We start from the raw sequence: 55,358 nt of genomic DNA on the forward strand, positions 1-55,358 counted from the left end.
GGGAGCCGAAAGGCAGGCGTCTAGACTGTGGTCGATGACTGGGGTGAAGTCGTAACAAGGTAACTGTACCGGAAGGTGCGGTTGGATCACCTCCTTTCTATAGGTCACGTCAGTTTCACCAGTTCAAACGCATGCGTTTTCAGAGCTGCACATCGGTTTCCGGTGTGCAGCTCTTTTGTCGTGCATGGACTACTTTCATGTGCAGCTTTCCTGTATCCTTTCCGGATGCACGGTATGGAGGCCCTCCGCCCACTCATCGCTGAACGCAGCCCCGAGGAACGCGCCCGCATCGAGTCCGCCTACGAGTTCGCGCGCGACGCGCACGCCGGTGTGGCCCGCAAGAGCGGCGAGCCGTACATCACGCACCCGGTCGCCGTGGCGTACATCCTCGCGGAACTCGGCATGGATTCCGACTCGGTCATCGCGGGCCTGCTGCACGACACCGTCGAGGACACCACCGTCACCCTCGAAGACGTCGAGAAGCGCTTCGGGACGGACGTGCGCCGCATCGTGGAAGGCGAAACCAAGGTCAGCAAGCTCGCCAAGGTCGCCAAGGCCCAGGACCCGGACCGCACCCTGAGCGACGAGCAGTCCGAGAACATGCGCAAGCTCCTGATCGCCATGACGAGCGACATCCGCATCATCATCGTGAAACTCGCGGACCGCCTGCACAACATGCGCACGCTCGGCAGCATGAGCCCCGTCAAACAGCAGCGCATCGCGCGCGAAACGATGGAGATCTTCGCGCCGCTCGCGCACCGCCTCGGCATCGGGCAGGTCAAGTGGGAACTGGAAGACCTCAGCTTCCGGTACCTGGAACCCGACGCGTACCGCGACCTGCAGACGCGCCTCCGCACCCGCCAGGAGGAGCGCGAGGAACACATCCGCAGCGCCCTCGCCGAGATGCGCGAATCGCTGCAGGAGGACCTCGAGCTCGAGGAATGGGTGGACGACATCAACGTGTCGGGCCGCAGCAAGCATCTCTGGAGCATCTACAGCAAGATGCAGAAGGAAGGCAAGGCCCTCGAACAGATCTTCGACCTGCTCGCCATCCGCGTCATCCTCACGCCGCGCCCGCTGCTGCAGCCGGACGGCAAGCCCCGCGACCCCCGCAAACAGGAACGGGCCGAGGAAGTCCGCGAGAAACGCGTCTGCTACCACTCGCTGTCCATCGTGCACAGCATGTGGACCCCCATCCCCGGACGCTTCAAGGACTACATCGCCGTCCCCAAGCCCAACGGGTACCAGAGCCTGCACACCACCGTCATCAGCCCCAGCGGCCAGCCGGTCGAGGTGCAGATCCGCTCGCGCCGCATGCACGAGGTCGCGGAGTTCGGCGTGGCCGCCCACTGGATGTACAAGCAGGGCGAACGCCTCGGCGACCGGCAGAAGGAAGGCTGGCTGCAGCGCCTGCAGCAGCTGCAGCACGAGATCCTCGACGCGTCGGACTTCGTGGACGCCGTCAAGGACGACCTGCTCGGCGGGCGCGTCGTGGTGTTCACGCCGCGCGGCGACACCCGCGACCTCCCCAGCGGCAGCACCCCCATCGACTTCGCGTACAACGTCCACTCCCGTATCGGGGACACCGCGACGGGCGCGCGCGTGAACGGCAGCATCGTGCCGCTCAGCTACAAACTCCAGAACGGCGACATGGTCGAGATCGTGACCATCAAGAACGGCTCGCCCAGCAAGGACTGGCTGAGTTTCGCCGTCACCCGCAGCGCCCGCACCAAGATCCGGCACCACTTCCGCGCCGAGGAACGCAGCGAGGCCCTCACGCACGGCCACGACCTGCTGGAACGCTACCTCCGCAAACGCCAGCTGCCGGTCCGGCAACTCATGCGCACCAAACTGCTGGAGGACGTGGCCGACAAACTCACCGGGAACCGCAACCCCGACGACCTGTACCTCGCGCTGCACGCCGGGAAACTCACGACCGGCACCGTCGCCCGCGCCCTCGCCCCGCAGCTGGAACAGGAACGCACGCCCGTCCGTCCCCCACGTCCCGCGCCCACGAGGCCCCTGCAGGACGGTCAGGTGTACGTGGAAGGCACCCTCACGCCCGCCAAGCGCGCCATGTGCTGCAACCCCATCGCGGGCGACCAGATCATGGCGTACGTCACGCGCGGCCGGGGCTACACCATCCACCGCATCGACTGCCCGAACATGGTGCGCCTGCTGAAGGACGAACCCGAGGACCGCTGCCGCCCCGCCTCCTGGAACCCCAGCGCGGCCGGGCACAGCACCGTCGAACTGGACGTGGTCGCCGCCGACCGCTCCGGTCTGCTCGCGGACGTGCTGGCCGTCCTCGTCGCGCAGAGCCGCAGCCCCCTCAAGATCGAGGCGGGCGTGCGCGGCCCGCGCGCCCACATCCTGCTGCGCCTGGAAGTGGGCGGTCAGCTCGACCTGTCCTACCTGGCGGACGCCATCAAGGCCGTCGAGGGCGTGCAGGACGTCCTGCGGGTCGGCAACAAGAACGGCCGCAGCATCCCCAGCGAGGCGCGGCTGCGCTGAACAATCCCCGACGTCGCGCGGCCCGCTGAACGGCGAGGTCGCGCGTGCCGTTCAGCGCCACGCACCGCCCGGATCTTCGACAACTCTTGACCGAAAGGGACTACCATCTGAAGATGACGGCCCCCACCGACCTCGTCCGCGTTCCCGTGGCCCCGGCCTTCACGCGCCGCGCCACCTGGCCCCTGCTGCGTGCCCTGGGGGCCGCCCTGCTCGTGCTGCTGGGCGTGCTGCTGGTGGTGCCGCCCCTGCTCGGCTACCCGCGCTACGAGGTGCGCGGCGGGACGCTCACCGTCCGCAGCCTCGCCACGCACCGCATCCTCCCGGCGAGCACGCCCGCGCAGCGCGTCACACTGCCGCCCCTCACGCGCGCCATGGGCACGCGCGCGGTCGGGCGGGACGGCACCGGGACGTGCGTGGGCCGCTTCCGTGACGCGTCCGGGCAGCGGTACGAGCTGTACACCGACTGCTCGGCGGACGCCCTGGTGTTCCGCGTGCCGGGCCGCCCGCTGCTCGCGGTCACGCCGGACGACCCGGCCGCGTTCCTCGCTGCCCTGCAGAACGGCGGGACCGGCACCTTCGGGACGCCCCGGCACGGCGTCCCGCCGGGCAGCTGGCTGGGCGCGCTGCCGCTGTTCGTGCTGGCCGCCCTGCTGCTGTGGCCATGGCCACCCCTGCAGTACCGCCTGACGCCGGACGCGCTGGAGGTCCGCCGCCGCCTGGGCGTGGACCGCCTCCCGTACGCGGGCCTGAGCGTCCGGCCCGCCCGCAGCCGCCTCGGGGTGCGGCTCGTCGGGACGGGCCTGCCCGGCTACCACACCGGCCTGTACGCCACGGCCGACGGGCAGGTGATGGCGGTCGCCACCTCCACCCGCGCGCCCGGCCTGCTTCTCACGAGCGGGCACGCCACGTACTACCTGACGCCCGCCGACCCGCACGCCCTGACGGCCGAACTGCGCGCGCGGGGCGCTACACTCCTGAACGAGTGAACCCCTCCGTCCTGTACCTCCTGCCGGACCTCGGCGACCTGCTGCGCCTGCAGCCGCAGTACAACGCCGCCACCCTCGTCGAACTGACTCGCGCGCTGCCGCCCGGCCCGCCGCACGCGCCGCACGTGCTGTGGCTGACCGGCCCGGACCCCGACCACCCGGCCCGCGACGCCTTCGCGGCCGCCGGGACCGAAGTGAGCGACCTGAGCCCCGACTGGACCTGGGCGCACGCGGAACACGACGCCCTGAAGGGCTTCATGAAGCAGTACCCGCAGGGGCAGGAGCGACTGCGGCGCGCCGCGCACGCCGAACAGGATCTGCAGGCCCTGCTGGGCGGGCCGCTCACGCTGGAGTCCCTCACCTCGGCCCGCACGCAGGATGGGATACGCGCGTACCACGCGGCCCTGCAGGACGCGCTGGACGAGGGGCCCGGCACGCGCTGGCACGCCCGCCGCCTCGACACGCTCGCCCGCACCCTGCAGGACCGGACCGGCGTGGCGCTCGCGGCGCTCGACGACCTGCCGGACCTCCTCGACCGCCTTCCGCACGCCGCCCTGCCAGACCCGGCCACCTTCCAGCCCGGCGAGGCGTCCAGGCGGCGGGCACTGGCCGACCGCGCCCTGCTGCTGGACGAGCATGATGACCTCATGGCCCTGCTCGGCGCACTGGAACGCGAGCCGGGCGACCGCGTCACGCCCGCCGCCGAACTGCGGTACGCCGCCGCGAACATCCACCTCGCGGTCGGCGACCTGCCTGCCGCCCGCACCCACCTGGAGAGCGCCGCGCACGCCCTCACGGACGAACGCAGCCTGCCGGGCCTGGTGCTCGCCCGCCTCGGACAGGTGCGCGACGCGCAGGGCGAACGCGACCTCGCCACCCGCACCTACCGCGCCGTGCTGGCCCTCACGTACGCCCCGCAGGCCGCCCGTGACGCCGCCCTCGCGGGACTGGACGCCCCCTTCACGCTCGACCTCACGCCCCGCCCCTGAACGGCCCCCCGTCAGGCGCGCACGATCGGCCAGGCGTGCACGTCCAGCCGTTCCGAGTACAGCAGGTGCGGCTCGCCCTCCAGCCGCACGCCGATCTGCTCGGCCATGGTGTTCACGCCCAGGGTCGCCTCCGCCCCCTGCAGCGGCCACGGCCCGTGATGAATGTCGCCCCGGAACACGCGCCCCCGCCCGTCCGCGCTGAACAGCGCGTACCGGCTGGTCAGCCAGTCCTCCAGTGACCCGGGCCGCGCCGTGAACACCTCGCCCACCGGGCGGTACGCGGCCCCGAACCGGGCGGGCGGCGCGCCCACATGCGTCCGGGCGCTCGCGTACGCGATCACGTCTCCCTCGCGGCGCGTCCACATGCGCGCGTCCATGTACGGCAGGTGAAAGAACGTCCGCGCGAGCCGCACGCCGATCTTCTGCGCGGCGTCCAGACTGAAGAACCACACGCCCGGCACGCCGTTCACCGTCACGTACGTCCGCAGGTTCAGTTCCGGGAACGCGGACAGGCCCGGCACGTCGAAGGTGAACCTCGGGTGGATGCCTTCCATCCGGAACGGCACCACGCCCAGGTACGCCCTGCCGTCCCAGGTGTCGAGCGTCACGCCGTCCGGCAGGGCGCGCGCCACCACGTCCGCGTCCACTGCCCAGTGCATGAAGCACAGTTCCAGCCACCGCATCTGCAGTACCCACGGACGATCAGGGACAGGGAAGGAACGCGTCATGGCCGCCAGTGTACCCGCCCGCGCCCAGGTGAGCGGTAACAAAAACCCCCCACACGTGGTGGGGGGTTCGGGGAACGCGTGCCGGGTTCAGCGCTTGCTGAACTGAGGCGCGCGGCGCGCCTTCTTGAGGCCGAACTTCTTGCGTTCGACTTCGCGGGGGTCGCGGGTCAGCAGGCCCTTGGGCTTCATCTGCACGCGGTAGTCGGGGTTGACCTTCAGCAGCGCGCGGGCGATGCCGAGCTTGATCGCGTCGGCCTGACCGGTCGGGCCACCGCCGACGACCGTGATCACGGCGTCGTAACGGCCGGCCGTGCCGGTCTCACGGAAGGCGGCGAGCGCCTGAACCGCACGGAACACGCCACGGAAGTAGCTCTGGAATTCCTTGCCGTTCACGACGATCTTGCCTTCGCCAGGGCGCAGGAAGACGCGCGCCACGGCGGTCTTGCGGCGGCCGGTGCCGTAGTACTGTTCCATGGCCATTATTTGATCTCCAGTGCTTTGGGAGCCTGAGCGGTGTGGGGGTGCTGCGTGCCGGGGTAGACCTTCAGACGGGTGTGCAGTGCACGGCCCAGACGGCCCTTCGGCAGCATGCCGAACACGGCGTGCTCGATGACGCGCTCCGGGTGCTTGTCCAGCGCCACGCGGGCGGTCTCCTTCTTCAGGCCACCCTGGTAGCCGGTGTAGCGGGTGTACACCTTCTGGTCCAGCTTCTTGCCGGTCAGGGCGACCTTCTCGGCGTTGATGACGACCACGAAGTCACCCATGGCGATGTTCGGGGTGAAGTCAGGACGGTGCTTGCCACGGATGTGCGAAGCGACGACGGTGGCGAGGCGGCCGAGCGGAACGCCCGCCGCGTCTACCACGACCCAGGTCTGGTCCTGGGGGTCAATAACAGGGGTGTAGGTTTTCACCGTAGTACTCCAATACTTTGGGGGATTTGGTCTGTTGCCCGCCGTCGCGACTTGGGGGAAGGTGCGGCGCGTGCCCCGGAAACCACCCGGCTGTCCCGGTCCTACCAGACACAAGACACTAAAAGCAAGTGTAGCAGAACACGGCCCCGAACGGCAACAACGCCGCCCCGCACGCCCCACCCAGGCGCACTTCCCGCAGATCCAGCGTTTCACCCGCCCGCCCGGACGGCGTCCTGCAAACCCCACATTCCACGCCGCGCCGTACCCTGAAGCATGCCTCACGTTCACGCCATCGGCTTCGACGACACGCCCTTCCCGCAGGACCACCGGGGCGACGTGCGCGTGATCGGCACCGTGTACGCCCGCCACGCCCTGCACGCCGTCCTGAGCGGCAAGGTCAGACGCGACGGCCGCAACAGCACCGACGAACTCACCCGCCTCACCCTCCTCGCCGGCACGCACCTGCAGCTCGTGCTGCTGCAGGGCATCGCCGTCGCGGGCTTCAACGTCATTGACATCCACCGCCTGCACCGCCAGACGGGCCTGCCGGTCCTCGTCGTGGCCCGCAGACGCCCGGACCTCCACCGCATCGAGGCCGCCCTGCTCGGCCGGGTGCCGGGCGGACGGCAGAAGTGGAAGCTGATCCAGGCGGCAGGCGAGATGGAACCGTGCGGCGGCGTGTACGTCCAGCGCGCCGGACTGACCCCCGAAGAAGCCGGGGCCGCCCTGACGGCACTCACGGTCGAAGGCCGCCTGCCGGAACCGCTGCGCGCCGCCCACCTCGTCGCGGGCGGCATCACCAGAGGACACAGCGCGGGACAGCGGGCCTAGAGGGTCGGGGTTCAGCGTGCCCCGGGGAGATCCAGATGCCCCAGACCGCCAGCTGTTCATCCGAGATGCCTGCCTGATCGTGAGCGGCCCAGAAGTCCGGCAGCATCGCCCGTGATTGCTGCCGAGCAAAGGCCACCACCCGGTCACCCTCGCGCCACGACTCACCGGACAGGTCGTCCCCGCGCTGCAGCCAGTCGGCGCGCCGCCCGTATGCGGGAATCACGATCCACACCAGCGGGCGCGCGATCTGAACTTCCTCGGCAGACTGGGCGGACCCCAGAGTGCCAGACGAAAGGAGCCGCTTCACTGAGCCCAGATTGAGCTCACCTGCTGGCGTTCAGCCGGGCGGAACGCGAAGCCGCCGCCCGGCCGCGAGCACCGTACCGTATCAGCTGCCCCGCTCCGGGTGCGGCTGGCGGGTGTTCGCCTCCCCGAAATCGATCTCGAAGAACCGGAACCCCTCCTGCACCTCCTCGCCCGGCGTGTACCCCATCGCCACGTAGGCGGGTGTGGCTTCACGCAGGTTGGCGTACCAGAAGACGTACCGCAGTCCCCTCGTGCCCGCCCAGGCTTCGGCGGCCCGCATGAGGGTGCGCCCGACGCCACGGCGCCGGACCGTGGGCGCGGTGTAGAGGTCGTGCAGCTTGGCGGTCCGGTGCGTGTCGCCGCTGCGCAGGTGCGGCCCGAACTCCTGCAGCGCTGAGTACCCCAGCAGGCGCGGCCCTTCAAAGGCGCCCAGCAGGCCCCAGTCGGGACGCCCACAGAACGCCGCGAACCGTTCCGGCAGGGCCGCCTCGTCCTTCACGAAGCCCATGTCGAGCAGCATCGGGCACGCCTGATCGGCGTCGGCGGGCGTCAGGGGGCGGACGTGGACGGTCACGCCTGCAGGTCGTTCAGGTACTCCATGGCGAAGCGGTATCCGGCCCAGCCGAGACCGGAGATCTTGCCTCTGCACACGGCGGCCGTGACGGACCTGTGCCGGAATTCCTCGCGGGCGTCCACGTTGCTGATGTGGACTTCCACGACGGGGAGCGTCTGTCCGGCCACAGCGTCCCGCAGGGCGTAACTGTAGTGCGTCAGGGCGCCGGGGTTCATGACGATGCCGGTGAAGCCCTGCCCTTCGGCCTGCTGCACCCATTCGAGGAGCTGCCCCTCGAAGTTGCTCTGGTGACAGGTGACGCTCAGGCCGAGCTCCGCGCCCCACTCCTCACACTGGCGTTCCAGGTCTTCGAGGGTGCCGCTGCCGTAGATGCCGGGTTCGCGTTTGCCGAGCAGGTTGAGGTTGGGGCCGTTCAGGATCAGGAGCATGCGGGACCTCGGCGGGAGTGTCGGGGGAGCGGCGGGTGGGCGCGGTTCAGGCGTGTGCGGGCGTCACTTCGGCCTGCCACGTCCCGAAGACGCGGCGGAGCGTGTCGTCCGGGACGCGCGTCAGGTAGGGCCGGGCGAGGTCGTGCAGCAGCACGAAGCGCACGCCGTGACTGTCGGCCTTCTTGTCGCGCGCCATGTAGGCGTTCAGGTCGTCGAAGTTCAGGTGGGGGAGGGCGCGCGGCTGCTGCCACGCCAGGAACGCGCGGGTGTGCGGCGTGAGGTCCGTGCCGCCGAGTTCGCGGGACAGCAGGGCCGCGTAATGCATGCCGTACCCGACGGCGTCGCCGTGCGAGATGCCGTGCTGCGTGACGGCCTCGATGGCGTGCGCGAGCGTGTGCCCGAAGTTCAGGTACGCGCGTTCGCCCTGCTCGGTCAGGTCGCGCGTGACGACGCCCGCCTTGACGGCGATGGCGTCCGAGAGCGTCTGCGTGAAGGTCGAGTGCGCCGCGTGGAAGTCCGGGGACAGCACCCGGCCGAGCAGGGTGGGGTCCGAGATCAGGCCGTGCTTGAACGCCTCGGCGGCCCCCTCGCGGAACACGGCGGGCGGCAGGGTGAGCAGCACGGTGGGGTCGCACCACACGGCGCTCGGCGGCCAGAACGCCCCGACGAGGTTCTTGCCTTCCGGCAGGTTCACGCCAGTCTTGCCGCCCACTGCGGCGTCCACCATGCCGAGCAGCGTGGTGGGCGCACTGTAGTACGCCACGCCGCGCAGGTACGTGGCGGCCGCGAAGCCCGCGAGGTCCGTGGTCGCGCCGCCGCCCAGCCCGATCACGGCCGAGTCGCGCGGCAGGTTCGCGGCCGCGAGGCGCGACAGGACGCCGCTCAGCACGTCCAGCGTCTTGCAGGCGTCCCCGGCGGGCACCGTGACGGTCACCTCCGGGGTCAGGGCGGCCCGTGCGCGCGTGACGGCCGCGTCCGGCAGGCCCGCGTCCACGATCAGCGCGGTCCGGGTGTGAGGGACGCGCGCCGCGTCGAGCGCGCCGTCCTGCACCGTCACCGTGTACGGCACCTGCCCGCCCACCTCAATCCGTGGCACGTTCACCCTCCGCCGGACCGTCCGTCACGCCCGCGAACGCGCCCTCGTACACGGCCTCCTGGTAATTCCAGAGGCGTTCGATGATCTCTTCCACGATCTCCTCGGAGGGGCGGCCGTCGCTGTTGACGTGAATGGTGCCCTGCCGGTACGCGTTCTCGCGTTCATTCATGAGCGCCTCGATGCGGCCCAGCGGGTCCGGCGTGTGCAGCAGCGGCCGGTCAGAATTCCGGGTGCGTGCCAGAATCGTCTCCGGCGTCGCCCACAGCACCACCACCGGCCCGCGCGACAGCAGCACCCGGCGGTTCTCCTCGTGCACGAACGTCCCGCCGCCCAGCGACACGACCGCGTAGTCGAGGCGCGTCACGCGCTGCACCACCTCGCCCTCGCACGCCCGGAAGTACCCCTCGCCCTCGTGCGCGAACACCTCCGGGATGCTCTTCCCGACCACCCGCGTGATGAGCTTGTCGGTGTCCACGAAGTGCAGGGCCAGCGCGCGCGACAGTTCCCACCCGATGCGGCTCTTCCCGGTCCCCATGAAGCCCGCCAGTGCCACCCACGACACGGGCCGTTCAATGAGTCCGGAAGCATTCATAGCGAGCAGTCTAGACGATGACCCCGCCCCCAAATGCGAATCTGTGAAGGAAGCCGGAGCGGCAGCGGCGTCCGCGGACTCCGCCAGCGCCTCCGCCAACCCCAGCTCCAGCGCGTCCGGCCGCACGCTCAGTACGCTTGCTCGTACGCGCGGGCCGCCGCGACCCGCTCCTGCAGCTCCGGCAGGGTGTCGCCACCGAACTTCTCCAGCATCGCGTCCGCCAGCACCCAGCCGATGATCGTCTGCAGGATCACGCCCGCCGCCGGGACGGCCGTCGTGTCGGACCGCTCGCGCGCCGCGTCCGATGCCTCGTGCGTCATGACGTTCACGGTCGGCAGGGGCGTCATCAGGGTCGCGATGGGCTTCATCGCCACCCGCACGATCAGCTCCTCGCCGTTCGTCATGCCGGCCTCCAGGCCACCCGCGCGGTTCGTGTCGCGCACGTACGTGCTGTCCCGGTACGCGATCGCGTCATGCACGGCACTCCCGGGAACGCGCGCCTGATCGAAGGCCCGCCCGATCTCCACGCCCTTCATCGCCTGCAGACTCATGCACACCTGCGCGATGCGCCCGTCCAGCTTGCGGTCGTAATGCGCGAAGCTCCCCAGCCCCACCGGCAGGCCCCGGAAGCGCACCTCCAGAATCCCGCCCAGCGTGTCGCCCGCCACCTTCGCCGCGTCGATCCGCTCGCGCATGCGCGCCGCCGCGTCCGCGTCCGGCGTGCGCAGGTCATTCTCCTCGATGGCGTCCAGCCGGTCCCAGTCGAAGCCCTCGGCCGCCTCGATCCCGCCGAGACTCACCACGTGGTTCGCGCCCTGCACGCCCAGCTCCGACAGCAGCTTCAGCGCCACGCTGCCCACCGCGACGCGCGCCGCCGTCTCCCGCGCCGACGCGCGCTCCAGCACGTCTCGCAGGTCCTTGTGCCGGTACTTGATGCCGCCCGCCAGGTCCGCGTGCCCCGGACGCGCGTCTGTCAGGGCCTTCTTGCGCGGCTCGCCGCCCGGTTCCGGCGACATGATCTCCGTCCAGTTGCGGTGATCCCTGTTCGGAATGACCAGCGTGACGGGCGCGCCCGTCGTGCGGCCCGCCCGCACGCCGCTCATGATCTGCGCCTCGTCCGTCTCGATCACCATGCGCCGCCCACGCCCGTACCCGCCCTGACGCTTGCGCAGCCACGGGTCGATGTCGGCCTTCCCGAGCGGCAGTTGCGAGGGCAGACCCTCGATGATGGCCGTCAATTGCGGGCCGTGCGATTCTCCAGCGGTCAGAAACCTCATACCGCGATGCTAGCAGGGCCGCCCACCGCGCGCCGCGGGCCTGAATAGAGGGGAACGACCCCCAGACGAACGGGTGGGGGCAGCCCGCGCCGCCCCCACCCGACCGGTCCCGCGAACGGCGCTTACTGCACCACGGTGCCGGTGATCACCACGAGCAGCTGCGAGCGGTCGTTGGTGCTGCTCTGCTTGCCGAACAGCGAGCCGATCACGGGAATGCTCGACAGGAACGGCAGGCCGGTGGTGGTCGTCGTCTGGTTGGTGCCGAGCAGGCCGCTGAGCAGCACCGTCTCGCCGGACTTGAAGGTGATGGTCGTCTGCGCCTCGCTGTTCGAGAAGTCCAGCAGGTTCGGCAGGGTACTGCCGGTGATGGCCGTCTTGGGCTGGTTGACCACGCCCTTCACGCGCACCGTGATGCTGCCGTCGGGCGCCACCTGCGGGTTGTAGAAATCGATCGTGACGCCGTAATCGATCTGCCGCTGAATGGCCGGAACGTTGGCCGCCTGGGAGGGAATGTTCAGCTCCAGACGCCCACCGCTCTGCAGGTGGGCCGCCGCACCGCTCGACGCGTTCTGGCTGTCGGTGCTGTTGTTCAGGGAACGCTGACCGCTCTGCATGGTCACCGTGCCGTCGTACACGCGCTTCGTCATGCCCTGCTGCTCGAGGGCGTTGAGGGTGGCGCCCAGGTTGAAGCCCACCAGCGACTGCGTCGGGTCGAAGATGGCCTTCACGCCGCTGCTCGCCACGTTCACGATGAAGTTCCCGAAGCCCGCCTTCCAGTCCACGCCCAGGCTGCGCGACGCCGACTCGGTGATCTCCTGAATGCGGACCTGGACGTTCACCTGCGGGACGCGCACGTCGAGGCTCGGGATGATCTGCGCGATCTGATCCACCTGCGCCTGCGTGCCGCGCACGATGATGGTGTTCGTGCGCTTGTCCGCGATGATGGTCGCCTGAGGCGTGCTGGCCTGCGTGGACGCCGTGCCCGACGCGGTGCCTGTGGCCGTGCTCCCGGTGGTGCCGGGCACCTGGATCACGGTCGTCCCGTCCGCCTGCGTGACCGGCGCGCCGCCACTCACCAGACCGGTGGTCGTGCCGAGCGTGCGTTGCAGCGTGCCGTCCAGCACCGTCTTGAGTTCCTCGGCGCTCGCGTTCGTGAGCGCGAAGACCTTCTGCACGATGGTCGGCCCGTTCACCGTCACGACCGGCGTGGGCTTGTCCACGCTGCCGAGCAGGTTCAGGGCCGCGTCCAGCTGGTTCTGCGCGCCCGTGATCACGAGCTGCCCCGTCTGCCCGACCGCCGTGACCTTCAGGTTCGGGTACTGCGCGGCGAGCAGCGCCACGATGTCCGCCTGCTGGCCCTTCACGGGGTACACGCGCTGCACGGTCTGGCTGCCGTCCCCGCCGCCCGTGGCGGCCGTCGCGACCTGCTGGTCGAGCTGCGACGCGAGGCGCTGCACGTCCGCCACCTCACGGTTCGTGCCGCGCACGATCAGCGCGTTCGTGCGTGCGTCCGCCACGATGCGCAGCGTCGGCGAGTCGATCTTCACGTCCGACAGGGTGCGCGTCACACCGGTCGTGTTGCCCTGCGCGTCCTTCTGCGGCGTCTCGGTGTACGTGGGCGTCCCGAAGAACAGCTTCACCTGATTCACGGCGTCCACCGCGTTCGCGTTCTTCAGGGCGATGACGCGCTGGATGGGGTTCGCGCTGATCCGCAGCACCTGCGTCGGACCGACCTGCACCACCTCGTAACTCAGGCCGTAGATGTCCATCAGCAGCGGCCACACCTGATTGAAGGGCGTGTTCCGGAAGTTGTACACCACCGGTTTCGTCGTGGCGGTCGGCGTGGTGGCCGTGCCGGTCCCGGCGGTGGTGGCGGGCGCGGTGGCGGTGCTCGCGCTCGACGCGGCACTCAGGCCGTCCACGTCCGTGTCGAAGATCACGTCGTAGCCCGCCGACTTGGCGACCGCCGCCAGCAGCGACGAGAGCGGACCGCTGTACGTGCCGATCTCCAGGCTGACGTTCGCGGCCGCGAGGCGCGGATCGGCACTCTGCGTGCTGCTGGCCGTGCTGGTCGTGGGGGCGGGGGTGGACTGGGCGAGCGCACCGGGTACGCTGGCCAGACCGAGCGAGGCGGTCATCAGGAGGGTCAGGCTACGGTTCTTCATGGCTCACCTTTTGTCGAGTTCGAGAATCTTGGAATCATTGCCCAGGCTGAGGGTCGCGCTGGTCGCCGTGACCTCTTTCAGGGTCACGTTGCTGTCCGGGAGGGTCTGACCGGTCGTGACGACCACGAAGCCCTTGTCCGTCTTGAAGATCGCGGTGTTCACCGGGCCGAGCACGACTGCGTTGAAGACCAGCGAGCGGCTCTGCACCAGCGTGTCGAGCGCGCTGACCGGCGCCGTGACGGGCGCGTTGGCCGACCCGTACTGCGTGATGACGCTCGGCTGTCCGGCCGGGACGACTGCCGCACCGCCCGCGTTCGCGGCGCTGCCGGTGGCGTTGCCGCCTGCCGTCGTGCCACCCGCCGTGGTGCTGGTGCTTCCTGCCAACGTGCCGCCCAGCGGAATGCTGCTCAGGGCGGGCGTCGTCAGGCCGGGCGTGATGGTTCCCGCTGCCGGGGGCGGGGTGAGCGTGGCCGCCGCACCGGTCCCGGTCGTGCCGGAGCCCGTGGTGCCGGAACCCGTCGCCGTGCCGCCCGAGGTGGGCAGACCGGTCGGGGAGACGTTCGGCAGCGGAATCGCGCCGCCGTTCCCCAGACCGCTCCCGGTGCTGCCCGGCAGGGCCGAACTGCCCCCGGACAGGCTGACGCCGCCGCTGTTCACGCCGGCCAGCGGCACGTTCGGGAGCGGTACGGCGCCCGCACTGCTCAGACTGGGCGTGCTGCTCGGCACGGGCGTACTCGCCACCGGGGTCGGTGTGCTGCTCTGGGTGGGCGTGCTGCTCGGCACGCCCGCCGTCTGACCGACCGCCTCCGTCACCTTGAGCGGCTGGAAGGGGTTGCTGGTCGGCACGGCCGCCAGCGGGTCCGCCGGATTGATGCCTGCCGGTGCGCCGTCGGCAGTTCCGCTGCCGGTGGTGCCGGACGCGCTGCCTTCCGGGTTCAGGAACGGCACCTCCGCGACGTCCACGCCGCCCGCACCGCTCTGCGCGGTGCTGACGCCTGTTCCTGTCGTTGCTGCGGGCGGCGTCACGCTGCCCGTGCCGGGCGTCACGCCAGGCACGACCGTGGTGCCGGGGGGTGTGGGCGCGGGCGTGCCTGCCGTTCCGGTCGTCGTGCCTCCGGTGCTGCCGGTGCCGGGCGTTCCGGGCGTCACGGCACCGGACGTGCCGCTCGCTGCTGGCGGCGTGACGGCCGTGTCCACCGCAGGCGTTCCCGCTCCGCTGAACACGTACCAGCCGCCCACCGCGGCACCCAGCGCCAGGACACCCAGCAGGATCTTCATCTCACGCGACAGCTGGAACCGGCCGCGTTCCTCGGAGGTCGGCGTGATGGCCGAGGTGTCCACCGGCGGTTTTTCCATGGGCGCACTCATCGCGTCCCTCCAGCGGGGGGCGTCTGCGCGGGCGCGGCCGGAGCGTTCGGCACGGCGCCCGCCGCGGCCGTCGCGGCCGCCGGGTCGAAGGTGTAGACGGTCATGGTCATGGTGCTGCTCAGCTTGGGGTCCAGGCTGTCCGGTGCCGGAAGCGTCAGCCCGAGCGCACTGACGGTCGAGAAGCGGTTCATGGTCTCCACGGCCCGCAGGAACTGGAAGGTCGGCTGGAACTTCCCGCTGAGCGTCATGTTCAGGTTGATGGGCCGCACACCTGCAGGCAGGCCGATGTTCGTACCGGGTGCGACCGAGAGCGTGCTGAGGTCGGTGCCGACACCCGCCGCACTCTGCTGCACGGCCGCCACCACCGCACCGATGTTCTGCGTCTGCGGGAGCGCCTGGAAGAACACGTCACGCTGCGTCTGCAGGCCCGCCACCTCGGTCCGCAGGGCAGGCAGGGCCGCCTGCGCGGAGCGGTACGTGGCGAGTTTGGTGTTCAGGTCGTTCAGCTGATTCTGGGCGTCGGTGATCTGCTGCTGTTTGGTCTGGTAGTACATGAGCCACCAGAGCAGGACGGCCACGACACATGCGGCCAGGGTCAGCAGCAGGATGTTGCGGGGGCTGAGCTTAGCGAACATCGGATCCCCCGGGGGCAGTGCCGGTCCCTGTGGCAGGCGTGCCGGTGGTGACGGAGGCGGGCGTGGCCTGCCCGACCAGGCCCACGGTGGCGGTGAAGGTGTACGGCTGGCTGGCGATCTCGGCGGCGCTGGCGCCCACCGGGGCGTTGGCACGCTGCGCGCTCTTGAAGTTCACGCCGAAGCTGGGGTTGTTCTCGAAGCTGTTCAGGAAGTTCACGAGGGACTGCGAGGACGCGGCCTGCCCGGTCAGGTCGAATTCCTTCGTGACGGCCTTGCCGTTGTACAGGCCCTGCTGCGAGAGGTTCGTCTGCGCGTTGCTGTCCACGGCGCGGACCGTCATGTTCGTGAGGGCCACCCCGCCGCCGCTGGGGAGGGCGTTCACGAAGCGGGCGAGGTCGGACGACCAGTACGTCTTGCTGCTCTGCAGGGTGCTGGACACTTCGGTGACCTTCTGCAGGTCGGTCTTCTGACGGTTGAGGTCGTCGTATTCCTTCTTGGCGGGTTCGAGGGCCGTGATCTGACCGTTGGCCGCGTCGATGTCCTTGTTGATGTTGTTCAGGCGCGTGGCCTGAATCACGGTGAACAGGCCGACGCCGAGCAGGGTCACGAGGGGGAGGGCGAGGGTGCCGTAACGCCACAGGCCCGGGTCGCTGCGCTTGCGGTACTGCGCTGGGAGCAGGTTGATCTCAACCACGGGACTGCACACCCCTCAGGGCGAGGCCGAGCGGCACCGTGAATTCGGGCGCGTTGGCCTGCAGGTACCCGGTGTCCATGCCGGCGAGGTCCGTCTGCACGGTCAGCCAGGGGCTCGCGACTTCCACCCGGAAGCCGAGCGCGTCGCTGATGGCGGCCGCCAGGCCACGCATCTTGGCGCCGCCGCCCGCCAGGAAGGTCCGGTCGATGACGACGTCGCCGGACTGCACGCGGTAGAACTCCAGGGACCGGCGGATCTCGGTGATGAGGTCACCGAGGACCGGGCGGATCACCTCGAAGACGCGGGCGGGACTGTACTGCTCGCGGGAGAGGTCGAAGTTCAGGAGGTCCTCCTCGTCCTCGGTGGGGGTGGTGGCGGTCGCGTACCCGACCTTGATCTCCTCGGCCGCTCCGAAGTCCAGGTCGAAGGCTTTCTGGAGGGCGGTGGTGAAGTCGTCGGCGGCCACGCCGATGTTGCGGGCCATCAGGACGCGGTCGCCGCGCACGAGGCTGATGACGCTGCTGCTCGCGCCGATCTCCAGCACGAGGGCCACCTCGCCTGCCTCGGTGTAGTTGGTGCCGGTCAGGGTGCTCTTGGTGAGGTGCTCGCCGAGCAGGTTGCCGCGCAGGGCGCGCAGCACCGCGAAGGACTTCAGGTCGATGACGACCGGTTCGAGGCCCGCGAGCTGCAGGACCTCGATCACGCGCGCGACCGCTTCCATCGGGGCGGCGGCGATCACGACCTCCATCTGCCCGTCCTCGGGGATGTTGGCCGGGTCGTCGAGCAGGTCGAAGTCCAGGGCGACCTCGTCGATGGGGTAGGGGATGTAGCGTTCCGCTTCCCACTTGATGGCTTCCTGCAGGTCCTTGCGCTCCATGCGGGGCACCATGATGTTGCGCGTCACGGCCGACTGGTTCGGGACGGCCGTCACGGCCTGCCGGGTGGTGATGCGGTGCTGGGCGAGCAGGGCCTTGAGCTCGTTGGCGACCGCCTGCGGTTCGACCACCAGGCCGTCGCGCATGCTGCCGATAGGGGTGGGTATGGTCACGGCGTGCTGCAGGACCGGCGGGGAGCCGGCCTTCAGCACCACCACCTTGATGGCACTGGTGCCGATCTCCACACCGATGGCGTTCGGTCTTGGATTAAGTAGACGTTGCAAAGCACTCGACATGCAGCCTCCAGAAGTCCCGCTGAGTTTAGCATCTGCTCATGTAATCGGTAGGTGCACGGCGGAAGAGGATGAAGGCCCATCCGGAAACCATGACGCGAGAGCTGTGAACATCGTTTGAAACGAGGGATTTCCAGCGTCCAGTTCAGCATGCCGCCACTCACACCTTTCTGACAACCGGATTTCCGGCATCTGCCGCGCCACGCGGCATGAGACACGCATGGCCCGGCACCTTCAGGACCCGTGAAGACAGGTGATACGGTGTTGATCCGATTCCAGGGATGCCGGAAGCAGCACCGACATCCCTTCTTGGGCAGAACTGGAGGAGTGGCGTGGCCAGCCGCGTCCGTTCACGACGAAACGCCCTGCAGGACGCCTGCCCGCTTCCATCTCCTCAAAACCGGAGTTGTTGGCACTCGCTTTGCTCGGCTGAACTCTACAAGTTCAGCTCAAAACCGTATGAGGCCGCTCTCAAGGGGTGTATGCGTCCCCTCATGAAAAGCCCCCCCTTGGCGGGGGGGCAGGGGGGCCGCCGTCCGGGACGACCCGGAGACGCTGTCGTGGTACAGCCGCTCAGTTCAGCTGCGCGATGACGGCGTCCGTGAATTCTCTGGTGCCGGCGGTGCCGCCCAGGTCACGGGTGCGCGGGCCGTGCTCCAGCACCGTGCTGACCGCGTTGTCGATGCGGCGGGCCACGTCGTTCGCGCCGATGTGGTCGAGCATCAGCACGGCCGCCAGCATGCTCGCGGTGGGGTTCGCGACGCCCTGACCGGCGATGTCGGGCGCGGAACCGTGCACCGACTCGAAAATCCCGAACTTGTCGCCCACGTTCCCGCTCGCCGCGATGCCCAGGCCGCCCACCAGACCCGCCGCGAGGTCCGAGAGGATGTCGCCGAACATGTTCGTCATGACCATCACGTCGAACTGCGCGGGGTTGCGGACGAGCTGCATCGCGGCGTTGTCCACGATCATGGTGCTCGTGTTGAGTTCCACGACCGGCTTCGCGAGGTCCAGGATGGAGTTCAGGAACAGGCCCTGCGTGACGGGCAGCACGTTGGCCTTGTGCACCACCGTGAGTTTCTTGCCGCGCTTCAGCGCGAGGTCGATCGCGAAGCGACCGATGCGTTCGCTGGCGTCCTTGGTGATGACGGTGTCCGCGATGGCCGTGTCGCCGTAGCGGCGCTCCTGCTCCACGTACAGGCCCTGCGTGTTCTCGCGCACGATGACGAGGTTCACGTTCTCGTACGCGCCGGGCACGGGGCGCGTGCGGGTGGGGCGCACGTTGGCGTACAGGTTGTACTTCTGGCGCAGGTGACGGATCGCACCGGAGAACCCGGCAGGCTTGATGCCGGTGGGACTGGTGGCCGCGCCGAACAGGGTCGCGTCGGTGTTCTCGACCGCGTCGTACGTCGCCTGCGGGACGCTGGTGCCGTGATCGAGGAAATACTCGTACCCGGCTTCCGCCAGCACGTACTCGGCGTCCAGTCCGGCGGCTTCCAGCACGCGCCGGGTGGCGGGAATGACTTCGTGACCGATACCGTCACCTTCGATTAAGCAGATTCTGTACTTCGCCATAATGCGTGCAGTCTAAAGGAAACCTACACGCGCGGCGTCAGGCTCCCCGTCACCGCCCCGGAGACGACGCCCCGACCCCCGGCCCGGAAGGCCACCCCAGCGATGCCTGCAGGCCATCCACGAGCGCCTGCGCCAGCAGCGGACCCAGCAGGAACCCCTTGCTGCCCAGCCCCGTCAGCGCCCACGTGCCGTCCGGCCGCTCCCCGCACGCCTCGCCGCTCAGCCGCGACCCGCTCCACACGCCGCGCACGCCCGCCGACAGGTCCGGCGCGAGCGCCGCCGCGCGCGATAACAGCCAGTGCAGCGACTGCAGCGGCGGCCCCCCCTCCCCGAACGCGCCGGTGGGCGTCTCGAACGTCGCGCCCAGCACACCGCCACCCACGGCAGGGGAGAGGTACACGCCCGAACTCACCGGCAGCGGAAACACCGCCCGGTCCAGCAGCAGCACGCTTCCCCGCCGGTGCCGCGCCCCCACACCCTGCCCCACCTGCGGCAACGCGCCCAGCGAACCGCCGCACCACACCACCCGGTCCGCACGCACCACCGACCCGTCCGCCAGCGTCACCGACCGCGCGTCCCACCCCGACACCACGCCGCGCACCACCGACGCGCCCGACGCGCCACGCAGCGCCGCCAGCAACCCCGGCCCCGACACCCACCCGCCCTCCGGCACCAGCAGCCGGTGTGGCCACCCGTCCGGCAGCACCGGCCCCTCGCCCGCCTCCAGCCAGCGGTGCGGCAACTCCGGCGGCAGGTTCCGCTCGAACTTCACGCGCGCTGCGTCCGACGGCACGGGCCGCAGCACGCCCGTCTGCCCGCACGGCACCACCTGCCCCAGCGACTCCAGAGTCCGCACCAGCGCCCAGCTCGCCTGCAGGCCCGCCAGCGCCCGCGCGTCCACCTGCCCCGACTGCCCACGCACCGGATTCAGCAGCGCGGCCGGCACGTCACTCGCCCGGCCCCGCCCCGCATCCACCACCGTCACCCGCCACCCCAACCGCGACGCGAAGAACGCCACGCACGCCCCCGCGATCCCGCCCCCCACCACCACCACACGCGGCACGCCCGGAACCGAAGAAAACGTCACCGCGCCAGCATACGCCACCCAACCTGCATAACACGAAAAACCCCGCCCAGAGGGCGGGGAATCTGTCTTCTGGTGCGGATGCCCAGACTTGAACTGGGGACCTCACGCTTATCAGGCGTGCGCTCTAACCAACTGAGCTACACCCGCGCACCGATTGATGTCGCTTTCCCTTGCGGGCTGGGCCTTCTGGCAAGCGGGAGGAAGTCTATCAAGGTGGCCGGTGGGTGTCAACTGCCCTGCGTGGCGGGCGGGTGGGGGGCGTCCTGCGTGGGGTGCAGGACGGCGTTCAGGGCGCGCCAGGGGAGGAGGGCGCACTTGCGGCGCGCATGGAGGCGGCTGACGCCGCTGAGGGCCATCAGGTCGCCGAGGTCCGGGGTGGGCGGCGTTTCGCCCATCACCATCTGCCGGAAGTGCGCGTGGATGGCGCTGGCTTCGGTGAGGGTGCGGCCCTTGAGGGCGACCGTCATGAGAGAGGCGCTGGCCTGGCTGATGGCGCAGCCTTTGCCGTCGAAGTGCAGGTCGGTGATGACGCCGTCCTGCAGGCGCGCCCAGACCGTCACCCGGTCCCCGCAGCCGGGGTTGTCCAGGGTGACGTGGGGCGCGCCCTGCAGCTCGCCGCGGTTGCGGGGGCGCTGCTGGTGCGACGCGATGATCTCGCGGGCGACCGTCTCTGGGAGCATACGGGAAGTGTAGCGCCGCGCGGGTTGGGAAGAGGTTGAGTGGTGGTCAGTTGTGCGTCATGTCGAGCGGCACGACCCAGGCGTCGAACTCGGCGTCCGTGACGTACCCGAGCGCGAGCGCGGCGGCCTTGAGGCTGCTGCCTTCCTTGTGGGCTTTCTTGGCGATGGCGGCGGCCTTGTCGTAGCCGATGTGCTTGTTGAGGGCCGTGACCTGCATGAGGTTGATGCTGAGGTTGTGCTCGATCTTCTCGTAGGCGGGTTCGATGCCGACGGCGCAGTTGTCGTTGAAGGCGAGGCACGCGTCACTGATGAGGCGGATGCTTTCCAGCACGGCGTGCACCATGACGGGCTTGAAGACGTTCAGCTGGAAGTTCCCCTGGCTGCCCGCGAAGGCGACGGTGGCGTCGTTGCCGAACACGCGGGTGGCGACCATGGTCATGGCTTCGCTCTGGGTGGGGTTGACCTTGCCGGGCATGATGCTGCTGCCGGGCTCGTTCTCGGGAATGACGATCTCGCCGATGCCGTTGCGCGGCCCGCTGGCCAGCCAGCGCACGTCGTTCGCCATCTTCATCAGGGCGCCCGACAGGGTCCGCAGGGCCGCGCTGGTCTGCACGAGGGCGTCGTGCGCCGACAGGGCCGCGAACTTGTTCTCCGCGCTGCGGAAGTGGTGGCCGGTCTCCTCGCTGTACTTCTTCGCGGCGAGGTCACCGAACTGCGGGTGCGCGTTCAGGCCCGTGCCGACCGCCGTGCCGCCGATCGCGAGTTCCAGCAGGCCTTCGCCCGCGTGCCGCACCTCGCTCAGGGCGTAGTCGAGCTGCGCGACCCACCCGCCGATCTCCTGACCCAGCGTGATGGGCGTCGCGTCCTGCAGGTGCGTGCGTCCCACCTTGACCAGCCCGGCGTGCTGTTCGCTCTTGGCGTGCAGGGTGTCGCGCAGCTTGCCGACGCTGCCGTACAGGCGCTCGTTCAGTTCCAGCACCACCGCGATGTGCATGGCGGTCGGGAAGGTGTCGTTGCTGCTCTGGCCGCGGTTCACGTGGTCGTTCGGGTGGACGGGCGCCTTGCTGCCCATCTGGCCGCCCGCGATCTCGATGGCGCGGTTGCTGATGACCTCGTTCGCGTTCATGTTGCTCTGCGTGCCGCTGCCCGTCTGGAACACGACCAGCGGGAAGTGGTCGTCGAGCTTCCCGGCGATCACCTCGTCGGCCGCCTGCACGATCAGGTCGGCCACGTCACGCGGCAGTTCGCCGAGGTCCGCGTTCGCCTGCGCCGCGCCCTTCTTCAGGATGCCGAGCGCCCGGATGACGGGCCGTCCCCACACGAAGGTGTCGCGCCCGATCGGGAAGTTGTGGATGCTGCGTTCCGTCTGTGCGCCCCAGTAACGGCTGGCGTCCACGTCGAGGGTGCCCATGGTGTCGGATTCTTTCCGGATGGTCATGCCCCAAGTCTAAAGGGGGCGAGTCCGGAGGCGGGCAGCTGTCACGGTCGCGGGAACGCCGGGCCGGGACAGCCGCCCGCAGGCCAGCGTACGTAGCACCCCCCGCGCGGCGTGTCTTGCACAAATCCGACACCCCGACCCGTCCCGGTGGCCGATGTGCGGGCCCGCGCGGCGTGGCACAGTGGAAGCGTGTCCTACCAGGAGTTCCCGCCCGACCCGCGCCTGCACACCCTCGTGCGGACGTACTGGCAGATGACCGAATTTCACGAGGTGAGCGAGCAGGAGCACCGCTTCATGCCGGAACGCTCGGTGCGCCTCACCTTCTCTGCGGGGCACTCGTGGCAGGGCTCGCCGCAGGGCGGCCCGCTGGAGCGCCTGCCGGACGCCACGCTGTTCGGGCTGACGGTGGCGCCGCAACGGATGGTGTCGGTGGGCCTGACGCGCGCGCTGGGCGTGGAACTGTACCCGTGGGGCGCGCGGCAGCTGTTCGGCTGGACGTTCGGGCAGGACCTGCTGGACCTCACCGTGCAGCACCCCTGGCTGTGCCGCGCCGTGTGCGCCCTCGTGCGGCTGGACGCCTGGGACGAGGCGCGCCAGATGGTGGACGACTGGCTCCTGGGCCTGATGAACGAACGGGGACGGGAACTGAAGGTGGGCGTGGAGGCCGCCCGGACCCTGTACATGTCGCTCGGGCAGGCCCGCATCGGCACGCTTTCCCTGGAACTGGGCCTCAGTCAGCGGCAGCTGGAGCGCGCCTTCCTGAACGAGGTGGGCCTGAACGCCAAGACGCTCGCCCGCATCATCCGCTTCGAGGAAGCGCACAACCGCCTGTGGCTCGACCCGCACGCCTCCCTCTCCCGGCTCGCCCTGGACCTGGGCTTCTCGGATCAGGCGCACCTCACGCGGGAGTTCCGGTCGCTGGCGCACATGACGCCCGGCACCTTCGCGCGCTTCACGCTGCAGCGCCTCGATCAGGCCCGGCGCGACGAACTCCGCGCTGCCGACCCGCGCCTCCAGCCGCACCGCTGGACCGATCAGCGCGACCCGGACCGCGTCCAGATCGATTTCGCCCTGATCGGCATCTGAACGGTGTGCGGCAGGCGGCCAGCGCGTCCATTCCCGCCTCCCTCGTGTCCTGCCCTCCCGGACGCCCCCGCCCCGCCTGCGTGTCGCAGATGTACAAGACCCGCCGCCCCCCCGCCCCCTAGCCTGAACGCATGACTGAACCGACCGCCCAGACCGCCCGGCCGCCCATCCTGTTCCTGATGGTGACGGCCTTCCTGTTCTCCATCGGCTTCGCCCTCGTGTTCCCGGTCCTGCCGTTCATCGTGGCCGCGTACGTGCCGGTCGCGTCGCAGCAGGCCGCCACGATCGGCCTGCTCGGCGCCGCGTACGCCCTGTGCGGCTTCCTGGGGTCCCCGGTCCTCGGGGCGCTCAGCGACGCCTACGGTCGCCGCCCCGTCATCATGCTGGCGCTGTTCGGGTCTGCGGTCGGGTACGTGTTCTTCGGCATCGGCGGCAGCCTCGCCATGCTGTTCCTGGGCCGCGTCATCGACGGCCTGAGTTCCGGCGGCATGAGCGCCCTGTTCGGCTACGTCGCCGACACCACCCCCGAAGAGGAACGCGGCAAGGTGTTCGGGCAGATCGGCGCGGTGATCGGCGCGGGCTTCATCATCGGCCCGGCCATCGGCGGCCTGCTGTCGCACGTCAGCTTGAGCACCCCCGTGTACGCTGCGGCGGGCGTGTGCGTGCTGAACATGCTGTGGGGCGCCTTCGCGCTGCCCGAGAGCCTCGGCGTGGCGGCCCGCCGTCCCCTGGGCGCCTCGCACCTCAACCCGCTCACGCAGCTGTCCGGCGCGCTGGCCTTCCCGGCCGTCCGGCGCCTCGTGACGGTCAGCGTGCTGTTCATCCTGCCGTTCTCGCTGATGCAGACCACGCTGTCCCTGCTGGCCCGCGACGCCCTGCACTGGGGGCCGGGACAGGTCAGCACCGTGTTCATGCTGGTGGGCGTGTGCGACATCGTCGCGCAGGGCGTGCTGCTGCCCACCCTGCTCGGACGGCTGGGCGAGCGCGGCGTGGCCCTGCTCGGCCTGAGCCTCGGCGTGGTCGGCATGACCGTCATGGCGCTGCTGCCTGCCCTGCCGTACGCGGCCCTCCTGTACCTGAGCACCCTGCTGTTCGCGTCCGGCGAGGGCATCTTCAACGCGTCCCTGAGTGCCCTGCTCTCCAACGCCGCTCCCGCCGACGCGCAGGGCCGCGTGCAGGGCGGCGCGGGCGCCTTCTCCTCGCTCGCGCAGGTGGCCGGACCGATCGGCGGCGGGGCCCTGTACACCCGCTCCGGGCCTGCCCCCACCTTCGGCCTCGGAGCGGGCGTGATCCTGGCCGCCCTGCTGCTCCTGACCGGCCAGCGCGCACCCGCACCCCTCCCGGCCGGGAAGAACGCCTGACCCGCACACCCACCCCCCTCCCGAACGGGCGGAGCGCCCCACCCCTCACCAGCGCTACGCTGAACGCATGACCCCGCCCGCACGGACCGTGCCGCTCGCCCTGGCCCTCCTGACGGGCGGCACGGCAGACGCCGCCAGCCACGACCTCCTCGCGGGCCTGTCCGCCGACGGCGTGTTCCGGCAGACGCGCCCCCTCCCAGACGACCGCGTGCGGCGCGGCGAGCGCGGCTACGCGCTGCTGCCCGACCAGTTCGGCGGGCAGTGGAGCGTCATCCTGAGCGGCACGCCCGCCGCCAACACCGTGCACTTCACCTTCATGGGCGGCCGCGCGGCCCTCACGCAGGGCGGCCCCACCATCGGCAAACTCATGGGCCGCATGGTGGGACGCGCCGCCACCACCTGCTTCAACGTCGGCACGGAACGCCTCCCCGACCTGCGCGCCTGGGTGGAGGGCGCCGTCCGCGCCGGACAGGACGTCACCCTCGACCGCCGATTCGGGCCGCTGCGCGCGCAACTCCTCGTGAACCGCACGGACGGCGACCCCGACTCGCCCGCCGGACTCGCCGAGGTGGACGTCCTCCTCACCCGCAGCGGCACGCCCGGCACCGCCCCCTGGACGAACACCTGCCGCGCCCCCTGAACACCCAACACCCGAACCCCGGCCATGACGGGCGCCGCTCACGGTCTGCCGCGCGCCCCTCTGGCACAATGCCGTCATGATCGACGTGGCAATCATCGGAGCGGGACCGGTCGGCCTGAGCGCCGCCATTCACGCCAAACGCGCGGGACTGAGTTACGAGGTGCTGGAGAAGGGCTGCGTGGTCAACGCGATCTTCGACTACCCCACATACATGACGTTCTTCACCACCGCGCCCGAACTCGAGATCGGCAACCACCCCATGGTCACCGGGCACGACAAGCCCGACCGCCGGGACGCCCTGATGTACTACCGCCTCGTCGCGCAGCGCGAGAACCTCAACGTCCGCCAGTACACCGAAGTCACCCGCGTGCACGCCGCGCCCGCCGGCTTCACCCTGGAAGTCGAAGCGCAGGACGGCACGCGCGGCGTCGTCGAGGCGCGCCGCGTCATCGTCGCCACCGGCTACTACGACAACCCCCTGCACCTCGGCATTCCCGGCGAGGACTCCGAGAACGTCTCGCACTACTACACCGAATCCCACCCCTTCTGGAACCTGAACGTCACCGTGATCGGCGCCGGGAACAGCGCCGCCGACGCCGCCCTCGACCTGTGGCGCGGCGGGGCGAACGTCACCATGGTCGTCCGCGCGCCCGAACTGAAAAGCACCATCAAGTACTGGGTGCGGCCCGACCTCGAAAACCGCATCAAGGAAGGCAGCATCACCGCGCACTTCGATTCGCAGGTGATGGAAATCCACCCGGAGCACGTCCTCGTGCAGCGGCAGGACGGCAGCACCCTCGACCTGCCCACCGACTACACCTTCGCCCTCACCGGCTACCGCCCCGACCTGAGCTTCCTGTCGGACCTGCACCTCGCCGAGCACGACGACCAGTGCCTCGTGCTCGACGAGCACTACGAGAGCAGCGTCCCCGGCCTCTTCGTGGTCGGCAGCGCCGGATTCGCCGGCAAGACCAACCAGGTCTTCATCGAGAACGGCCGCTTCCACGCCGACCACGCCATGGCCGAAATCGTGCGGCAGCTGCAGGCGCAGCAGGAACTCACCACCGCCTGAACACCTGCCCCGCCCCGCCATCTGGCGTATCCGGGGGTGCGCCGCGTGGCGGATGCCGGGGCGTGCGAAGGGGCGTACAGTGCGGGTCAGAGGCGAGGGGCGCGGTGCGCCGCACGTGCCGTCCCCCTCCTCCTCCTGGTGATTCTCCTTCTGCCCGGTTCCCCCTGTGGAACGCGGGCGTTTCGTGCGGTACAGGGGAGGCCGTGGGGGTTCCGTCGTCCTGAACGCTACACTGAGGGGACGAGCGCACCGACTCGCCGCTGCCGTGCGGGGGGCGCGGCGAGTCGGCACCGCCCGGCGTCCCATGCCGCCCCGCGTGAGGACTCATACGGTTTTGATCCGATTCCATGGATGCCGGAAGCAGCACCGACATCCCTTCCATCTCCTCAAAACCGTACTTGTTGGCACTCGCTTCGCTCGGCTGAACTCTACAAGTTCAGCTCAAACCCGTATCAGGCATGAACGAAGAGACAGACCATGGCGTGACGTTCGGCCGCGTGGCCCCCATGCTGCCGGTGCGGGACATGGCGCGCGCCCTCGCCTTCTACCAGGGCGTGCTCGGCTTCCGGAAGGTATTCGAGAACGGCCGCCCGGTCGGGTTCGTGATCCTGGAGCGCGGCGCGGCGGAACTGCACCTGACGCTGCAGCCCCATCACGCGCCCGCGCCGTTCAATGTCGCGCACCTGCTGGTGGACGACGCGGACGCCCTGCACGCCCGCTGCGTGAAGGCCGGGGCGCGCATCGTGAAATCGCTGCGGGACAAGGAGTACGGCCTGCGCGCCTTCGTGTTCCAGGACCCGGACGGGAACCGCATCGACGTGGGGCACGAAACCGGCGACTGAACGCGCCCCGGCACGGGCGGGTACAGGGAAGGGGAGCGCGGCCTGTACGGCTGGCGCTCCCCTCCGTCTCCTCCGGAGCGGATCAGTTCATGTTCATGCCGCAGTACGCGGCGGCGACGCGCGCGGCGACGGCGGCGTTGTTCTTGACGAGCGCGATGTTCGCCACGAGGCTGCGTCCGCCCGTGATCTCCACGATGCGGCCGAGCAGGTACGGGGTGGTGTCCTTGCCGGTGATGCCGAGCGCGTCCATGTCGCGCAGGGCCGCGTCGATGTGCGGCGCGATCTCGGCGGCCGGGATTTCCGCGTCGTGCGGGATGGGGTTCGCGAGGAGCGCGCCGCCCGGCTGGCCCGGCTGTCCGCCCATCCCGGCGTCGCACACGTCCCACTTGGCGCGCAGCACGGCGGCCGCCTGTTCGGGCGTGTCCACCGTGAGTGGCGACGTGAAGCCGGACGAGCGGCTGTAGAAGGACGGGAATTCGGTGGAGCCGAGCGTGAGGACCGGCACGCCCAGCGTCTCCAGTACCTCCAGCGTCAGGCCGATGTCGAGGATGCTCTTGACGCCCGCGCTCACCACGCACACCTGCGAGCGGCTCAGTTCGGTCAGGTCGGCGCTGACATCCATGCTGAGCGCCCCGCCGCGGTGCACGCCGCCCGTGCCGCCCGTCGCGAACACGCGGATCCCGGCGAGGTGCGCGACGCGCATGGTGCTGGCGACGGTGGTGGCGCCGTTGCGGCCGAGCGCGACGGTGTGCGGCAGGTCGCGCGTGCTGATCTTGCCGAAGGTGGGGTCCTGCCCGAGCTGTTCGAGTTCCGGGTCGTTCAGGCCGACCTTGATGCGGCCGCCGATCACGGCGATGGTGGCGGGCACCGCGCCCTCCTGCCGCACGACGGCTTCCACCTCGCGGGCCGTCTGGACGTTCTGCGGGTACGGCATGCCGTGGCTCACGATGGTGCTTTCGAGCGCCACGACGGGACGGCCCGTCTGCAGCGCGTCACGGACTTCGGGGGTGTACTCCAGCCTGGGGTTCAGCGTCATCGCCGGTCAGTGTAGAGCATCGGCCCGGCTGCCTTTCAGGTGCCGTGCGGGTGGGGGTCGCCGTGCGGCAGGGCGTGCAGGGCCGCGTCCCACGTCAGGGTGTCCGGGACGGTCTGGGCGCTCGCGACGGTCAGGGCGGCGCAGGCGTGCCCGAGCCGCACGGCGTCCCGGACCGGCCAGCCGCGCGTGAGGGCCGCGCACACGCCCGCCACGAGCGCGTCCCCGGCGCCCGTCACGTCGCGCACGTTGCCCGGCGTGCACGGCGTGCGGACCACCTCGCCGTCCGGGCCGTACAGGACGCTGCCGTGCGCGCCGAGCGTGAGCAGCACGTGCCGCGCGCCCCACCCGAGCAGGGTGCGTGCGGCCCGGTCGGGGTCCTGCTCGCCGGTCAGGGCCGCGAGTTCCTGCCGGTCCGGTTTGACGAGGTGCACGCCGTGCCAGTCGCCCGCCAGGGCCGCGGCGAGCCGGGCGGCCTTGGGGGCGCTGACCGGTTCGATCACGGCTCTCACGCCTGCCGCCCGCGCGGCGTCCAGCAGTGCGAGGACTGTGCCGGGCGGGAGGTTCGCGTCCAGCACCAGCAGGTCCGCGCCGGGCACGCCTGTACGCCAGGGGGCCGTCACGTCCGGCGTCAGCGTGTCGGTGAGGGCCATGGCGGCCAGCCCGACGTGCAGTTCGCCCGTGTCGTCCAGCACCGCGAGGTACAGGCCCGTCTCGCCCGGCAGGTGCAGCACGCCGTCCACGTTCACGCCCGCGCGGGCCGTGGCGTCCAGCACGCTGACGCCCAGCACGTCCCGCCCGACCGCGCCGAGCAGCCGCACGGATCGTCCGGGCAGCAGGCGCGCGAGGTGCTCGGCGATGTTGCGGCCCACCCCGCCCGGCGTGACGCCCGCCACGGCCGGGTTGCTGGTGTGCAGCTGCGGGGCGTGCAGGGTGCGGCCCAGCACGTCCGCGTTGATGCCGCCCGCCACGAGGACCGGCGGGAGCGGGGTGGGCCTGGGCGCGGTCGGGCGGCTCGGCAGGGAAGGCATGGGCGCTCAGCATAGCGGGCAGCGGGCCGGGCCGCGCCGGACGCCGTGCAGCGCTGCCCGGCACGGGAGGGGGCGACGCGCCTCTTCCGGCCGTGCCCGGAACGGATGCTCTAGACTCCCTGCATGGTGGACATCATCGTGGTGGGGGCGGGACTGGCGGGACTCACGGCGGCCCGGACGCTGGTCCGCGCGGGGCGGCGCGTGCGGGTGCTGGAGGCCGGCCCGCAGGTCGGCGGGCGCGTCCGCACGTTCACCCGGCAGGGCTTCACGCTCGACGAGGGGTACCAGGTGCTGTTCACGGCGTACCCCGCGGTGCGCCGTCACCTGGACCTCGCGGCGCTGGACCTCGTCACGCTGCCGCCCGCCGCTGCCGTCCGGCGCGGAGGGGACGTGCAGGTGCTCGGCGATCCCTTCCGCGACCCCGGCAGCCTGCTGTCCACCCTGCGCTCGGACGTCCTGCCGCTCGCGGACAAGCTGCGCGTCGCGCGGCTCGCGGTGTCGCTGCGGTCCGGCGCGCCGCACCTGCTGCTGCAGGGACCGGACCGTTCCACGGCCACGTACCTGCAGGAACTGGGCTTCTCGGACGGGGCGGTGCAGTCGTTCTTCGCGCCGTTCTTCGGCGGGATCTTCCTGAACCGCGACCTCAGCACGAGTGCGCGCCTCTTCCGGTACTACTTCCGGATGCTGATGGACGGCCAGATCGCCGTTCCGCGCGCCGGGATGCTTCAGATTCCCGCGCAGCTCGCGTCGGGTCTGAGCGTCTCGACGGGCGTGCGCGTGGAGCGGCTGGTGCAGACGGCACGCAGCGTCGTGGTGGACACCACCCTCGGGGAACTCGAGGCGGGCAGCGTCATCGTGGCGACCGACCCGCCCACCGCCGCGCACCTGCTCGGTGAGCCTGCCCCGGCCCTGGGGAGCGTGCCGAGCACGTACCTCAGCTACGCCGCGCCGCGCTCCCCGGAGGTGCAGCCGCGCCTGCTGCTGAACGCCGCCGGGGGCCTCGTCAACAACGCGCAGTGGATGGGGCAGGCCGTGCCGGGCCGCGCGCCGCAGGGGCAGGACCTGCTGGTGGTGACGGTGCCGGGCGCGCCGGACCTCGCGGACGCCGAACTGGACGCCGCCGTCCGCGCGGAGTTGCGCGACTGGTACGGGGACGCCGTGAACGGGTTCGGGACGCTCGCCGTGACGCGCGTCCCGCACGCGCAGTTCGCGCAGCCTGCCGGGTTCGCGTCGCGGCTCGCCGGGCACGCCACGCGGATGCCGGGCGTGCTGCGCGCGTCGGAATCCACGTCCATGAGCGGCATTCAGGGCGCGATGGAGAGCGGCGAGAAGGCCGCGGCGATCCTGCTCGGCGACCCGGTCGGCATGAGCCGCCCCAGGGGCGCCTGAACACGCGCCTGCCCCCGCGTGCCCGCCGCCCCTTCGGTACACTGGGCGGATGACGCGACCGCCCCCACCCCCGGCCGCTCCGCCTGCCGCTGCAGGCCACGACACCTTTCGCTCCGCGTCAGACGGTACCCTCAGGCGGCAATGACGGCCCACAGCGAGCAACGCGCCACGTTCGACCATCTCGTCTTCGCGTCCCGCGACCTCACGTCCGGCATGGACTGGGTCGAGACGCACCTCGGCATGCGCCCCACCCCTGGCGGCGAGCACGGGTACTTCGGCACGCACAACGCGCTGCTGCCCTTCCAGCGCGGGTACCTGGAAGTGATCGCCATCAACCCGGCCGCGCCGCAACCCACCCACCCCCGCTGGTTCGAGCTGGACACGCCCGCCATGCACGAGCGGCTGCGGTCCGGCCCGGCCCTCATCCACTGGGTGGCGGGCGTGACGTCCATCGAGCGGGCCGTGCGGCGCTCCACCGAGGACCACGGGGACGTGCTGGCCCTGTCACGCGGCACGAACAGGTGGCAGCTGACCGTCCCGCCGGACGGCTCCCTGCCGATGCAGGGCGTGCTGCCGAGCCTGATCCAGTGGGAGAGCCTCGCCCCGAACGCCCGGCCGCCCGGCAGCGACATGACGCTGGAGCGCCTGCACCTGCGCACCCCCCACCCGGAGCGCCTGCACGCCGCGCTGGACGCCCTGGGCTTCATCGGGACGCCGCTGGACGTGACCCAGGGCGACGCGGCCCTGCGCGCCACCTTCCAGACTGCCGGCGGCCCGGTCACGCTGCCCTGAACTTCAGGAAGGTTCCGCGCGCAGCACAGGGGCATGCGTCACGGGCATGGCAGAAGGGCGGGGCCGGAACGCACTGTCCGGCCCCGCTCCTTCCGTGGTCTTCCGCCTGCTCTCAGGCGGGGCTGGCGGTGCCGCTCAGCGCGCCCTTCTGCTGCAGGTACTCGGCGATCTGCACGGCGTTCAGCGCGGCGCCCTTGAGCAGCTGATCGCCGCTCACGAAGAGGTCCAGGCCGCCGTCGAACACGAGGCTGCTGCGGATGCGGCCCACCTCCACGTCGTACTCGCCGCTGCTCGTGAGGGGCATCGGGTAGAGTTTCGCTTCGGGGTCGTCCACGACCTTCACGCCGGGACTGCGGCGCAGCAGTTCACGCACCGCTTCCGGGTCGGCGGGACGTTCGAGTTCCAGCGTGATGGCCTCGCTGTGCGCGCGCATGGTGGGGATGCGTACGGCGGTGCAGCTGACGCGCAGGCTGTCGTCCCCGAAGATCTTGTGCGTCTCCCACACGACCTTCATCTCTTCCTTGGTGAAGCCGTTGCTCTGGAAGCTGTCGATGTGCGGGATGAGGTTGAACACGATGGGGTGCGCGAACACCTCGTGCCCGGCCGGGTTGCCCGCCAGGACGCTGCGCGTCTGCTCCTCGAGTTCCTGCATGCCTTTCGCGCCCGCGCCGCTCGTCGCCTGGTACGTGGACACGATCATGCGTTTCACGCCGTACGCCCGGTGGATGGGCCACACCGCGACAGCCGCGATGGCGGTCGTGCAGTTGGGGTTCGCGATGATCCCGTGGTGCGCGAGGGCCGCCTCGCCGTTGATTTCCGGCACGACGAGCGGCACCGTGTCGTCGTAACGGAAGGCGCTGGAGTTGTCGATCACGACGGCGCCGCCCTTCACCCACACGGGCGCGAGGGCCTTGCTGATGCTGCCGCCCGCCGACGCGAGGATCAGGTCGGCAGGAATGGGGCCGTCCGGCGTGGCCTGCACCGTGATCTCCTGACCGCGGAAGGTGAGGGTGCTGCCCGCGCTGCGCGGCGAGGCGTACAGCTGCAGTTCGCTGAAGGTGAGGGTGCTCTTCTCCAGCACGCTCAAGAGTTCGTGACCGACGGCTCCGGTGGCTCCTACGATGGCGAGTTTCATGGGGGTCCTCCTGCGGGGGTGGGATGTGGGCAACAAAAAACCCGCCATACGCGGCGGGCGGCTCTCGCTGATCGCGGGCCGCTCAACTGGGAATGGTGGTGCTCACGGGCATGGCTCAACCTTAGCCGCTCCCGGAGGGGGGGTCAAGGGGCCAGGTCCGCGCTGACTGGACAGGGCTGGCTGGGCAGGCGGGCCGCGCGGGGCGGGGCCTGTCCGGTGGGGGGGCGGTCAGCGGCGTTTACGCATGAAGCTCAGCCACCCGGCACGTTCGGGCGCTTTGGGCGGCGCGAAGTCCTCCAGCCGGATTTCCGGTTCCGGGTGCGCGGCGGCCTCCCAGCCGTACGGGGTGTGCACCAGCCCCCCGAACTTCCCGGCGCAGTACAGCGCGTGCGCCTGCTCGGCCTCGGGCGACACGGCGCGCGGGTCGGCCAGGGCCTCCAGCATCGCCTGGAGGCTGTCGTCGGGGCAGGCCCAGTGACCCTGGGCAAAGACAGCTTCGTGACCGTAGATGCGGATCCGTGCAGGCATAGGACTCCACTGGCCGGAACGCGGAACCGCTTCCCGGGACGCGACGATGAATGATGCTCCAGCATAGCGCACCCTGCCACGCGTGCCACGGGACCGTGCAGCGGGGGGCGAGGTGGGGGAGGGGTGAGCGCGTCAGTTCACGATCTTCTGTGCGGGCGGGGCGGGCAGCGTCACCTTCTGCCCGAAACGGCTCTCGTTCCCGGCGCGCAGGCGCACGATGTTCTCGCGGTGCTGGTAGAACATCATCGCGGCGACCACGCCCACGATCAGCAGTTCCCACCACGGGCGGCCCAGCAGCGCCGCGACCGCGAAGGTCGTCACGGCCCCCACCAGACTCCCGGCCGACACGTACCGCGTCAGGTACATGACCGTGAACGCCACCACGAACGCCACGCCGCTGCTCTGCGGGTCCACCAGCAGCATCATCCCGAAGCTCGTCGCGACGCCCTTCCCGCCCCGGAAGCCGTTGAAGGCGTTGAAGTTGTGGCCCACCACCGCCGCGAACCCGCACAGCGCCGCGAGCGGCGGCGTCAGCCCGAGCCGCTGCGCGATCAGCACCGCGAGCGCGCCCTTCAGGATGTCGAACAGGCCCACCACCAGGCCCGGCCCCCAGCCGAGGCTGCGCTGCACGTTGGTGGCGCCGCTGTTGCCGGAGCCGACCGTGCGGATGTCGACCCCCCGGCGGCGGGCCACCCAGGCCCCGGCCGGAATGGCCCCCAGCAGATAGGCGAGCAGCACGGCGACAATGACATACCCTGTGGACACGCCGCCCATTGTACTCGCCTGCACGCTTCCTGCCGTTCCGGGCAGTGGGCACGCTTCCCACCGTTCCGGACAGTCGGCACGCTGCCCGCCGGTCCGGGCGGCCGGTGCGCTACCTTCGGCGTATGTCCTCCCACCGCTTCAAGACCAGCGAGCAGGCCGTGCCGGGCCTGAAAGCCGAAGTGTACGAGATCGCGACCCTGCAGCGCGTCATCCAGAACCACGCCTCGGGCGCCGAGATCGCCGAGCACTACCACGCGACCGGGCAGCGGCAGGTGCGCTTCACGCTGGAGAATGCGGGCATCCTGCTCGAACCGGGCGCGTTCCTGTACTCGCACGGCCGCATCGTGAGCGCCGTCAGGCAGCACGAGAAGGGCGGCATGCTCACGCGCGCCCTGCGCGGCAACGCCACGGGCGAATCGGCCTTCGCGACGAGTTTCGACGGGACGGGCGACGTGTGGACGGAACTCACGCGGCAGCACTTCGTGATCGCGGAACTCGACGGTCAGGACGACCTGCTTCTCGACGACCGCGCCTTCTACGCCTGCCAGAACACCGTGCAGCTGACGACGCACATGCACCGGGGCGTGTCCGGCGTGCTGTCCGGCAACGGCTTCGCGCAGCCGCGCCTGTCCGGCCGGGGCCTGTTCGTGGTGGAGTCGCCCGTCGCGGCCGAGGAGATCGAGGTGGTGGAACTGCGCGGCGAGGAACTCGTGCTGGACGGCGACCTGATGCTGATGTACAGCGCGTCCCTGCAGGTGCAGCTGCGCCCCCTGGTGCGCGGCCTGCGCAGCGCCATGCGGAGCGGCGAGGGCCTCGTGTACGTGCTGAGCGGGCACGGGCAGGTGTTCTTCACGCCCACGCACCGCAAGGCGTCCATCGCCTCTGTGGGTGAGCTCTGACGGTTCTGAGCTGAACTTCCGGCGTTCAGCCGGGCGGAACGCGAAGCCGCCGCCCGCCGCGAGCACCAAACCGGATGAGCTGACGGGCAGGAGAACGTAAGGAACGGGTTCAGGACTCCGGATTCGGAACTTCGGGGTCGTCCTGCACGCCGTACAGCTGCGCGCGCCGCAGGATGCGTTCCGCCCAGCCGCGGTGCGTGGTGGGTTCGCACATCGCGCCGTCCAGGGCGAACACGGCGTCCGCGTCCGGTTCCAGGATCGCGCGGGCCTGCGCGAGGTGCCGGGCGTCCACCCGGTACGCTTCCGTCACCACGCTCACCTGCGAGGGGTGAATGACGGTCTTGCCGGTCAGGCCGCGCTCCAGGTCCTGACGCAGTTCGCGGCGCAGCGTGACGGGATCGCTGAACACCTCGTACACCGGGCTGGACAGCGAGAAGCCCCACGGCACGAAGGTGCCCACCAGCATCTGGATCGTCTGCGCGAGCGGTCCCTCGTGCAGCGTCTGTCCCGGCACGCGGCGCAGGCCGAGCAGCTGCATCAGGTCGTTGCCGCCGAGCCTGAGCGTCAGGATGCGGCGGCTCATGCCGCTGTCCGTCAGGAAGTCGCGCAGGGACTCCATCTGGCGGGCGCTGAACACCTCGCGCGTCTCCAGGGTGGGCATGACGGGCACGCCGGGCGGCAGGAGGCCCAGGGTGTCGCGCAGGGTGCGGCGCGTCGCCTTGGGCAGCACGAAGCCGTGCAGGTTGCGCCAGCCGTCCATGCCGAGCACCGCCTCCAGGGTCCGCAGGTCACGGACGCGCACGAAGCGCAGCGGTCCGCTGCCGGGACGCAGCTGCGGGAGGGCGTCCGTGAGGCGCGCGAGGGCGAGCGGCACGTCCTGCGTCCGCACGGCGTCCTCCAGGCAGTAGATCAGGGAGTGCGGGAGCGGCAGGCCGCCGGGGCGTCTGTCGCCGTTGCCGAGGTCGGCGAGGTCGTGGCGGGTGGCGGGCGTGTACAGGCTCGCGCCGAGCTGCAGCGGGTCGATGGCGGGCGTGACGGTGGTGGGCGTGGCAGGCCTTCTGAGGGTCACGGGGTCTCCTCCCGGTGCCGTTCTTCCCGGTGTCCGGGGCCGATGAGGCTCATGGCGGCGTACGGCAGGTCCGGGTGCAGGTGCACGGGCAGGCCCGCGTCCCTCGCCATGACTTCCAGGTGGTGCGTGTCCTGCGTGCTGGCGCGCACGACGAGCGCGGCCGGGCGGCGGCGCAGGAACACGCGGGTCGCCTCGCCGATGCCGGGCTTGGCGAGGTGCGGGTCGCGGCACCCGTACTGCGCGGCGATGGCGAGGGCCGCGCTGGCCGGGTCGTGCGGGCGGTCCTGCGGGACGGGCAGGGCGTGCGCGCTGCGGGTCAGGGTGTCGAGGGCGTTCACGTACGCGGCGCTCACGTCGTGCGCGTGCAGGGCGTGCAGGTGCTCGGCAGCGTGCAGGCCGCGGGCCGCCGCGTCCCGCGTGAGGAAGGTGCGGCTCACGAGGCCGCTCACGGTGGCGTTCAGGGCCGCGTGCGGCAGCAGCCGGTCCTCGAAGCTGCCCGCCAGGGTCGCCACGCCCGCCGGGTCGTACAGGGCCGCGAGGGTGGGGCGCACGACGTGCCCGGCGAGACTGCCGCGCAGCGTCTCCAGGATGCTGCCCTTGCCGGTCCAGCCGTCCACGAACACCACGCTGCCCGCGTCCCGTTCGCGCAGCAGCAGCGCCAGCGCGTGCAGGTCCAGCCCCACCCCGCGCACGATGCTCAGCCCGTAGTGCGCGCTGTCCACGCCGGACCTGCTCAGCAGGCGGTGCAGCAGCACGCCCGCCGGGAAGCCCGCCCGCGCGAGCGACACGAGCGTCACGCTGCCCCCGGCCGCGCGCGCCTGCAGCTGCGCGGCGAGGCCCAGCAGGGCGGCCGCGACGTGCGGTCCGTTGCGCTGCAGGGCGTCCCGGTACGTGGCGGTCTGCAGGTCGCTGGGCGGCGCTTCCGGCGTCAGGAAGTGCCCGTACGACTCGCCCGCCGCGATGCGCGACTCCTTCTCGGCGAGCGTGACGGTGGGGGCCTCGCCTGCCGCGATCAGCAGGCGCAGGTCGCCCTGCGCGTAACTGCTGCGCACGGTGGCGGGGGGGTGCGGGGCGGGTGGGGGCGGCCTAACGCTGCTCAAGTTCGTTCTCCAGCACCGCGCGCATCAGCTGACTGTTGCCGGGCGTGAGCGCAAAATCGCACAGGTTCATGAAGGGCACGTCAGCCAGGCTGTCGCCCAGACCCAGCGTCACGAGTTCCTCCCCGTCGTGCTCCTCGCGCAGCTGTTCCAGCACGTACGCGGCGGCCGCTTCCTTGCTCACGCCGCGCGCGATGACGGTCAGGTTGTTGCCGTTCGCAAAGTACCGCAGGTCGATGCCCGCCTCCTGCCGCCACAGCGCCCACTGCTGACTCATGGCGTCCAGGCTGTTCTGCAGGGCATACGGGTGCTTCACGACGACCATCATGGGGAGGCCGGACGCCTCGTGCAGGCGGACGGTGCAGTCGAGGTGCATCAGGTCGCTGATGTGCTGCGCGGCCTGCGCGGCGAGCCGCAGCGCTTCCGCCTGATCTTCGAGCGTCTCGCGCATCACGAGCGTCCACGCGCGGTCCGGCTGTCCGCCGGGACGCAGGACGGTCGCGCCGTGGTCCAGCACCGCCCAGGACTCGAAGCTCATCACGACCCGTTCGAACGCTTCCCGGTCGCGGCCCGTGACGGGCACCAGGGTCGCGCCGCGCAGCAGCGTGCCGAGCAGGTGCGCCTGCGTGCGGCTGTGGAAGCTGTGCGGCTCGCCCGTCCGGTCGAGGGTGGCGGTGCCCGCGCGGAGCGCCTCGTCGAGTTTACGGCCGGTGAAGAAGAGGGTGTCGTCCAGGTCGCACAGGGCGATGGTGTGCATGGGAACCTCCGGGGTGGGTGGGAGAGGGTGCGTGGTCAGGCGAGCCGGACGGCCGTGGCGTTCAGGGCGTCCAGCAGGGCCGGGTCGGGGTGGGCGTGGCCTTCGTAGCCGACGAGGATGTGGTCGAAGGCCCCAGCGGTTACGTTATACACGAAGTTCGGGATGCCGTCTCGGTAATTGTCCGTGAACTCCAGCGCCGACCCGATCTCCCCCCACACCGTCACCGGACTGCGCGTCGTCGCCGAATGCCGCACCACCAGATCCGGCCGCGCCTCCTGCACCCGCAGCGCCAGCAGATACGGCAGGTACTGGAACTCCCCCGTCCCCAGCACCAGCACCCGCGCCCCCACCGGCAGCCCCAGCAGGCCCGCGAGCGCCTCGGAGAGCAGCGGCGAGTCGCTCACGTCCTCCCCGGTCCTCGCCCCGCGCGGCGCGAGCAGGTCCGTGCGGTCCCCCCCGTCCCCTACCACCGGCGGCAGCACCGGCGGCCGGTACGCGGCGTCCGCCTCGAACTCCAGCGCGCCGCTCAGCAGACTCACGCTCCGCACCGGCACCCCCACCGCCGCCTGCACCTGCGCGTGCCTCGGGCACAGGTCCGTCAGGCTCACCAGCACCACCTCCCGCAGCGCCGGGTTCAGCGCCCGGTACGCGCACGCCAGGTTCTCCAGCGTCGTCCCGGTGGACAGCTCGTCGTCCACCAGCACCAGCGTCCCCGCCTGCCCGAAGTGCCGCGCGTCCCGCTCCCGCACCGGGCGGTACAGCAGGTGCCCGCTCGCGTGCGAGTGCGGCTCCTGAAACTCCAGCGCCAGCGGCGACCGCAGGTGGTACCGGGTGGTGTGCAGGTACGTCACGTCGTCCCGGCAGGACAGGCGCGCCCACTCGCGCGCCACGCCCTCCCCGAGCGCCGTGGCCGTCTCGGCCAGCCCCACCACCAGCACCGGCCCCGGCAGCCCCTGCGGCAGCTGCGCCGCCAGCGCACGGTGCGCCTCACGCACCGTGAGCGGCGACACCGGCACGTGCTTGCCCAGCACGCGGCTCACGAGCAGGTAACCGCGCTTCGGGTTACGGCGCACTCCGAAGCCCAGCAGCCGCTCCAGCGGCCACGCACTGCCCGCCGTCCCGTCCGGCACCGCGCCGTCCCGCCCGGCCACAGAGGGTGGCCCGCCGTGCAGGGCGAGCCGCAGCTCGCCGCTCGGCAGCCGCACGCGCGTCACCGTCCCGCCGGAACCGCCGGTCTCCGTCACCGTCCCTTCCGCCTCCGTCACCGTTCCCCCGTCGGCCCGCGTCACGACCGCACCGCCGCCGCGCCGTCCGGTCCCGGCATCCCGCCCTCCAGCACCACCGCGGTCTTCATTTCCGCCACCCGCAGCCCCGTGCGCCCCGCAGGCACGTCCTGCGCCCGCACCTCGCCCAGCGCCAGCCGAGCGGCCAGCGACGCGAAATTCACGCCCGCCGCCATGCTGTACCGCAGCCCGCCCGACGCGCGCGCGTTGATCTCCAGCATGTTCGCCACGCGCGACCCGTCTGGCAGGACCGCGTCCTTCGTCTGAAAGTTGAAGATGCCGCTCAGCCCGTACCGCCGCGCCACGCCCCGCGCCGCCTCCAGCAGGTCCGGCCGGTCCTCGATCAGCTGCGGACCGCCGTCCGGCAGCTTGCGCCGCACGACCGCCGCCGCCAGCTCGCCCTGCCACGCCACGCAGTCGACGGACCGTTCCGCGCCCTCCAGCGTGTGCATCAGCAGCATGGTCGGCAGCGCGGAGCCGTCCTCCTCGCCCTGCGCGAACAGGCGCCGCGCCTCGTCGTAACTCATCTGGTACAGTTCGCCCTTCAGGAAGCTGCCCAGGTCACGGCCCTCGGTCAGCACCCGGAACCCGGCCGCGTAGATGCCGCGCGCGGGCTTCACGCACAGCCGCGTCACGCCCGGCACGAACGCCGGATGAGCCCGCAGCGCCGCCACGCCCGCCTCGAAGCCCGCCACGTCCCGGAAGGTCGTCCAGGCCGGAATCGGCAGCAGGTCCGCGTCCCAGCCGCTCAGGAATTCGTCCTTGCGGTCCAGCAGGCGCAGCGTGGCCGCGTCCGCCACCGTCAGCACCTGCACCCCGGCCGCCAGGAATTCCGCCGCCCGGTCCGCGACGGCCGCCGCCTCCTTGCCCACGATGAACACCTGCGGCCGCTCGCGCCACACGGTCTCCAGCAGCCAGTCCACGTACGCCGCGCCGAGCAGGCCGCGCGGCTCCTGCACGCCCCGGTCCGCCACGTGCAGCATCGGGTTCTGCGGGTCGCTGTGACTCGCGAGCGTCCGCAGCCGCCCCTCCTGCCGGACGGCCTCGATCTGCGCGCTGGTGACGGAGAAATTCTTGTTGAAGTACACGGTGTCCATGCATGCCTGCCTTGAAGGACTTCCGGAACGGCCCGCACTCCGGAACGAGAAGGTGAAGGAAACGGTGAGCGGCACGGCCGCCCGGCGTGACGACCGGCCGGGCAACGCGAACGGGAAAACAAGGGAGGGGAGAGGAGGACCGTTCAGGAACCCATGCCGCCCAGCTCGCGGCCCAGCTGCCGCGCGGCGCGGCGCAGCTCACCCTCCAGTCGCGGCCCGTGCTGCGCGGCCGCCGTGCGGAACCGGCTCAGCTCCCCGGCACTCAGCCGCGCCAGCACCACGAAGCGCGGCGCGCCCTCCCCGGCCCCCTGCGCGCCCTGCACCTCGATGCGCGCCCGGCGCGCCCCGAGTCCGTCCAGCAGGCCCGCCAGGAACTCCGCGTGCACCTCGGACTCCGCCCGGATCTGCCGCTCCGGCCGCGCGAGCAGCCACGCGCCCTGCAGTGCGCGCAGCTGCACCGCCTGCGCGATGGGCCGCGCATCCTGCACGATGTCTTCCGGTGTCAGGGCCGCGCCCGCCTGCACCAGCAGCTCCTCCGTCAGTTCCGGGTCCGCGTCCAGCCAGCCCGCCGCGCGCGACGCCACCAGCGCCGGCACCGACAGCGCCTCCAGCACCTGCCGCCGCTCCGGGACGCTCAGGTCCTCGGCATCCACGAGGCGCAGCAGGGCGTCGTCCTGCCCGTCCGTGCCGAGCGCCGCCAGCCACCCGTGCGCGGGCCGCCAGCCCTCCAAGTCGTCCGGATCGCGGGTGGGCGGCAGGCCCGGCTCCAGATCCCGGAACGTCAGGCCGTGCGTGCTCAGCAGCCGCACCAGCGCCCCGCGCGCCGCCTGCCGCTCCCCGCCCGACGCGCCCCGGTACAGGTTCAGGACGCCCCTGGCCCGGTTGAGGAGATTGCTGTCCGTCATGCCCTCAGGCTAGCGTAGCGTGCCCCGGCCCGCGCCCCGGAACGGCAGGGGCGGGACAGTCCCGCAGAACTGCCCCGCCCCCACCCGCCTCCGGGTGTTCCGGTCAGCTGCGCGAACTCGTCTGCTCCAGCGCCTCGCGGCGGTTGGCGCGCAGGCTCGTCCAGATGGCGAGCGCGATGAAGCCCGCCCCGATCAGACCCGTCACGACCTCCGGGATGTGCACGCTGTCACTCATGCTGAGCAGCATGATCACCGCGAGCGCCCCGATGCCGTAGTGCGCGCCGTGCTCCAGGAACCGGTACGTGTCCAGCGTGCCGCTGCGGACGAGCGACACCGTCAGGGACCGCACGAAGATCGCGCCGATCGTCAGGCCCGCCGCGATGATCACGATGTCCTTCGTGAGCGCGAACGCACCGATCACGCCGTCCAGCGAGAAGCTCGCGTCCAGCACCTCCAGGTACAGGAAGCTCGCCAGGCCCGCCGCGCCCGCACGGGCCGCCATGTCGTCCACGTCGAACAGGTTGCCGAGCGCGTCCACCACCAGGAACACCAGGATGCCGACCACGCCCGCGATGAGCGCCGTGTACTGCATGTCGGGCGCCACGAGGTAATGCACGCCGAGCAGCAGCACCGCGCCCGTGATCACGACCTGAATGGTGTCCAGGCGACCGACGCGCGCCAGCTTGCGTTCCAGCCACGCGAACCAGTGCTCGTCCTTGTCGGGATCGATCAGGTACTTCAGGAACACCAGCATCAGGAAGCTGCTGCCGAACGCGTTGATCGGAACGCGCGCCTCCTCCAGGTGACGGCTGTACTCCTCCGGGTTCCCGAACGCCTGCTGGATCACCTCGAAGAAGCCCAGGCCCGCCGTGATCGACACGATCACGATGGGGAAGATGAACCGCATGCCGAACACGGCGATCAGGATGCCCCACGTCAGGAAGCGCCGCTGCCACTTGGGGTCCATGTTGCGCAGCACGCCCGCGTTCACGACGGCGTTGTCGAAGGACAGCGACAGCTCCAGAATGCCGAGCAGCATGGCGATGATGAGGGCGGACCCGGCGGCCGAGATGGAGTTGCCGTTGCGCAGGTACCCGTCCACCACCGCCACGATGAGGGCCACGACGCTGACGCCGATGGCGAAGCCAAAGTTCTTGACGAAATTCTGCATGTCTTCTCCGGTGATACAGGACGCGGCGACCCGCTCACGGTGCCGCTCCGGCCGGACCTCGCTGGGCCCGGTCACGGTCGAACGTCAATCTAGCGTGGTGGGCGGGGGACAAAGAAGCCCCGAATGAGAAGGACTGTACCTTCCGCTCACCCGGGGCAGAGACACGCCGAGGCGCGACCCTCCAGTCCGGTGACGCCCGTACCGTGCAGGGACGTCACCGGAATTCCGTTCAGATCACGACGCCGTAACTGCCGCACAGGGCCTTCAGGCCGCCCGCGTACCCCTGACCGACCGCACGGAACTTCCACTCCGCGCCGTTGCGGTACACCTCCGCGAAGATCACGGCCGTCTCGGTCGAGAAGTCCTCACCCAGATCGAAGCGCACCACCTCGGCGCCCGTGTCCTCGTTCACCACGCGGATGAAGGCGTTGCGGACCTGCCCGAAGTTCTGACGGCGGGCGTCCGCGTCGTGGATGGTGACCGTGATGGCGACCTTGTCCACGTCCTGCGGCACGAGACCCAGGTCCACCTTGATCTGCTCGTCGTCACCGTCGCCCGCCCCGGTGCGGTTGTCGCCCGTGTGCTCCACGCTGCCGTCCACGCTGCGCAGCTGGTTGTAGAAGATGAAGTCCGCGTCGCTGCGGACCCGGCCGCCGCTGTTCAGCAGGAAGGCGCTGGCATCCAGGTCGAAGTCCTGACCGTCGGTGGAGCGCGCGTCCCAGCCCAGGCCGACCACCAGTCGGCGGAGGTTCGGGTCCTGCTTGCTGAGGGAGAGATTGCCGCCTTTCTGAAGGGAGAGCGCCATGATTGATCCTCCTGTGCGTCCCGCCGGGCTGCGTTGGGCCTGCGGGCGTGGGGTGCGGGCCGCGGGGTGTCCCGCGTCCCTGTGGAAGCTTACGACGTGCGGGGCTTACAGGTGACGGCGGATGTCCGGCAGCATGTCCTGAAAGGTCCGCCCGCGGCTGGGCGTGCCGAGCGCCTGCATGTTCCAGTCGCGGCCCTCGCGGTACAGGCGCGCCATGACCTGCCCGGTGTGGTCGCCGCCCGCCGAGAGGTTGAAGCGCGCGATCTCCGCGCCGCCCGCGTCGTTCACGAGGCGGCAGTACGCGTTCTCGACCTTCCCGAACGTCTGCCCGAGAAAGCTGTTCACGGTGAACACGATGGTCTGCACGTCCTGCGGAACGCGCCCCAGGTCCACCTTGATCTGCTCGTCGTCGCCGTCCCCGGCGCCGGTGCGGTTGTCGCCGGTGTGCGTGACGCTGCCGTCGCGGCTCTTGAGCTGCCGGAACCACACGCTGTCGAGCAGGGTGCCGCCCGCGTCGAAGAACAGCGCGCTGGCGTCCAGGTCGATGCTGCCGCCGTCGCCGCCCATCAGCTTCCCGAGGAAGCCCTTGGGTTTGGCGACGTCCCAGCCGAGGCCCATGGTGACGCGCTGCAGGCCGCTCCCGGCGGTCTTTTCGAGGCTGATGGTCTGGTTCTTGCTGAGGCTGAGTGCCATGAGACTCCTTGAAGTGCGGTGGGTGGTGCAGGTCCTTGTGAGGGGTGGGGGGTCAGCGCAGTCCGGCGCGGCGGCTCTCGCGGTCCCAGGTGTCGAGCTCGTTCACGAGCAGTTCGAACAGTTCCGCGTCGGGCAGCCGGATGGGGCTGCGGACCTTGAAGAAGTCCGCGTTGTCCACCACGCGGCCCGGCAGGTCGTCGAGCTTCTCCAGGAACTCGAAGTCCACGCGGCCCGCCTCGATGCCCATGAACTTCCAGAAGATCGCCTCGCTGGACGCGTCGCGGATCTCGCGTTCGGCGGCCGCGCGGTTGCTGGTCGCGCCGTCCGTGATGAACAGCACCAGCACCGGGTCGCGGCTGGATTCGCGGCGGCTGTCCTCCCGCACGAGTTTCAGGATGGGGGAGTAGTGCGTGCCGCCCTCGAACTGAAAGCGCAGGCCCGGCACGAAGCCCTCCACCGTTTCGAGCGACACGCTGCCGATGCGGTGCGCCTGAATGCCGAACAGGTACACGTCCACCTGCCCGTCGTCGTCGAGGCGCGCGGCGAGCGCCAGGGCGCGGCGCACGAGGTCGTCGACGGCGCCGCTGCGGAACTCCTGCGTCATGGACGCACTGATGTCCAGCACGAGCTTCACGCGGTAGCGTGCCTCCGACAGGCCGCGCTTTTCGAGGCTGACGGCCGCCTGCTTGATGAGGTTCACCATGCCGGGCGTGCTCTCGGCCTTCCTGAGCAGCACCGCCTGCCGTTCCTTCACGAGCGACACGGGCGTGGCGGCGGGCGCGGGTGGCGCAGCGGGCGGCGCGGACGCGTCGTCGCTGGCTTCGCCGCCGAAGTACTCCAGCAGGGCCTTCAGGCCGCCGCCGAAGCCCTGACCGACCGCCTGCACGCGCCAGTCGCCGCTGTGCCGGTACAGTTCCAGCAGCATCAGCGCCTTCTCGCCCGCCAGGCCCGCCGCGCCGAGCGGCATGCGCGCCAGGGGCGTGCCGCCCGCCGCGAGCGTCACGCTGCCGCCCTGCATGGCGCTGAGCGGGGCGGTGTCGCTCGTCGCGACGAACATCAGGCGCGACACGCTCGCCGGGAGGGCCGCGAGGTTCACCTCGAAGCGCCGCGAGGTGCCGTCGCCGCTCACGGTGACTTCGCCCTGCGGGCTGCTCGGCTGGTTGAAGAACACGAAGTACCGGTCGTCCTTCAGCTGGCGGTCGTCGTCCAGCCCGAATACGCTGAGGTCGGCGTCGGGGTGCTGCACGTCCACCGTGACGGTCAGCTGGCGTGCGGGCGTGAGGTCCGCCAGCTTGAGTTTCTGGCCTGCCTGGAGGTCTTGCATGGAGGTCCTTGTGGAACATGGTAGCCGCGCGGAACGCGGAACCGGATGAACTTGAGGGGGACAGCGTCCGGGGGCGGCGTTACTTGCTGCCTGCCTTCCACTGGAAGCCGAAGCCGTAGTGCTGGTCGCAGTCCTGATGCCCCTGGAAGTAGCGTTCTTCCTTGCTGACCTCGATGCGCCCGCCGACGTTCTCGAACATGGCGATGGCGCAGAAGGTGCGGCGTGCGTCGGGGTTGTTCAGGCGGATGAAGATCTCGTTGCCGCCCGCGTCCTTGACGTTCAGGCGGCCGTTCACGGCGGTGAAGTCGCTCGTGCCCTGATAGATGAACGCGAACACCAGCACCTGCTGGATGAGGTCGGGGCGCAGGATGTAGAGGTTCTCGCCGTCGAGCGCCTGCCCGCTGCGGTCGTCCTTGTCGAGCATGATGTACGGCGAGAAGCGCTCGGACCCGAAGCGCCCGCCGAGCGCCTGGATGACGCCCATGTCGCCGTCCTTCATGACGTACATGCAGCCGAGGTCGAGGTCCGAGTCGCCGACCGCCACCGGCAGCCCGAAGATGCCGCGGCGGGTGCCGCCGCCCTTGTCCCAGTTGAGGTTGACGTGCACGGGCTGCTGTCCGGCGTCCTTGCGGAGGCTGATGCTGGCGCGCTGGCCCTGCTTTTCGAGCGTGACCTTGCTGAGCCGCACCGTGCTGGGCGGCGTGCTGGCGGGTGTTGCAGGGGTGGGCGGGACGGGCGCAGCGGGTCGCCGCGTGTCGATGGGCGCTGCGGGACTGGCCGCCGGGGCGGGTGCGGGGCGCGGCGGGGCAGGCGCGGGCGGGGCGGCATTCACGGGTGGGGTGGGCGTGGGGGCCGGGGCCGCCACCTCACCGCCGTACGCCTTCACGAGCGCGTCCAGCCCGCCCGCGAAGCCCTGCCCGACCGCCGAGAGGCGCCACACGTCCTTCAGGTACACTTCCGCCACGATCACGGCCCGCTCCGGCCCGAAATCCGCGCCGTGGAACGGGAAACGCGCACGTTCCTGCCCGCCCGCCCGGACGCTCAGGTGCCCGCTGGAGATCTGCGAGAAGCTGCCCGCGTCCACGCTGGCCGTCACCATCAGGCGCTCCACGCTGCGCGGCACGCGCGACAGGTCCAGCGCGAAGCGCGTCTCGCCGCCCGCCTGCGGGCCGAGCAGCGTCACCGCGCCCTCCGGGCTGGACCGCTGGTTGTAGAAGATCATGTACCGCTCGTCCGACAGTTTCCCGGCCGGGTCGAGCCCGAACACGCTCACGTCGTACTCGCTGGCGGGACCGGCCACGCGCACGCCCAGTTCCAGCTGCAGGGAGGGCGTCAGGTCCGACAGTTTCAACCGCTGACCACGAATCAGTTCAGGCATGCATGCTCCACGTGGGGGGACGGAAGGTAAGGAAAGGCGGAGCCGGGACGCCACCCGGTTCCGCCTTCCAGAAGTGCTGCTTGTTCAGGCGGGGCGGGGGCGACCGTGCCCGCCTGCGGGCGTCTTCAGGCGTTCACGCCGTAGCTCTGCACGAGCGCCTGGAAGCCCGCGTCGTACCCCTGGCCGATCGCCTTGAACTTCCAGTCGGCGCCGCTGCGGTACACCTCGCCGAAGATCATGGCGGTGACGGTCCCGGCGTCCTCGGACAGGTCGAAGCGCGCGATTTCCGCGCCGCCGTCGCCGTTCAGCACGCGGATGTACGCCTTGTCGACCATGCCGAAGTTCTGGCCGCGCTCCTTGCCCTCGTAGATCACGACGGTCGCCACGACCTTCTGCACGTCGGCGGGCAGCTTCTCGAGGTCGATCATGATGGTCTCGTCGTCACCGTCGCCCGCGCCGCTGCGGTTGTCGCCCGCGTGGACCACGCTGCCGTCCGAGGACTGCTTGTTGTTGAAGAACACGAAGTCGGCGTCGCTGCGGACCTTGCCCGCGTCGTTCACGAGGAACACCATCGCGTCGAGGTCGAACTCCTTGCCGTCCGTCTTGCGGGGGTCCCAGCCGAGGCCCAGCGTGATCTTCTTGAGTCCGGGGGCTTCCTTGCTCAGCGAGACGTTCCCGCCCTTGGTCAGTGATACGGCCATGTTGTGCTCCTAGGGGTCCTGCAAGAGTAGAGAGAGGGTGAGTGGCGTTCCGGCGGACCTCCGCGCACGTGCCCGCGCGGTGCGCGGAGGTCGGTGCGGGCCGCGTCCGCAGGTGCGGTCGCGGTCCCGTGGAGTCTGCCTTGCGCCCAGTATGCCGAGCGCCCGGTGGCCCCTAGGTATCATTAACATTTCAAAAACATGAAGAAACGGTATAGCCGCTCCCGGCGGCTCGGCGGGAGGGCCGAGCTGCAGAGCCGCCCTCCGCCCCGTGCCGCACGGAAAGGGACGGCACGTCACAGGTACCCTACGCCAAGTGGCCTAACGGTCCGGGCGTCTGCTACGCTGGAACCACACCAGCAAGGAGGTGCAGTCATGAGCGAGAATATCCAGATCGTCCTGTCCGTCCGCAGCGTCCAGACCCTCATCCACCGGAGCCACCATGCCGCACCCACCACTGAGACCCACCGCCCAGATCCAAGGCCCTGACCCGCTGCGCGGCCCCCGATGAAGGGCCGCAACGACCTGCTCCTCGACGACGTGACCGGCGACCCCCGGCAGCGCATGGAGCAGAAGAAGCACAAGGTCCAGGGCAGACGCCGCCGCAAGGACATGGTCCTGCCTGCCGACGGCAGCGACGCCGAGGCAGGCGACCCCACCCTCCTGAACCTCCGGAAGCTCGGGTACCTCACCGAGATCCTCGGAGAACTCAAGAGCGGCAAGGAAGCCACCGTGTACCTCGCGCGCGGCCCGCGCGGCCTGATCGCCCTCAAGCTCTACCGTGACCTCGAAGCGCGCAGCTTCAAGAACGACACCCTGTACCGCGCCGGGCGCGCCGTCGGCGACGAACGCATCGCCCGCGCCATCCGCAACCGCACCGCGGCCGGCGTCAAGGCGCAGCAGGCCCTCTGGACCGGCGCGGAGTACGCCATGCTCTGGAAACTCTGGAGTGCCGGGCTGAACGTCCCCGAGCCGCTCGTGGGTCCCGGCGTGAAGGCCTGCGCCGCCACCTCGCCCGCCGTGCTGATGCGCTTCATCGGGGACGAGGACGACGCCGCCCCGCGACTCAGCGAGGCCGTCCTGACGCCCGAACACGCCCTGATCGCCTGGAACGGCGCGCTGGACGGCATGGCCGCCCTGCTGCGGCTGGGCCTCGTGCACGGCGACTACAGCACCTACAACCTGCTCTGGTGGGAGGAGACTGTCATGATCATCGATTTTCCGCAGGTCTCGGACCGCGAAAACCCCAACTTCCAGCACCTGCTCGAACGCGACGCGGACAGCCTCAGCCGCAGCTTCCTGCGGCACGGCATCCGCGAGACCGGCGAGAGCACCCTGCGCGAGGTGCAGAAACGCGCCGCGCAGCCCGGCCCGCCGCCCCGCATCCAACTGCCCTGACCCCCGCAGCGCACCCCCGCCCGGCCCGCCCGACAGGGAAGGCCGGGCGGCTGCACTTTCCCCCTCCCGCGACCGCTACCCTGAACGCATGCCCGCCCCCACCCCCCAGCCGACCGCGCAGCCGTACCGGTCGGTGCTGTATGTTCCCGCCGACAACGCCCGCGCCGTGCAGAAGGCCCGCGCCCTGAACGCCGACGCCGTCGTGCTGGACCTCGAAGACGCCGTCCACCCGGACGCCAAGGCCGCCGCCCGCACGGCCGCCACCCAGGCCCTGCGCGGCGGCTTCGGCTGCCCCGTGATGCTGCGCCTGAATGGCCTGGACTCCCCGCACTTCCAGGCGGACCTGGAGGCCGCCCTGCTGTCCGCGCCCGCCGGCATCGTGCTGCCCAAGGCGGAGGACGCCCGCGCCGTGCGCGAACTGCACCTCGGCGTGCCGCTGTGGCTGATGATCGAGACGCCGCTCGGCGTGCTGCGCGCGCCCGAACTGGCGGCCGTGCCGGGCGTGGCGGGCCTGATGGTCGGCGCGAACGACCTGCACCTCGCCCTCCACGCCCGCCGCACCCCGGACCGCGCCGCGCTCGCGTACACGCTGGGTGCCGTGCTGCTCGCCGCGCGCGCGGCAGGCGTCACGGCACTCGACGCGGTGTACAACGACCTGCACGACCTGCAGGGCCTGGAGCGCGAGTGCGTGCAGGCCCGCGACCTCGGCTACGACGGCAAGACCCTCATCCACCCGGCGCAGGTGGACGTGGCGAACCGCGCGTTCGGCGTGACGGAAGAGGAAGCCCAGGCGGCCCGCGACCTGCTGGCGACGTGGGATGCGGCCGGGGCGGGCGTCGTCACGCACCAGGGCCGCATGATCGAGGACCTCCACGCCCGGCAGGCGCGCGACACCCTCGCCCGGCACGCCCGCGAGCAGCGCACCGCCTGAACGCCCCTCCCCGATTGCGGCGCGCGCCATGGCCCCGCACGCCCGGCCGCGCTACCATACCTGCAAAATGAACCCAGCCGAAACGAGGATGCTGCTGGCGGCCCTGGACGCCGCCCTGGAACGCGGACAGCGGGCCGCCATCGCCACGGTCGTGCGCGTCAGGGGCAGCGCGTACCGGCGCGAAGGGACCCGCATGCTGGTCCTCGACGACGGCGCGCAGGTCTGCATGCTGTCCGGCGGGTGCCTGGAAGGCGAGGTGGTGGAGGCCGCACTCGGCATCATCGCGTCCGGCACGCCCGAGATCGTGCACTACGACCTCTCCGAGGACGCCACCTGGGGCCTCGGGCTCGGCTGCGGCGGCAGCGTGGACGTGCGCCTGGAACGCGTGGAGCGCGACCCCGTCACGCTCGCGTGGCTGGACGCCCTGCGTTCCGGCGACGCGGCCGCCCTGTGCGTCCCCATTCACGGCGGGGGCCGCTTCCTGCTGCGCGAACACCCCGGCCACGGCGAGACCGGGGAGAGCGAGACGCTGCTCGGCCAGCTGGACGACCCGGCCCTGCACGCCTTCGCGGTGACGGCCGCCCGCGCCCGCCTGCACACCCGCGACCCGCGCGCCGCGACCGTCGCCGCGCCGGACGGGCAGGAGGTCTTCATCGACGTGAACGCGCCCGCACCGGAACTCGTCATCTACGGCGCCGGACACGACGCCATCCCGCTGTCCGCGCAGGCCGTCACGCTCGGGTACCGCGTCACGGTCGTCGACCCGCGCGACGCGTACCTCACGCGCGGCCGCTTTCCCGGCGCGGCCCTCTCGCCGCTCGCGCCGGAGGACCTGCACGGGAACCTCGTCCTCACGCCGCGCACGCAGGCCATCATCATGAACCACCACCTCGACCGGGACCGCGTGTGCCTGTGGCACGCCCTGAACAGCGCCGCGCCCTTCATCGGGATGCTCGGCCCGCGCAGCCGCTACCACCAGCTCACGGACGCCCTCGCGCAGGAGGGCCTGCACGCCACGCCCGAACAATTGGCGCGCGTGCACAGCCCCGTCGGCCTGAGCGTCGGCGCGGAAGCGCCCGAGGAGGTCGCGCTCAGCATCCTCGGCGAACTGATGGCGTGGCGGCGCGGCGCGGCCGGACAGCCGCTCAACGGCCACGAAGGACCCATCCACCACACGTACGCCGCCCGCCGCGAACTCGAACAGGACCCCGAACCGCAGCCCGGCTGAACGGATCAGCTCCCGAACGTGGCCTGCATGCCCGCCACGTCCTGCGGCGTGTCCACGTCCCGCAGCGCCTCCAGCGGCAGGTCCACCCACACGGCCTGCCCCGCGTACTCCCGGATGACGTGCCGTGGCCCGTGGTCGCCCTGCTGCGAGAAGTGCGGGAAAAGGTCCGCGCGGAACACGTGCGGCGGAGCGCGCACGCCCTCCGGGCCGAAGCGGGCCAGCACCAGCGGCGGTCGCGCCTGCGCATACGCGGCCAGCACGCGCGCCTGCATGGCCGCCGTGACGAGCGGCATGTCGCCCAGCACGAAGTTCGCGGCGTCCGTGCCGGGCGGCAGGGCCCGGATCGCGGCGCGGAAACTCTCGGAGATTCCCAGGTCCGGCCGGACGTTCTCGGTGAGAGTCACGTCCAGCCCCGCCAGCGCGGCCCGCACCTGTTCTCCCAGCGGGCCGGGCGGCGTGACGACCAGCACGCCGCCCGTGGGCGCGGCGTCCAGCAGGGCGCGCGTCGTGTGCCACACCAGGGCGCGCCCGGCGAGCGGGACGAGCTGTTTCGGGCGGCCCAGGCGCGTGCTGAGGCCCGCCGCGAGCACCACGCCCACCACCCTGCCGGAATCCGTCATGCCCAGAGGCTAGCATCACGGCCGCCCGCTGCAGGACAGGCCCGGTCCGGAAAGGGAAGAGGGGCGGGACTCCGGCCCGGTCACCTGCCGTATGCTGGGGGGATGCCACTCACCCCCCCCAGCGCCCGCCCGCCCCGGCCGGAAGCTTCATGACGTCCCCCCGTTCCCGCCCCGGCCGCGCCCGCCCGGCCCAGGACCGCACCGCCCAGGACCGCACCTCACAGGACCGTGCCGCACGGGACGACCGGCCCCGCCAGGACGCCCCGCAGGACGGCGCGGGCCGCGCGCGCTTCGTGCACGCCAACCCCGCCCGCGCCCTCAGCGTCCGCGTGCTCGTGTCGGTCATGGCGGGCGACAGTTTCGCCGCGCACGCCCTCGACGACGCCCTCAGCCACGCGGACCTCCCGCCGCGCGACGCGGGCCTGTGCACGCACCTCGTGTACGGCACCCTGAGGTACGCGCCGCTGCTGGAGGCCGCCCTCGCGCCCCTGCTGCGCGGCGAGACGCCCCTCAAGGCGCGCGCGCTGCTGCTGTGCGCCACCTTCGAGAAACTCGTGCTCGGCACGCCCCCGCACGCCGTCGTGAACGAGTACGTCACGCTGGCCCGCACCGGCTTCGGTCCGCCCGCCCTGGTGAACGCCGTGCTGCGCCGCGTGGAAGCCCCGGACGGCCTGAACCCCGACCTGACCCTCCCAGGATGGCTGGCCGGACAGTACCGTGAGGCCTTCGGCGCGCAGTCGAGCGCCGTGATCGCCGACCTGCTGCAACCGCAGCCGCTGTGGTTGCGCCTCACGCCCGCCGGGCAGGACAGCCTCCTCGACGAGGGCAGCCGCCTCGTCGCCGGGGAAGGCACCGAGGCCGCGTTCGGGGACGTGGCGCGCGTCGAACTGAACCGCCCGCTGCGCGCCACCGAGGCGTACGAGCAGGGCTGGGCGCAGCCGATCAATCCCGCCAGCATGGCCTGCGTTCTCGCGCTCGGCGACGTGGACGGCCACGCCGTCCTCGACCTCGCGGGCGGCGCGGGCATCAAGGCCGCCATGCTCAGCGCCGCCGGAGCGAACGTCACCAGCGTGGACCGCGTGCCCGGTAAGCACCGTGCCGCGCGCAACAACATGAAACGCCTCGGACTGAACGCGAACTTCATCACGGCCGACCTCACGCAGGCCCCGGACCTCACGCCCGGCGACCGCGTTCTGCTCGACGCGCCCTGCACCGGCAGCGGCACCCTCCGCTCCCACCCGGAAATCAAGCTGCGCCTCACCCCGCAGGCCGTGCAGGACGCCGCGCTCCTCCAGGCACAGATGCTCGACACGGCCGCAGGCCTCACCGCGCCCGGCGGGGTCCTCGTGTACAGCGTGTGCAGCGTCACGCAGGCCGAAGGTCCGCAGGCCGTGCAGGGCTTCCTGACGCGCCACCCGGAATTCACGCCCGAAGCGCTCCCGGACCTGCTCGTCCCGGCCGTCCCGAGCGGCGACGGCGCCCTGACCCTCCCGCTCGGCGGGGTGGACGGCTTCTTCATCGCGCGCCTGCGGAAGCGCGCCGACTGACACGGTTTTGAGCTGAACTCCAGGAGGTTGGCCGGGCGAGGCGGGCAGCCGCACGTACGGCCCAGACGAATGCAGGCGGGCGGCCCTGGTCTACACCGGGGCCGCCCGCCTTTGTGCCTCGTTCAGCGGGCGGCGGAGAGGATCTGCACGCTGACGATGGTGTCGGGCCTGGCGCTGCCGTTCTCGGTCTTGGTGAGGGCGTCCACGGCCTTCTGGCCGTCCACGACCTTGCCGAACACGCTGTAGTCGCCGGTCAGGAAGTCGGCGGGCGCGAGCGTGATGAAGAACTGCGAGCCGTTGCTGTCACGGCTCTGCGCGCGGGCCATGCCGAGCACGCCCGCACTGTCGAAGCGGGCCGTGGGGCTCGTCTCGGTCGTGAAGCTGTAGCCGGGGCCGCCCGCGCCGGTCCCTTCCGGGTCGCCGCCCTGCGCGACGAAGCCGTTCACGACGCGGTGGAAGGTCAGCCCGTCGTAGAAGTGGTTCAGGGACAGGAACACGAAGCTGTTCACGGCGATGGGCGCGGCCGTGCTGTTGAGGTCGACGGTGACCACGCCCTTGCTGGTCGTCAGGACGGCCCGGTACTTCCTGGCGGGGTCCAGCACCTGTTTCGCGGCCGTGAACTTGCGGACGGGCTGCTCGCTGAGGAACGCGACGGGCGTGTACGTCGCGGCCGGTGTGGTCGCCGGTGTGGTCGGCGTGGCCGTGGCGGGCGTGCTCGTGGCGGGCGCGGTGGTCTGCTGCGCCTGTTTCGCCTGGGGGGCGCAGGCGGCGAGGCCGAGGGCCAGCGTGCAGAGGGCCAGCGTGGTCAGTTGTGCGGAGCGCATACCCACAGTGTACGTGCCGCGCATGAACGCCGCCGCAGGCCGCGCCCACCCTACCCGATCAGGCCCGCGACGGTGTTGATGGTGAGCGCCACGAGCACCGTGTTGTACACGTACCCGATCAGGGCGTGCCCCGTCAGGCTGCGCCGGATCGTCTTCTGCGTCAGGTTGGTGTCCGACACCTGAAACGTCATGCCGATCGTGACGGCCAGATACACGAAATCCAGGTAGTCGGGGTGCCCCTCGTCCTGAAACTCGATGCCGCCCTCCGGCGCGTCGTAGTACAGGTGCGCGTACCGGAAGGTGTACACCGCCTGAATCATCAGCCACGACAGCGCCACCGACAGCAGGCCCAGCACCGTGAGGACCGTCGCCTCCACGCCCTGCCCGGACTTCTGCATGCCGCTCACCTGCGTGAGCGCGTAGATCACGCCGCCCAGACTCACGAGGCTGCCCGCCAGCACGATCAGGCTCGACACGGCGCGGCTGTCGTCCTCACGCGTGGCGAGTCGGCGCGTGTTGTGCGCGTCCGTCGTGAAGAACACCCACCCGGACATCAGCAGGAACACCACGCACGCCGCGCACCACCCGGCCAGCGCGTGCAGTTCCCAGCGGGACTCCGGCGGGAGGAACACGCCGGTCAGGACGCCGATCACACCCGCGATACTCAGTCTCAGCACTGCCGTCGGTTCTTTCAGCCACGTCTGCACGCCCACACCATACCCGCCCCCCGCGCCCACGACCTGAACCGTGCCTTGATGGGCGGCGCGCTGGGGTGGGTGGGCGCCTACTTCCCGACGCAGAAGTTCCGGAACACCCCGTCGATCACGTCCTCCTGCGCGTCCCGGCCCGTCAGTTCCGACAGGGCGTTCAGCGCCTCCTCCAGCTCGTACCCGGCGAGGTCGTCCGGCAGGTCGTGCGACGCGCGCAGGTGCTCCAGCGCCCGCCGCGCCGCGTCCTGCTGGCGCTGCGTGCCGAGCCACACCTCCTGCCGGGACGCGTCGTGCAGCAGCGCGTCCCGGACGGCGTCCCGCAGTTCCGGCAGGCCCTCGCCCGTCACGGCGCTCACCGGCAGGGCGCGCGCGTCGTGCCACACGGCCCCCAGGTCCGTCTTGGTCTGCACGGTCAGGACGTTGGACGGCAGCGCCTCCGCCGCCTCCCGCTCCCGCGACCCGTCCTCCAGGTAAAGCACGAGGTCCGCGCCCTCCGCGAGCCGCCGCGCCTGTACCACGCCCGCCGCCTCGATCACGTCGTCCGTGTCGCGCAGGCCCGCCGTGTCCACCAGCGTGATCGGCAGGCCCGCCAGTTCCAGGCCCGCCTCCAGGTAGTCGCGCGTGGTGCCCGCCACCGGCGTCACGATGCTGCGCTCGTACCCCAGCAGCGCGTTCAGCAGGCTGGACTTGCCCGCGTTGGGCCGCCCGATCAGCGCGAGCCGCGCGCCCTGCGTCGCCATGCGCCCCGCCTGCCCGCTCGCGATGAGTGCCTCCAGCTCCCGCTCCGCCTCACGCAGCGGCCCGTGCCGCTCCTCGTCCGGCACGCCCTCCTCCGGGTAGTCCAGCATCGCCTGCACGGCGCTCAGGGTGCGCGTCACAGCCAGCTGCACCGCCTCCACCCGCCGCGACACCGCGCCCGACAATCCCAGCGTCGCCTGCCTGCGCGCCGTGTCCGTCTGCGCGTTCACGAGGTTCAGGACCGCCTCGGCCTGCGTCAGGTCCATCCGGCCCCCCAGGTACGCCCGCAACGTGAACTCGCCCGGCCGCGCCGCCCGCGCCCCGCCCTCCAGCACCGCTGTCAGCAGGCGCGCCAGCACCGCCGGACTCCCGTGCGACTGCAGTTCCGCCACGTCCTCCCCCGTGTAGCTGTGCGGCGCGCGGAACACCAGGCACAATCCCTCGTCCAGCACCTCGCCGCCCGGCAGCAC

At 71.0% G+C, this 55,358-nt stretch carries 54 protein-coding genes, 1 tRNA gene and 1 rRNA gene (1 of these 56 running past the window's edge); 17 read left to right on the forward strand and 39 right to left on the reverse strand.

The annotated features are described in order from the left end of the window. From IEY33_RS12680 to IEY33_RS12695, 4 genes are all read left to right on the forward strand, one after another. Positions 1-97: ribosomal RNA gene (locus IEY33_RS12680) — 16S ribosomal RNA — on the forward strand; the annotation flags it as partial. A 137-nt stretch (positions 98-234) separates the two neighbouring features. Next, positions 235-2,514, forward strand: a complete 2,280-nt coding sequence (locus IEY33_RS12685; RefSeq protein WP_188963801.1) for a RelA/SpoT family protein — start codon at positions 235-237, stop codon at positions 2,512-2,514. Positions 2,515-2,627: 113 nt separating this feature from the next. Continuing rightward, positions 2,628-3,500 carry a PH domain-containing protein gene (locus IEY33_RS12690; RefSeq protein ID WP_188963657.1) on the forward strand — a complete coding sequence of 291 codons (873 nt, stop codon included), beginning with the start codon at positions 2,628-2,630 and terminating at the stop codon, positions 3,498-3,500. Continuing rightward, positions 3,497-4,489, forward strand: coding sequence for a hypothetical protein (locus tag IEY33_RS12695; RefSeq protein WP_229670996.1), 993 nt, complete (start codon positions 3,497-3,499; stop codon positions 4,487-4,489). Before IEY33_RS12690 ends, IEY33_RS12695 begins: the two co-directional genes overlap by 4 nt. Positions 4,490-4,500: 11 nt before the next feature. On the opposite strand, the gene IEY33_RS12700 is transcribed toward IEY33_RS12695, so the two are convergent. From IEY33_RS12700 to rplM, 3 genes are all read right to left on the reverse strand, one after another. Next, complete coding sequence (locus IEY33_RS12700; protein ID WP_188963658.1) at positions 4,501-5,217, reverse strand: YqjF family protein; 717 nt, start codon at positions 5,215-5,217, stop codon at positions 4,501-4,503. Positions 5,218-5,304: 87 nt separating this feature from the next. Continuing rightward, positions 5,305-5,697: a 30S ribosomal protein S9 gene (rpsI, locus tag IEY33_RS12705; protein WP_188963659.1), complete on the reverse strand. Its 393-nt coding sequence runs from the start codon at positions 5,695-5,697 to the stop codon at positions 5,305-5,307. Beyond that, positions 5,697-6,128: a 50S ribosomal protein L13 gene (gene rplM, locus IEY33_RS12710; protein WP_188963660.1), complete on the reverse strand. Its 432-nt coding sequence runs from the start codon at positions 6,126-6,128 to the stop codon at positions 5,697-5,699. The genes rpsI and rplM overlap by 1 nt, the downstream gene beginning before the upstream one ends. Positions 6,129-6,401: 273 nt before the next feature. Between rplM and IEY33_RS12715 the strand changes: the two genes are divergently transcribed. Beyond that, positions 6,402-6,959, forward strand: coding sequence for an endonuclease dU (locus tag IEY33_RS12715; RefSeq protein ID WP_188963661.1), 558 nt, complete (start codon positions 6,402-6,404; stop codon positions 6,957-6,959). 388 nt (positions 6,960-7,347) lie between these two features. On the opposite strand, the gene IEY33_RS12720 is transcribed toward IEY33_RS12715, so the two are convergent. The 15 genes from IEY33_RS12720 to fumC all read right to left on the reverse strand — a co-directional run bounded on the left by IEY33_RS12720 (position 7,348) and on the right by fumC (position 22,042). Beyond that, positions 7,348-7,839, reverse strand: coding sequence for a GNAT family N-acetyltransferase (locus tag IEY33_RS12720; protein ID WP_188963662.1), 492 nt, complete (start codon positions 7,837-7,839; stop codon positions 7,348-7,350). Continuing rightward, positions 7,836-8,267 carry a type II 3-dehydroquinate dehydratase gene (gene aroQ / locus IEY33_RS12725; RefSeq protein ID WP_188963663.1) on the reverse strand — a complete coding sequence of 144 codons (432 nt, stop codon included), beginning with the start codon at positions 8,265-8,267 and terminating at the stop codon, positions 7,836-7,838. The genes IEY33_RS12720 and aroQ overlap by 4 nt, the downstream gene beginning before the upstream one ends. Before the next feature lie 46 nt (positions 8,268-8,313). Beyond that, positions 8,314-9,363: a 3-dehydroquinate synthase gene (gene aroB, locus IEY33_RS12730; protein WP_188963664.1), complete on the reverse strand. Its 1,050-nt coding sequence runs from the start codon at positions 9,361-9,363 to the stop codon at positions 8,314-8,316. Further along, positions 9,350-9,955, reverse strand: a complete 606-nt coding sequence (locus tag IEY33_RS12735) for a shikimate kinase (RefSeq protein ID WP_188963665.1) — start codon at positions 9,953-9,955, stop codon at positions 9,350-9,352. The genes aroB and IEY33_RS12735 overlap by 14 nt, the downstream gene beginning before the upstream one ends. A 128-nt stretch (positions 9,956-10,083) precedes the next feature. Continuing rightward, positions 10,084-11,232, reverse strand: a complete 1,149-nt coding sequence (gene aroC / locus IEY33_RS12740; RefSeq protein ID WP_188963666.1) for a chorismate synthase — start codon at positions 11,230-11,232, stop codon at positions 10,084-10,086. A 122-nt stretch (positions 11,233-11,354) separates the two neighbouring features. Continuing rightward, positions 11,355-13,397, reverse strand: coding sequence for a secretin N-terminal domain-containing protein (locus tag IEY33_RS12745; RefSeq protein WP_188963667.1), 2,043 nt, complete (start codon positions 13,395-13,397; stop codon positions 11,355-11,357). Between the two features lie 3 nt (positions 13,398-13,400). After that, positions 13,401-14,753, reverse strand: a complete 1,353-nt coding sequence (locus IEY33_RS12750) for a hypothetical protein (protein ID WP_188963668.1) — start codon at positions 14,751-14,753, stop codon at positions 13,401-13,403. Positions 14,754-14,761: 8 nt separating this feature from the next. Further along, complete coding sequence (locus tag IEY33_RS12755) at positions 14,762-15,400, reverse strand: type IV pilus inner membrane component PilO (protein ID WP_188963669.1); 639 nt, start codon at positions 15,398-15,400, stop codon at positions 14,762-14,764. Next, complete coding sequence (locus IEY33_RS12760; RefSeq protein ID WP_188963670.1) at positions 15,390-16,094, reverse strand: fimbrial assembly protein; 705 nt, start codon at positions 16,092-16,094, stop codon at positions 15,390-15,392. Before IEY33_RS12760 ends, IEY33_RS12755 begins: the two co-directional genes overlap by 11 nt. Next, positions 16,087-17,265: a type IV pilus assembly protein PilM gene (pilM, locus tag IEY33_RS12765; protein ID WP_188963671.1), complete on the reverse strand. Its 1,179-nt coding sequence runs from the start codon at positions 17,263-17,265 to the stop codon at positions 16,087-16,089. The genes IEY33_RS12760 and pilM overlap by 8 nt, the downstream gene beginning before the upstream one ends. 570 nt (positions 17,266-17,835) lie before the next feature. Next, on the reverse strand, positions 17,836-18,837 hold the full coding sequence (locus IEY33_RS12770; RefSeq protein WP_188963672.1) for an isocitrate/isopropylmalate dehydrogenase family protein: 1,002 nt from the start codon (positions 18,835-18,837) through the stop codon (positions 17,836-17,838). A 49-nt stretch (positions 18,838-18,886) separates the two neighbouring features. Beyond that, positions 18,887-19,924: an NAD(P)/FAD-dependent oxidoreductase gene (locus tag IEY33_RS12775; protein ID WP_229670997.1), complete on the reverse strand. Its 1,038-nt coding sequence runs from the start codon at positions 19,922-19,924 to the stop codon at positions 18,887-18,889. Between the two features lie 70 nt (positions 19,925-19,994). Next, a tRNA-Ile gene (locus IEY33_RS12780) sits at positions 19,995-20,071 on the reverse strand. Positions 20,072-20,151: 80 nt separating this feature from the next. After that, the gene (gene sufU / locus IEY33_RS12785; RefSeq protein WP_188963673.1) at positions 20,152-20,604 is read right to left on the reverse strand and encodes a Fe-S cluster assembly sulfur transfer protein SufU; all 453 of its coding nucleotides are present in this window, start codon (positions 20,602-20,604) and stop codon (positions 20,152-20,154) included. A 46-nt stretch (positions 20,605-20,650) separates the two neighbouring features. Continuing rightward, positions 20,651-22,042, reverse strand: coding sequence for a class II fumarate hydratase (fumC, locus tag IEY33_RS12790; RefSeq protein ID WP_188963674.1), 1,392 nt, complete (start codon positions 22,040-22,042; stop codon positions 20,651-20,653). Between the two features lie 189 nt (positions 22,043-22,231). On the opposite strand from fumC, the gene IEY33_RS12795 reads away from it, so the two are divergent. The 5 genes from IEY33_RS12795 (at position 22,232) to IEY33_RS12815 (ending at position 27,043) form a co-directional block, all read left to right on the forward strand. Next, positions 22,232-23,128, forward strand: coding sequence for an AraC family transcriptional regulator (locus tag IEY33_RS12795; protein WP_188963675.1), 897 nt, complete (start codon positions 22,232-22,234; stop codon positions 23,126-23,128). 131 nt (positions 23,129-23,259) lie between these two features. Then, on the forward strand, positions 23,260-24,489 hold the full coding sequence (locus IEY33_RS12800; protein WP_188963676.1) for an MFS transporter: 1,230 nt from the start codon (positions 23,260-23,262) through the stop codon (positions 24,487-24,489). 67 nt (positions 24,490-24,556) lie between these two features. Then, positions 24,557-25,129 (forward strand): hypothetical protein, encoded by a 573-nt coding sequence (locus IEY33_RS12805; RefSeq protein ID WP_188963677.1) that lies wholly within the window; start codon positions 24,557-24,559, stop codon positions 25,127-25,129. A 76-nt stretch (positions 25,130-25,205) separates the two neighbouring features. Then, positions 25,206-26,201 carry a YpdA family putative bacillithiol disulfide reductase gene (locus IEY33_RS12810; RefSeq protein ID WP_188963678.1) on the forward strand — a complete coding sequence of 332 codons (996 nt, stop codon included), beginning with the start codon at positions 25,206-25,208 and terminating at the stop codon, positions 26,199-26,201. 458 nt (positions 26,202-26,659) lie between these two features. After that, positions 26,660-27,043, forward strand: coding sequence for a bleomycin resistance protein (locus IEY33_RS12815; protein WP_188963679.1), 384 nt, complete (start codon positions 26,660-26,662; stop codon positions 27,041-27,043). Between the two features lie 82 nt (positions 27,044-27,125). Here the strand turns inward: IEY33_RS12815 and IEY33_RS12820 are convergent, their stop codons facing one another. Next, positions 27,126-28,079, reverse strand: coding sequence for a pseudouridine-5'-phosphate glycosidase (locus IEY33_RS12820; protein WP_188963680.1), 954 nt, complete (start codon positions 28,077-28,079; stop codon positions 27,126-27,128). Between the two features lie 35 nt (positions 28,080-28,114). Further along, the gene (locus IEY33_RS12825; protein WP_188963681.1) at positions 28,115-29,107 is read right to left on the reverse strand and encodes a carbohydrate kinase family protein; all 993 of its coding nucleotides are present in this window, start codon (positions 29,105-29,107) and stop codon (positions 28,115-28,117) included. A 123-nt stretch (positions 29,108-29,230) separates the two neighbouring features. Between IEY33_RS12825 and IEY33_RS12830 the strand changes: the two genes are divergently transcribed. Continuing rightward, the gene (locus IEY33_RS12830) at positions 29,231-30,496 is read left to right on the forward strand and encodes an NAD(P)/FAD-dependent oxidoreductase (protein WP_188963682.1); all 1,266 of its coding nucleotides are present in this window, start codon (positions 29,231-29,233) and stop codon (positions 30,494-30,496) included. A 141-nt stretch (positions 30,497-30,637) separates the two neighbouring features. Next, entirely contained in the window at positions 30,638-31,288 is a 651-nt protein-coding gene (locus IEY33_RS12835) for a VOC family protein (protein ID WP_188963683.1), read from the forward strand. A gap of 112 nt (positions 31,289-31,400) precedes the next feature. Here the strand turns inward: IEY33_RS12835 and IEY33_RS12840 are convergent, their stop codons facing one another. From IEY33_RS12840 to plsY, 3 genes are all read right to left on the reverse strand, one after another. Further along, a complete protein-coding gene (locus IEY33_RS12840) occupies positions 31,401-32,423 on the reverse strand; it encodes an aspartate-semialdehyde dehydrogenase (RefSeq protein WP_188963684.1) in 1,023 nt (340 codons plus the stop codon). 228 nt (positions 32,424-32,651) lie between these two features. Further along, on the reverse strand, positions 32,652-32,951 hold the full coding sequence (locus tag IEY33_RS12845) for a hypothetical protein (protein WP_188963685.1): 300 nt from the start codon (positions 32,949-32,951) through the stop codon (positions 32,652-32,654). A gap of 132 nt (positions 32,952-33,083) precedes the next feature. Then, positions 33,084-33,725, reverse strand: coding sequence for a glycerol-3-phosphate 1-O-acyltransferase PlsY (gene plsY / locus IEY33_RS12850; protein ID WP_188963804.1), 642 nt, complete (start codon positions 33,723-33,725; stop codon positions 33,084-33,086). A 113-nt stretch (positions 33,726-33,838) separates the two neighbouring features. On the opposite strand from plsY, the gene IEY33_RS12855 reads away from it, so the two are divergent. Then, complete coding sequence (locus IEY33_RS12855; RefSeq protein WP_188963686.1) at positions 33,839-34,615, forward strand: AIM24 family protein; 777 nt, start codon at positions 33,839-33,841, stop codon at positions 34,613-34,615. Positions 34,616-34,724: 109 nt separating this feature from the next. On the opposite strand, the gene IEY33_RS12860 is transcribed toward IEY33_RS12855, so the two are convergent. The 12 genes from IEY33_RS12860 to IEY33_RS12915 form a co-directional block, all read right to left on the reverse strand. Beyond that, positions 34,725-35,684: an HpcH/HpaI aldolase/citrate lyase family protein gene (locus IEY33_RS12860; protein ID WP_188963687.1), complete on the reverse strand. Its 960-nt coding sequence runs from the start codon at positions 35,682-35,684 to the stop codon at positions 34,725-34,727. Next, positions 35,681-36,784 carry a cysteine protease StiP domain-containing protein gene (locus IEY33_RS12865; protein WP_188963688.1) on the reverse strand — a complete coding sequence of 368 codons (1,104 nt, stop codon included), beginning with the start codon at positions 36,782-36,784 and terminating at the stop codon, positions 35,681-35,683. Before IEY33_RS12865 ends, IEY33_RS12860 begins: the two co-directional genes overlap by 4 nt. After that, positions 36,771-37,538, reverse strand: a complete 768-nt coding sequence (locus IEY33_RS12870; RefSeq protein ID WP_188963689.1) for an HAD family hydrolase — start codon at positions 37,536-37,538, stop codon at positions 36,771-36,773. The genes IEY33_RS12865 and IEY33_RS12870 overlap by 14 nt, the downstream gene beginning before the upstream one ends. Positions 37,539-37,573: 35 nt before the next feature. Next, on the reverse strand, positions 37,574-38,827 hold the full coding sequence (locus IEY33_RS12875; RefSeq protein WP_188963690.1) for a phosphoribosyltransferase domain-containing protein: 1,254 nt from the start codon (positions 38,825-38,827) through the stop codon (positions 37,574-37,576). Continuing rightward, a complete protein-coding gene (locus IEY33_RS19490; RefSeq protein ID WP_188963691.1) occupies positions 38,824-39,918 on the reverse strand; it encodes an ATP-grasp domain-containing protein in 1,095 nt (364 codons plus the stop codon). Before IEY33_RS19490 ends, IEY33_RS12875 begins: the two co-directional genes overlap by 4 nt. 143 nt (positions 39,919-40,061) lie before the next feature. Then, positions 40,062-40,823 (reverse strand): hypothetical protein, encoded by a 762-nt coding sequence (locus IEY33_RS12885; protein WP_188963692.1) that lies wholly within the window; start codon positions 40,821-40,823, stop codon positions 40,062-40,064. A 103-nt stretch (positions 40,824-40,926) separates the two neighbouring features. Then, positions 40,927-41,994 (reverse strand): DUF475 domain-containing protein, encoded by a 1,068-nt coding sequence (locus IEY33_RS12890; RefSeq protein ID WP_188963693.1) that lies wholly within the window; start codon positions 41,992-41,994, stop codon positions 40,927-40,929. 229 nt (positions 41,995-42,223) lie between these two features. Further along, positions 42,224-42,799 carry a TerD family protein gene (locus IEY33_RS12895; protein WP_188963694.1) on the reverse strand — a complete coding sequence of 192 codons (576 nt, stop codon included), beginning with the start codon at positions 42,797-42,799 and terminating at the stop codon, positions 42,224-42,226. 105 nt (positions 42,800-42,904) lie between these two features. Beyond that, on the reverse strand, positions 42,905-43,492 hold the full coding sequence (locus IEY33_RS12900; RefSeq protein ID WP_188963695.1) for a TerD family protein: 588 nt from the start codon (positions 43,490-43,492) through the stop codon (positions 42,905-42,907). A 52-nt stretch (positions 43,493-43,544) separates the two neighbouring features. Continuing rightward, on the reverse strand, positions 43,545-44,816 hold the full coding sequence (locus IEY33_RS12905; RefSeq protein ID WP_188963696.1) for a VWA domain-containing protein: 1,272 nt from the start codon (positions 44,814-44,816) through the stop codon (positions 43,545-43,547). 79 nt (positions 44,817-44,895) lie between these two features. Further along, positions 44,896-46,194 (reverse strand): TerD family protein, encoded by a 1,299-nt coding sequence (locus tag IEY33_RS12910; protein ID WP_188963697.1) that lies wholly within the window; start codon positions 46,192-46,194, stop codon positions 44,896-44,898. A gap of 125 nt (positions 46,195-46,319) precedes the next feature. Further along, positions 46,320-46,895 (reverse strand): TerD family protein, encoded by a 576-nt coding sequence (locus tag IEY33_RS12915; protein WP_188963698.1) that lies wholly within the window; start codon positions 46,893-46,895, stop codon positions 46,320-46,322. A gap of 504 nt (positions 46,896-47,399) precedes the next feature. Between IEY33_RS12915 and IEY33_RS12920 the strand changes: the two genes are divergently transcribed. The 3 genes from IEY33_RS12920 (at position 47,400) to IEY33_RS12930 (ending at position 50,449) form a co-directional block, all read left to right on the forward strand. Then, the gene (locus IEY33_RS12920; RefSeq protein ID WP_188963699.1) at positions 47,400-48,290 is read left to right on the forward strand and encodes an RIO1 family regulatory kinase/ATPase domain-containing protein; all 891 of its coding nucleotides are present in this window, start codon (positions 47,400-47,402) and stop codon (positions 48,288-48,290) included. A gap of 88 nt (positions 48,291-48,378) precedes the next feature. Next, positions 48,379-49,221, forward strand: a complete 843-nt coding sequence (locus IEY33_RS12925) for an HpcH/HpaI aldolase/citrate lyase family protein (RefSeq protein WP_188963700.1) — start codon at positions 48,379-48,381, stop codon at positions 49,219-49,221. A 67-nt stretch (positions 49,222-49,288) separates the two neighbouring features. Next, the gene (locus IEY33_RS12930; protein ID WP_188963701.1) at positions 49,289-50,449 is read left to right on the forward strand and encodes an XdhC family protein; all 1,161 of its coding nucleotides are present in this window, start codon (positions 49,289-49,291) and stop codon (positions 50,447-50,449) included. A gap of 5 nt (positions 50,450-50,454) precedes the next feature. Here IEY33_RS12930 and IEY33_RS12935 read toward each other — a convergent pair whose 3' ends face one another. Beyond that, a complete protein-coding gene (locus IEY33_RS12935; protein ID WP_188963702.1) occupies positions 50,455-51,069 on the reverse strand; it encodes a nucleotidyltransferase family protein in 615 nt (204 codons plus the stop codon). A 149-nt stretch (positions 51,070-51,218) separates the two neighbouring features. Between IEY33_RS12935 and IEY33_RS12940 the strand changes: the two genes are divergently transcribed. Continuing rightward, a complete protein-coding gene (locus tag IEY33_RS12940; RefSeq protein ID WP_188963703.1) occupies positions 51,219-52,616 on the forward strand; it encodes an RsmB/NOP family class I SAM-dependent RNA methyltransferase in 1,398 nt (465 codons plus the stop codon). Positions 52,617-52,738: 122 nt separating this feature from the next. On the opposite strand, the gene IEY33_RS12945 is transcribed toward IEY33_RS12940, so the two are convergent. From IEY33_RS12945 to mnmE, 3 genes are all read right to left on the reverse strand, one after another. After that, positions 52,739-53,440, reverse strand: a complete 702-nt coding sequence (locus IEY33_RS12945; RefSeq protein WP_188963704.1) for a peptidylprolyl isomerase — start codon at positions 53,438-53,440, stop codon at positions 52,739-52,741. A 50-nt stretch (positions 53,441-53,490) separates the two neighbouring features. Further along, positions 53,491-54,117 carry a DUF1345 domain-containing protein gene (locus tag IEY33_RS12950; RefSeq protein ID WP_188963705.1) on the reverse strand — a complete coding sequence of 209 codons (627 nt, stop codon included), beginning with the start codon at positions 54,115-54,117 and terminating at the stop codon, positions 53,491-53,493. A 107-nt stretch (positions 54,118-54,224) separates the two neighbouring features. Continuing rightward, positions 54,225-55,358, reverse strand: the 3' portion of a protein-coding gene (gene mnmE / locus IEY33_RS12955; protein ID WP_188963706.1) for a tRNA uridine-5-carboxymethylaminomethyl(34) synthesis GTPase MnmE. 177 nt of this gene lie beyond the right edge of the window; only the last 1,134 of its 1,311 coding nucleotides appear in the window; its start codon lies off the right edge, out of view; it ends in the stop codon at positions 54,225-54,227.

It is taken from the genome of Deinococcus aquiradiocola (assembly GCF_014646915.1).
Lineage (GTDB): Bacteria > Deinococcota > Deinococci > Deinococcales > Deinococcaceae > Deinococcus > Deinococcus aquiradiocola.

What these genes read in the sequence shown, in the direction of transcription:
- IEY33_RS12835 (WP_188963683.1), top strand. Translation starts at nt 30,638, where the DNA reads ATGACGGCCCACAGCGAGCAACGCGCCACGTTCGACCATCTCGTCTTC.
- IEY33_RS12770 (WP_188963672.1), bottom strand. Translation starts at nt 18,837, where the DNA reads ATGGCGAAGTACAGAATCTGCTTAATCGAAGGTGACGGTATCGGTCAC.
- rpsI (WP_188963659.1), bottom strand. Translation starts at nt 5,697, where the DNA reads ATGGCCATGGAACAGTACTACGGCACCGGCCGCCGCAAGACCGCCGTG.
- IEY33_RS12825 (WP_188963681.1), bottom strand. Translation starts at nt 29,107, where the DNA reads ATGCCTTCCCTGCCGAGCCGCCCGACCGCGCCCAGGCCCACCCCGCTC.
- IEY33_RS12910 (WP_188963697.1), bottom strand. Translation starts at nt 46,194, where the DNA reads ATGCCTGAACTGATTCGTGGTCAGCGGTTGAAACTGTCGGACCTGACG.
- IEY33_RS19490 (WP_188963691.1), bottom strand. Translation starts at nt 39,918, where the DNA reads ATGGACACCGTGTACTTCAACAAGAATTTCTCCGTCACCAGCGCGCAG.
- IEY33_RS12935 (WP_188963702.1), bottom strand. Translation starts at nt 51,069, where the DNA reads ATGACGGATTCCGGCAGGGTGGTGGGCGTGGTGCTCGCGGCGGGCCTC.
- IEY33_RS12905 (WP_188963696.1), bottom strand. Translation starts at nt 44,816, where the DNA reads ATGCAAGACCTCCAGGCAGGCCAGAAACTCAAGCTGGCGGACCTCACG.
- IEY33_RS12900 (WP_188963695.1), bottom strand. Translation starts at nt 43,492, where the DNA reads ATGGCACTCAGCCTCAGCAAGAACCAGACCATCAGCCTCGAAAAGACC.
- IEY33_RS12840 (WP_188963684.1), bottom strand. Translation starts at nt 32,423, where the DNA reads ATGAAACTCGCCATCGTAGGAGCCACCGGAGCCGTCGGTCACGAACTC.
- IEY33_RS12745 (WP_188963667.1), bottom strand. Translation starts at nt 13,397, where the DNA reads ATGAAGAACCGTAGCCTGACCCTCCTGATGACCGCCTCGCTCGGTCTG.
- IEY33_RS12755 (WP_188963669.1), bottom strand. Translation starts at nt 15,400, where the DNA reads ATGTTCGCTAAGCTCAGCCCCCGCAACATCCTGCTGCTGACCCTGGCC.
- IEY33_RS12805 (WP_188963677.1), top strand. Translation starts at nt 24,557, where the DNA reads ATGACCCCGCCCGCACGGACCGTGCCGCTCGCCCTGGCCCTCCTGACG.
- IEY33_RS12855 (WP_188963686.1), top strand. Translation starts at nt 33,839, where the DNA reads ATGTCCTCCCACCGCTTCAAGACCAGCGAGCAGGCCGTGCCGGGCCTG.
- IEY33_RS12930 (WP_188963701.1), top strand. Translation starts at nt 49,289, where the DNA reads ATGAACCCAGCCGAAACGAGGATGCTGCTGGCGGCCCTGGACGCCGCC.
- IEY33_RS12940 (WP_188963703.1), top strand. Translation starts at nt 51,219, where the DNA reads ATGACGTCCCCCCGTTCCCGCCCCGGCCGCGCCCGCCCGGCCCAGGAC.
- IEY33_RS12810 (WP_188963678.1), top strand. Translation starts at nt 25,206, where the DNA reads ATGATCGACGTGGCAATCATCGGAGCGGGACCGGTCGGCCTGAGCGCC.
- fumC (WP_188963674.1), bottom strand. Translation starts at nt 22,042, where the DNA reads ATGACCATCCGGAAAGAATCCGACACCATGGGCACCCTCGACGTGGAC.
- pilM (WP_188963671.1), bottom strand. Translation starts at nt 17,265, where the DNA reads ATGTCGAGTGCTTTGCAACGTCTACTTAATCCAAGACCGAACGCCATC.
- IEY33_RS12715 (WP_188963661.1), top strand. Translation starts at nt 6,402, where the DNA reads ATGCCTCACGTTCACGCCATCGGCTTCGACGACACGCCCTTCCCGCAG.
- IEY33_RS12890 (WP_188963693.1), bottom strand. Translation starts at nt 41,994, where the DNA reads ATGCAGAATTTCGTCAAGAACTTTGGCTTCGCCATCGGCGTCAGCGTC.
- aroQ (WP_188963663.1), bottom strand. Translation starts at nt 8,267, where the DNA reads ATGCTCCTGATCCTGAACGGCCCCAACCTCAACCTGCTCGGCAAACGC.
- IEY33_RS12925 (WP_188963700.1), top strand. Translation starts at nt 48,379, where the DNA reads ATGCCCGCCCCCACCCCCCAGCCGACCGCGCAGCCGTACCGGTCGGTG.
- IEY33_RS12885 (WP_188963692.1), bottom strand. Translation starts at nt 40,823, where the DNA reads ATGACGGACAGCAATCTCCTCAACCGGGCCAGGGGCGTCCTGAACCTG.
- IEY33_RS12845 (WP_188963685.1), bottom strand. Translation starts at nt 32,951, where the DNA reads ATGCCTGCACGGATCCGCATCTACGGTCACGAAGCTGTCTTTGCCCAG.
- IEY33_RS12830 (WP_188963682.1), top strand. Translation starts at nt 29,231, where the DNA reads ATGGTGGACATCATCGTGGTGGGGGCGGGACTGGCGGGACTCACGGCG.
- IEY33_RS12685 (WP_188963801.1), top strand. Translation starts at nt 235, where the DNA reads ATGGAGGCCCTCCGCCCACTCATCGCTGAACGCAGCCCCGAGGAACGC.
- IEY33_RS12800 (WP_188963676.1), top strand. Translation starts at nt 23,260, where the DNA reads ATGACTGAACCGACCGCCCAGACCGCCCGGCCGCCCATCCTGTTCCTG.
- IEY33_RS12750 (WP_188963668.1), bottom strand. Translation starts at nt 14,753, where the DNA reads ATGGAAAAACCGCCGGTGGACACCTCGGCCATCACGCCGACCTCCGAG.
- IEY33_RS12945 (WP_188963704.1), bottom strand. Translation starts at nt 53,440, where the DNA reads ATGCGCTCCGCACAACTGACCACGCTGGCCCTCTGCACGCTGGCCCTC.
- sufU (WP_188963673.1), bottom strand. Translation starts at nt 20,604, where the DNA reads ATGCTCCCAGAGACGGTCGCCCGCGAGATCATCGCGTCGCACCAGCAG.
- IEY33_RS12895 (WP_188963694.1), bottom strand. Translation starts at nt 42,799, where the DNA reads ATGGCGCTCTCCCTTCAGAAAGGCGGCAATCTCTCCCTCAGCAAGCAG.
- IEY33_RS12700 (WP_188963658.1), bottom strand. Translation starts at nt 5,217, where the DNA reads ATGACGCGTTCCTTCCCTGTCCCTGATCGTCCGTGGGTACTGCAGATG.
- IEY33_RS12690 (WP_188963657.1), top strand. Translation starts at nt 2,628, where the DNA reads ATGACGGCCCCCACCGACCTCGTCCGCGTTCCCGTGGCCCCGGCCTTC.
- plsY (WP_188963804.1), bottom strand. Translation starts at nt 33,725, where the DNA reads ATGGGCGGCGTGTCCACAGGGTATGTCATTGTCGCCGTGCTGCTCGCC.
- IEY33_RS12915 (WP_188963698.1), bottom strand. Translation starts at nt 46,895, where the DNA reads ATGGCCGTATCACTGACCAAGGGCGGGAACGTCTCGCTGAGCAAGGAA.
- aroC (WP_188963666.1), bottom strand. Translation starts at nt 11,232, where the DNA reads ATGAGGTTTCTGACCGCTGGAGAATCGCACGGCCCGCAATTGACGGCC.
- IEY33_RS12815 (WP_188963679.1), top strand. Translation starts at nt 26,660, where the DNA reads ATGAACGAAGAGACAGACCATGGCGTGACGTTCGGCCGCGTGGCCCCC.
- IEY33_RS12920 (WP_188963699.1), top strand. Translation starts at nt 47,400, where the DNA reads ATGAAGGGCCGCAACGACCTGCTCCTCGACGACGTGACCGGCGACCCC.
- IEY33_RS12735 (WP_188963665.1), bottom strand. Translation starts at nt 9,955, where the DNA reads ATGAATGCTTCCGGACTCATTGAACGGCCCGTGTCGTGGGTGGCACTG.
- IEY33_RS12870 (WP_188963689.1), bottom strand. Translation starts at nt 37,538, where the DNA reads ATGCACACCATCGCCCTGTGCGACCTGGACGACACCCTCTTCTTCACC.
- IEY33_RS12820 (WP_188963680.1), bottom strand. Translation starts at nt 28,079, where the DNA reads ATGACGCTGAACCCCAGGCTGGAGTACACCCCCGAAGTCCGTGACGCG.